Annotated in this window: 45 protein-coding genes (2 of these 45 cut by a window edge); 20 read left to right on the top strand and 25 right to left on the bottom strand. The window is 69.9% G+C overall.

Annotated features, from left to right (window positions below):
* From RIC11_RS08220 to RIC11_RS08230, 3 genes are all read left to right on the top strand, one after another.
* Positions 1–1082: the 3' portion of a glycoside hydrolase family 10-like protein gene (locus tag RIC11_RS08220; RefSeq protein ID WP_350210161.1), read on the top strand. It extends 448 nt beyond the left edge of the window; only the last 1082 of its 1530 coding nucleotides appear in the window; its start codon lies beyond the left edge, outside the window; its stop codon occupies positions 1080–1082.
* A 22-nt stretch (positions 1083–1104) separates the two neighbouring features.
* The gene (locus tag RIC11_RS08225) at positions 1105–2532 is read left to right on the top strand and encodes an MFS transporter (protein WP_350210163.1); all 1428 of its coding nucleotides are present in this window, start codon (positions 1105–1107) and stop codon (positions 2530–2532) included.
* 94 nt (positions 2533–2626) lie between these two features.
* Entirely contained in the window at positions 2627–4183 is a 1557-nt protein-coding gene (locus tag RIC11_RS08230; RefSeq protein WP_350210164.1) for a glycoside hydrolase family 3 protein, read from the top strand.
* Here the strand turns inward: RIC11_RS08230 and RIC11_RS08235 are convergent.
* Both RIC11_RS08235 and RIC11_RS08240 read right to left on the bottom strand, forming a co-directional pair.
* Positions 4116–5690: a dockerin type I domain-containing protein gene (locus RIC11_RS08235; protein ID WP_350210166.1), complete on the bottom strand. Its 1575-nt coding sequence runs from the start codon at positions 5688–5690 to the stop codon at positions 4116–4118. The genes RIC11_RS08230 and RIC11_RS08235 overlap by 68 nt on opposite strands.
* Before the next feature lie 514 nt (positions 5691–6204).
* Positions 6205–7449 (bottom strand): AraC family transcriptional regulator, encoded by a 1245-nt coding sequence (locus RIC11_RS08240; RefSeq protein WP_350210167.1) that lies wholly within the window; start codon positions 7447–7449, stop codon positions 6205–6207.
* Between the two features lie 340 nt (positions 7450–7789).
* Between RIC11_RS08240 and RIC11_RS08245 the strand changes: the two genes are divergently transcribed.
* The gene (locus RIC11_RS08245) at positions 7790–8866 is read left to right on the top strand and encodes an anhydro-N-acetylmuramic acid kinase (RefSeq protein ID WP_350210169.1); all 1077 of its coding nucleotides are present in this window, start codon (positions 7790–7792) and stop codon (positions 8864–8866) included.
* On the opposite strand, the gene RIC11_RS08250 is transcribed toward RIC11_RS08245, so the two are convergent.
* Both RIC11_RS08250 and murQ read right to left on the bottom strand, forming a co-directional pair.
* Complete coding sequence (locus tag RIC11_RS08250; RefSeq protein WP_350210171.1) at positions 8856–9866, bottom strand: BadF/BadG/BcrA/BcrD ATPase family protein; 1011 nt, start codon at positions 9864–9866, stop codon at positions 8856–8858. The genes RIC11_RS08245 and RIC11_RS08250 overlap by 11 nt on opposite strands.
* A complete protein-coding gene (murQ, locus tag RIC11_RS08255; protein WP_350210173.1) occupies positions 9863–10954 on the bottom strand; it encodes an N-acetylmuramic acid 6-phosphate etherase in 1092 nt (363 codons plus the stop codon). The genes RIC11_RS08250 and murQ overlap by 4 nt, the downstream gene beginning before the upstream one ends.
* 193 nt (positions 10955–11147) lie before the next feature.
* Between murQ and RIC11_RS08260 the strand changes: the two genes are divergently transcribed.
* From RIC11_RS08260 to RIC11_RS08295, 8 genes are all read left to right on the top strand, one after another.
* Complete coding sequence (locus RIC11_RS08260) at positions 11148–13808, top strand: sodium:solute symporter family transporter (protein ID WP_350210175.1); 2661 nt, start codon at positions 11148–11150, stop codon at positions 13806–13808.
* Positions 13798–15519, top strand: coding sequence for a gamma-glutamyltransferase (gene ggt / locus RIC11_RS08265; RefSeq protein ID WP_350210177.1), 1722 nt, complete (start codon positions 13798–13800; stop codon positions 15517–15519). The genes RIC11_RS08260 and ggt overlap by 11 nt, the downstream gene beginning before the upstream one ends.
* Positions 15520–15636: 117 nt before the next feature.
* Positions 15637–18996 carry a golvesin C-terminal-like domain-containing protein gene (locus RIC11_RS08270; RefSeq protein ID WP_350210179.1) on the top strand — a complete coding sequence of 1120 codons (3360 nt, stop codon included), beginning with the start codon at positions 15637–15639 and terminating at the stop codon, positions 18994–18996.
* A gap of 254 nt (positions 18997–19250) precedes the next feature.
* Entirely contained in the window at positions 19251–21257 is a 2007-nt protein-coding gene (locus tag RIC11_RS08275) for a hypothetical protein (RefSeq protein ID WP_350210181.1), read from the top strand.
* Positions 21258–21346: 89 nt separating this feature from the next.
* The gene (locus RIC11_RS08280) at positions 21347–22276 is read left to right on the top strand and encodes a PEP-CTERM sorting domain-containing protein (protein WP_350210182.1); all 930 of its coding nucleotides are present in this window, start codon (positions 21347–21349) and stop codon (positions 22274–22276) included.
* A 119-nt stretch (positions 22277–22395) separates the two neighbouring features.
* On the top strand, positions 22396–23520 hold the full coding sequence (locus RIC11_RS08285; protein ID WP_350210184.1) for a DUF1559 family PulG-like putative transporter: 1125 nt from the start codon (positions 22396–22398) through the stop codon (positions 23518–23520).
* 68 nt (positions 23521–23588) lie between these two features.
* Positions 23589–24035 carry a hypothetical protein gene (locus RIC11_RS08290; RefSeq protein ID WP_350210186.1) on the top strand — a complete coding sequence of 149 codons (447 nt, stop codon included), beginning with the start codon at positions 23589–23591 and terminating at the stop codon, positions 24033–24035.
* Between the two features lie 72 nt (positions 24036–24107).
* The gene (locus RIC11_RS08295) at positions 24108–25247 is read left to right on the top strand and encodes a DUF1559 family PulG-like putative transporter (RefSeq protein WP_350210188.1); all 1140 of its coding nucleotides are present in this window, start codon (positions 24108–24110) and stop codon (positions 25245–25247) included.
* Positions 25248–25506: 259 nt separating this feature from the next.
* On the opposite strand, the gene RIC11_RS08300 is transcribed toward RIC11_RS08295, so the two are convergent.
* The 5 genes from RIC11_RS08300 to RIC11_RS08320 all read right to left on the bottom strand — a co-directional run bounded on the left by RIC11_RS08300 (position 25507) and on the right by RIC11_RS08320 (position 31520).
* Positions 25507–27228 carry an FAD-dependent oxidoreductase gene (locus tag RIC11_RS08300; protein WP_350210190.1) on the bottom strand — a complete coding sequence of 574 codons (1722 nt, stop codon included), beginning with the start codon at positions 27226–27228 and terminating at the stop codon, positions 25507–25509.
* On the bottom strand, positions 27225–27626 hold the full coding sequence (locus RIC11_RS08305; protein WP_350210192.1) for a hypothetical protein: 402 nt from the start codon (positions 27624–27626) through the stop codon (positions 27225–27227). Before RIC11_RS08305 ends, RIC11_RS08300 begins: the two co-directional genes overlap by 4 nt.
* Before the next feature lie 67 nt (positions 27627–27693).
* Positions 27694–28686: a DUF1559 family PulG-like putative transporter gene (locus RIC11_RS08310; protein WP_350210194.1), complete on the bottom strand. Its 993-nt coding sequence runs from the start codon at positions 28684–28686 to the stop codon at positions 27694–27696.
* A gap of 118 nt (positions 28687–28804) precedes the next feature.
* Positions 28805–30199: a hypothetical protein gene (locus RIC11_RS08315; protein ID WP_350210195.1), complete on the bottom strand. Its 1395-nt coding sequence runs from the start codon at positions 30197–30199 to the stop codon at positions 28805–28807.
* A 214-nt stretch (positions 30200–30413) separates the two neighbouring features.
* Positions 30414–31520, bottom strand: coding sequence for a PEP-CTERM sorting domain-containing protein (locus RIC11_RS08320; protein ID WP_350210197.1), 1107 nt, complete (start codon positions 31518–31520; stop codon positions 30414–30416).
* A gap of 275 nt (positions 31521–31795) precedes the next feature.
* Here RIC11_RS08320 and RIC11_RS08325 point away from each other — a divergent pair, with 275 nt between their 5' ends.
* Complete coding sequence (locus RIC11_RS08325; RefSeq protein ID WP_350210198.1) at positions 31796–33433, top strand: family 10 glycosylhydrolase; 1638 nt, start codon at positions 31796–31798, stop codon at positions 33431–33433.
* A 38-nt stretch (positions 33434–33471) separates the two neighbouring features.
* Positions 33472–34587, top strand: a complete 1116-nt coding sequence (locus RIC11_RS08330; RefSeq protein ID WP_350210199.1) for a glycoside hydrolase family 10-like protein — start codon at positions 33472–33474, stop codon at positions 34585–34587.
* Here RIC11_RS08330 and RIC11_RS08335 read toward each other — a convergent pair.
* The 12 genes from RIC11_RS08335 to RIC11_RS08390 form a co-directional block, all read right to left on the bottom strand.
* Positions 34563–36458 carry a sodium:solute symporter family transporter gene (locus RIC11_RS08335; RefSeq protein ID WP_350210201.1) on the bottom strand — a complete coding sequence of 632 codons (1896 nt, stop codon included), beginning with the start codon at positions 36456–36458 and terminating at the stop codon, positions 34563–34565. The genes RIC11_RS08330 and RIC11_RS08335 overlap by 25 nt on opposite strands.
* Before the next feature lie 53 nt (positions 36459–36511).
* Entirely contained in the window at positions 36512–37570 is a 1059-nt protein-coding gene (locus RIC11_RS08340) for a Gfo/Idh/MocA family protein (RefSeq protein WP_350210203.1), read from the bottom strand.
* 136 nt (positions 37571–37706) lie between these two features.
* Positions 37707–38543: a Gfo/Idh/MocA family oxidoreductase gene (locus RIC11_RS08345; protein WP_350210205.1), complete on the bottom strand. Its 837-nt coding sequence runs from the start codon at positions 38541–38543 to the stop codon at positions 37707–37709.
* 315 nt (positions 38544–38858) lie between these two features.
* Positions 38859–39014 carry a cbb3-type cytochrome oxidase assembly protein CcoS gene (gene ccoS / locus RIC11_RS08350; RefSeq protein ID WP_350210207.1) on the bottom strand — a complete coding sequence of 52 codons (156 nt, stop codon included), beginning with the start codon at positions 39012–39014 and terminating at the stop codon, positions 38859–38861.
* A 2-nt stretch (positions 39015–39016) separates the two neighbouring features.
* Positions 39017–41494, bottom strand: coding sequence for a heavy metal translocating P-type ATPase (locus tag RIC11_RS08355; protein WP_350210209.1), 2478 nt, complete (start codon positions 41492–41494; stop codon positions 39017–39019).
* A gap of 59 nt (positions 41495–41553) precedes the next feature.
* A complete protein-coding gene (locus RIC11_RS08360) occupies positions 41554–42339 on the bottom strand; it encodes a sulfite exporter TauE/SafE family protein (RefSeq protein ID WP_350210713.1) in 786 nt (261 codons plus the stop codon).
* A gap of 5 nt (positions 42340–42344) precedes the next feature.
* The gene (locus RIC11_RS08365; protein WP_350210211.1) at positions 42345–42890 is read right to left on the bottom strand and encodes a FixH family protein; all 546 of its coding nucleotides are present in this window, start codon (positions 42888–42890) and stop codon (positions 42345–42347) included.
* Positions 42883–44322 (bottom strand): cytochrome c oxidase accessory protein CcoG, encoded by a 1440-nt coding sequence (gene ccoG, locus RIC11_RS08370; RefSeq protein WP_350210213.1) that lies wholly within the window; start codon positions 44320–44322, stop codon positions 42883–42885. Before ccoG ends, RIC11_RS08365 begins: the two co-directional genes overlap by 8 nt.
* A gap of 9 nt (positions 44323–44331) precedes the next feature.
* On the bottom strand, positions 44332–45024 hold the full coding sequence (locus tag RIC11_RS08375; RefSeq protein WP_350210214.1) for a cbb3-type cytochrome c oxidase N-terminal domain-containing protein: 693 nt from the start codon (positions 45022–45024) through the stop codon (positions 44332–44334).
* A gap of 45 nt (positions 45025–45069) precedes the next feature.
* Positions 45070–45345 carry a hypothetical protein gene (locus tag RIC11_RS08380; protein ID WP_350210215.1) on the bottom strand — a complete coding sequence of 92 codons (276 nt, stop codon included), beginning with the start codon at positions 45343–45345 and terminating at the stop codon, positions 45070–45072.
* 51 nt (positions 45346–45396) lie between these two features.
* Positions 45397–47772 carry a cytochrome-c oxidase, cbb3-type subunit I gene (gene ccoN, locus RIC11_RS08385; RefSeq protein WP_350210216.1) on the bottom strand — a complete coding sequence of 792 codons (2376 nt, stop codon included), beginning with the start codon at positions 47770–47772 and terminating at the stop codon, positions 45397–45399.
* 86 nt (positions 47773–47858) lie between these two features.
* Complete coding sequence (locus tag RIC11_RS08390) at positions 47859–48350, bottom strand: RrF2 family transcriptional regulator (protein ID WP_350210218.1); 492 nt, start codon at positions 48348–48350, stop codon at positions 47859–47861.
* A 334-nt stretch (positions 48351–48684) separates the two neighbouring features.
* Between RIC11_RS08390 and RIC11_RS08395 the strand changes: the two genes are divergently transcribed.
* Positions 48685–49851, top strand: coding sequence for a hypothetical protein (locus RIC11_RS08395; RefSeq protein WP_350210220.1), 1167 nt, complete (start codon positions 48685–48687; stop codon positions 49849–49851).
* A 92-nt stretch (positions 49852–49943) separates the two neighbouring features.
* Here the strand turns inward: RIC11_RS08395 and RIC11_RS08400 are convergent, their stop codons facing one another.
* Positions 49944–50384, bottom strand: coding sequence for a hemerythrin domain-containing protein (locus tag RIC11_RS08400; RefSeq protein ID WP_350210222.1), 441 nt, complete (start codon positions 50382–50384; stop codon positions 49944–49946).
* A gap of 9 nt (positions 50385–50393) precedes the next feature.
* Complete coding sequence (locus RIC11_RS08405; protein WP_350210223.1) at positions 50394–51434, bottom strand: dihydroorotate dehydrogenase-like protein; 1041 nt, start codon at positions 51432–51434, stop codon at positions 50394–50396.
* 275 nt (positions 51435–51709) lie between these two features.
* Between RIC11_RS08405 and RIC11_RS08410 the strand changes: the two genes are divergently transcribed.
* Together RIC11_RS08410 and RIC11_RS08415 are read left to right on the top strand one after the other, a co-directional pair.
* The gene (locus RIC11_RS08410) at positions 51710–52177 is read left to right on the top strand and encodes a c-type cytochrome (RefSeq protein WP_350210225.1); all 468 of its coding nucleotides are present in this window, start codon (positions 51710–51712) and stop codon (positions 52175–52177) included.
* Positions 52178–52212: 35 nt separating this feature from the next.
* Positions 52213–52641 carry a universal stress protein gene (locus tag RIC11_RS08415; protein ID WP_350210227.1) on the top strand — a complete coding sequence of 143 codons (429 nt, stop codon included), beginning with the start codon at positions 52213–52215 and terminating at the stop codon, positions 52639–52641.
* Positions 52642–52724: 83 nt separating this feature from the next.
* On the opposite strand, the gene RIC11_RS08420 is transcribed toward RIC11_RS08415, so the two are convergent.
* Positions 52725–53738, bottom strand: coding sequence for a sigma-54 interaction domain-containing protein (locus RIC11_RS08420; protein WP_350210228.1), 1014 nt, complete (start codon positions 53736–53738; stop codon positions 52725–52727).
* Positions 53739–53939: 201 nt separating this feature from the next.
* On the opposite strand from RIC11_RS08420, the gene RIC11_RS08425 reads away from it, so the two are divergent.
* A complete protein-coding gene (locus tag RIC11_RS08425; RefSeq protein ID WP_350210230.1) occupies positions 53940–54230 on the top strand; it encodes a BON domain-containing protein in 291 nt (96 codons plus the stop codon).
* Positions 54231–54365: 135 nt separating this feature from the next.
* Here the strand turns inward: RIC11_RS08425 and RIC11_RS08430 are convergent, their stop codons facing one another.
* Positions 54366–56720, bottom strand: coding sequence for a hypothetical protein (locus RIC11_RS08430; RefSeq protein WP_350210232.1), 2355 nt, complete (start codon positions 56718–56720; stop codon positions 54366–54368).
* 138 nt (positions 56721–56858) lie between these two features.
* Between RIC11_RS08430 and RIC11_RS08435 the strand changes: the two genes are divergently transcribed.
* Positions 56859–57593: an ABC transporter ATP-binding protein gene (locus RIC11_RS08435; RefSeq protein ID WP_350210234.1), complete on the top strand. Its 735-nt coding sequence runs from the start codon at positions 56859–56861 to the stop codon at positions 57591–57593.
* Positions 57594–57606: 13 nt separating this feature from the next.
* Positions 57607–57671, top strand: partial view of an ABC transporter permease gene (locus tag RIC11_RS08440; protein WP_350210236.1) — the start only. It continues 2302 nt past the right edge of the window; the window shows 65 of its 2367 coding nt (coding positions 1–65); it begins with the start codon at positions 57607–57609; its stop codon lies off the right edge, out of view.

Raw genomic sequence — 57671 nt, forward strand, 5'->3', positions numbered from 1 at the left:
GCCACCCCGGCGAGCGGAACCCGTCGATGGTCCGCCGCTACGGCGCCCAGTGGTGGCTCGACCCGGGCGACCTCGACGCGTCCGCCCACTCGCTGGCGGTGGTCAAGGACATCGTGACCCGCTACGAGGTCGACGGCCTCCACTTCGATGATTACTTCTACCCCTACCCGGTCACGGAGAAGAACGCCGACGGCGAAACCGTCGAGGTCCCGTTCCCGGACGACGCCACCTACGGCGCCTACGCCGACAAGGAAGAGGCCGCCGGCCGCGAGCCCCTGGCGCGCGACGACTGGCGGCGGCAGAACGTCAACGACTTCATCCACGCGGTCTCGCGCGAGGTCCGCGGCGCAAAGCCGGGCGTGCTGTTCGGCGTGAGCCCGTTCGGCATCTGGCGCCCGAGGCATCCGCCGTCGATCCAAGGGTTCGACCCGTACGACAAGCTCTACGCCGACGCGAAGCTGTGGCTCGAGGAAGGATGGGTCGACTACTTCGCGCCGCAGCTCTACTGGCCGATCGAGCAGAAGCCGCAGAGCTACCCGGTGCTGCTGCGGTGGTGGGCCGGGCACAACCCCCAGCAGCGGCACCTGTGGCCGGGCTTGTTCACGTCGCGCGTCGGGCGCGGCGAGGGGCGCGGCTGGGAGGCGGACCAGATCGTGCGGCAGATCGAGGTCACGCGCGAGGTCGACGGCGCCGGCGGCAACATCCACTTCAGCATGAAGGCCCTCGCACGCGACTACGGCGGCCTGATCGACGCGCTCCAAGAGGGCCCCTACGCCCAGCCGGCCCTCGTGCCCCGTTCGCCGTGGGTCGAGCAGCCCCAGGGCGGCGAGCCGGCCGCCCCATCGGGCGCCCGCTGGTCGTCCGGCGCCGGCGACGCGAAGGTCGTGTGGGAAGCGGGCGCGGGCGAGCCGCTGGTGTGGGTCGTGCAGACGCTCCGCGACGGTCGGTGGTCGACGGCCGTCTTGCCGGCGGCGCGCCGCGAGGCGACGATCGGCCCGGCCGAGGGCGTCGAGTGTGTCGCGATCCGCGCGGCCAGCCGCCTCGGCGAGCTGAGCGAAGCGGCCCTGCTCGACGCGCCCTGACGACCCCCGCCCGAGTGCCTGCATGGAAGACGACACCAAGGCCACCCCGGCCCCCACGCCCGACGTGAACGGCCGCGCCACGGCCGGGACGACCGACCCGGGCGTGTCCGGAGCGACGGCGCCGGTCGAACCGAAAGGGCCGCCCTCCCGGTCCGCGTGGCGCTACGCTTGGGCGTGGGTCCCCTCGCTGTACTTCGCCGAGGGCGTGCCGTTTCTGATCGTGATGTCGCTGGCGGGCGACCTGTATGTCCAGCTGGGCGTCGACAACGACACGATGGCCCGCGCGACGAGCCTGCTCTACTTGCCGTGGGTGATCAAGCCGCTCTGGAGCCCGTTCGTCGAGGTCTTCGGCAAGCAGCGATGGTGGATCGCCGGCACGCAAGCGCTTGTCGCGGTGGCCCTCGGGCTGGCGGCTTGGGTGCTGCCGGGGGCGTCGTTCTTCTCGGCCACCCTCGCGCTGTTTTGGGTGATCGCCTTCGCGTCGGCCACGCACGACATCGCGGCCGACGGCTTCTATATCGACGCGCTGCCCGACCGCGCGCAGGCGTGGTTCGTCGGCCTGCGGAGCACGTTCTACCGGCTGTCGATGATCTTCGTGACCGGCGGCATGTTGCAGGCGGCCGGCGTGCTCGACAACCAGATGGAGAAGCCGCTGGCGTGGGCGTGGACCTTCGCCGGCGCGGCCGTGTTGTTCGGCGCCTTCGCGCTGTACCACGCGCTCGCGCTGCCGCGCCTGCCGAAGGAAACCGCCGCCAGCCTCGCCGGCGGGGCCCCGGGTGCGCCGCGAGAGAACCGGCTCGCGTCGGTCGCCAGCCAAGTGCGGGACACCATCGTTTCGTTCTTCCAGAAACCGGGCATCGTGCCCGCGATCGTCTTCCTATTGCTGTATCGCTTCTCCGAGGGGCAGCTCACAAAGCTCGCCAAACCCTTCCTGTTCGCCCCGCGGAGCGAGGGGGGCATGGCCCTCGAGGTCGAGACGGTCGGTGTCATCTACGGCTACGTGGGCGTCGGAATGCTCACGCTCGGTGGCATCCTCGGCGGCATGGCCGCGGCGAAGGGCGGGCTGCGGCGGTGGCTCTTGCCGATGGCGCTGGCCATGAACCTGCCCAACGCGCTCTACGCGCTGCTCGCCGCGTGGACGCCCGACTCGTACTGGCTCGTGACCGGCGTGGTCGCGGCCGAGCAGTTCGGCTACGGCTTCGGCTTCGCCGCGTACCTGCTCTACATGATCCACATCGCTCGCGGCGAGCACTCGACCGCGCACTACTCGATCTGCACGGGCTTCATGGCCCTCGGCATGGCCATCCCCGGCTTCATCTCCGGCGACATCCAGCGCGAGCTCGGCTACTTCTGGTTCTTCGTGTGGGTCGTCGTCGCGACGATCCCCAGCCTGCTCGTGACCGCCTACATCGCCCGCACCGTCCCGGAGGACGCGTTCGCCGAAGGCTAGGCCGCGCCCGCTCAACCGAGCTCCCGGGTGGCGCGGGCCGCAACGGGGGACGGCCGGCTAGCAGCGGCCGCCCCGCTGAGCCAATATGTCGGGCATGCCCAACCCACCCCCGAAGTCGCTCGCCGACAAAGTCGCCCAGCTGCTGAGCGTGCGGATCGGCTCGAACCTGCCGCCCACCAAGTCGGCCACCGACGACGAGCTGCGCGTCGCCGAGATCGTCCGCCACTGCCCGATCGGCGGGCTGATCCTCTTCAACGGCGTGTGGCCCGACGTCGGCGGCACGCTCCAGCGCCTGCAACACGCCAGCCGCTGGCCGCTGCTCGTGGTGGCCGACCTGGAGCGCGGCGCGGGGCAGCAGGTGCGCGGGCTCACGCGCTTCCCGCACGCGGCCGCCTTCCGCGGCTGTGGCGAGCTGGCCGAGGAGGCCGTCGCCGTGATGGCCGAGCTGACCGCCCGCCAGGCCGCCGGGGCCGGCGTGCACGGCAACCTCTCGCCGGTGGCCGACGTCAACTCCAACCCCACCAACCCGATCATCGCCACCCGCGCGTACGCCGACTCGCCCGCCGACACCGAGCCGCTCGTGCGGGCGTTCGTGCGCGGCGCGGCGGCGGCCGGGTCGGTCTCGTGCGCGAAGCACTTCCCCGGCCACGGCGACACGCAGCAAGACTCCCACGCCACGCTGCCGGTCGTCGACAAGACGCTCGACGAGCTCGGAGCGGTCGAGCTCCCGCCGTTCCGCGCGGCGATCGCCGCCGGCGTGCCGATGATCATGACCGCCCACGTGGCCTACCCCGCGCTCGACCCCACCGGCGCACCGGCCACGGTCTCGGCGCCGATCCTCCGCGGGCTGCTCCGCGAACAGATGGGCTTCACCGGCGTGGTCTGCAGCGACAGCCTGCTGATGGCCGGCGTCCGCGACCGCTTCGACAGCGAGGGCCAAGCGGTCGTGGCCGCGATCCGCGCGGGCGTCGACCTGCAGCTCGACGTGGCCGACCCCAACCGCGTGCTCGACGAGGTGGTCCGCGCGGTGGAAGCGGGCGACCTCGAAGAGCGGCTCGTCGACGAGGCGTTCCAGCGCGTCTGGCGGTTGAAGACCGGCGTGCTGGCCGCCCACCCCGGCGAAGCGCCCGACCCGCAAGCCTACGAGTCGCGCGCCGCGGAGCTGGCCGACCGGGTCGCCACGTCGGCGATCCGCTGGCGGCTGCCCGCCGACACCGAGCCCCCCCGGCTCACGTCGCCCGCCCCGGCCATCGCGCTGCTGCGAGGCCAGCGCCTGCCGACCGACGCGCCGGTCGCGCCGCTGCTGGCCGAGGTGCAGGGGAGGCTGCCCGACGCTCGCACGTTCGAGCTGACCGCCCAGAGCGACCCCGCGGAGTTCGAAGCGGCGCTGGCGGCTCTCAAGTCGGCCGACGAGGCGCTGCTCGCCCTGGTGGTGAAGCCGGCCGCGTGGCAAGCCTTCGGCCTGGACGACAAGCAGCGCGGCTTTGTGGAGCGTGTCGTGGCCGACGTGCCCGACCCGATCATCGCCAGCCTCGGCAGCCCCACCGTGCTGGCCGACTTCCCCGACCGCCTGCGCTGCGTGGTCACCTACAGCGACGAGCTCGTGAGCCAACGCGCGCTAGCGAGCGCGCTGGCGCCGCGCGATGCGTGAGTGACCCAGCGCGCGGCAGGCTGACCCAAAGCGGCGGTCGCCCCGTCCTCCGGCGTCGGCAGCCGACGGCGGCGGCCGCGAGGAGCGTTGCGGCGTCCGGCTCGGGCGTCGGCGCGCCCACGCCCGCGAGCCGGTCCCTCCACACGGTATAGTCCGCCGCGTCGACCCCGCCGTCGTGATTGCCGTCGGCGCTGAGGATCCCGCGGCGGCCAACCGAGTCGCTCAGCCCGTAGTCGCTCGTCCAGACAGCGAGGTCGCCCGCGTCGATCCGCCCGTCGCCGTTGTAGTCGCCGGGGGCCACGTCGATGGCGTGGAGGTAGGCTTGTCCCGCGTCCGACAGAGGCGAATTCCCGTGGGGTGCGCCGCTGACGACCAGGTCGCCTTCGATGCCGACCGACCACCCGAACTGAGTGTCCAGATCACCGAAGGCGCGGTCGCTCGGCGTGACGAAGCCGAGCTCGTTCCAAGAACCCGCTTCGAAGAGGTAGGTGGCGCCACCCCACACGCCGTCCACGTCGTGGAAGGGCGCTCCGACCGCGACCCGGTCGCCGTCGGTGGCCACGGAGAAGCCGAACCTGTCGTTCGAGTTGACGCTCGAGGGGTTGAGCTTCCGGACCTGCCTGCCGGTCAACGCGTCGAACACGTACGCTGCGCCGGCGCGGAAGCCGTTCTCGTCGTCGAGCGGCGCTCCGACCACCACGGTGTTCCCGCTGATCGCGACGCTCACCCCGAAGTCCGTGCCGGCGGCGGCGTCGTCGGGCGTGAGCTTGCTCACCTGGCGCCCGGTCGCCGCGTCGAACACGTAAGCCGCGCCGGAGCGGATCCCATCGGCGACGTGCTCCATCGCCCCGACGACAATCAGCCCGTCGTCGATGGCGATAGCCGATCCGCCAAACCCGTCGTCGTCGCGGCCGTCGTTGGCTCTCAGCACGCGCAGTTGATCGCCGGTCGAGACATCGAAGACATAAGCGGCGCCGGTCTGGGTCACGGTATCCGGTCCGAAGTAACCGGGGGCGCCGACCACCGCCAAGCCCTCGCCAGTCGCCACGGTCAAGCCGAAAGTCTCGTCGACCGTCCCTCCCGCTGGCCGGTAGTAGACGTCCGTGTGAGGCTGTGGGCGGAGTTGCCTGAGCTGCTCGCCGGTTCGCGCGTCGTAGAGATACGCCGAACCAGCAACGGTGTAGTTCGCGTTGTCCAACGGCGCGCCCGCGACAAGCACGCCATCGGCGAGAGAGATCGCCCACCCGATTCGTTGATTGGCGCGTCGCGGCTCTCGGTAGGCTTCGCTCACGAGCGCGCCGGTCGCCGCGTCGTAGACAAAGACTCCACCGGCGCCCGGGTACCCGCCTGGCAGATCCAGCAGCCACGCGCCCACCGCGATCAGCCCGTCGGCGATCGCAACGGACTCGCCGAACTGATCGTTCAGGGCCCCATTGGGAAGCCAGAACTGATGACTCTGCGCGATCGGAGCGGCGCCCGCCGGCGGCGCCCCGCCCACCGAGAGCATCGCGGCCGCGGCTAGGGCGATTCGGAAAGGCGTTCGATGGCTGGCTCTGCGCATCCCACGATTCTACTTACCGCTCCGCTTCTCGATCGATGCCGAGTTCCTGGGCCCGATGGGGGCGGTTCTGCCACGTGGCCTCGCGGCGGCCGGGTTCGCAACTTCGCTGCTGCCGTCCGGAACGGCCAGCGGTTGCGACGGGTAGGCGCTGGCCGATTGGGGCGCTCCGGGGGCCGACGCCCGCCGCGCTCTGGGAGGGTGGCCAATTCGGGATTCGCGCGGGCCCGGCCGGCGACAATCGACGGGTTTGTCGCCGCCTGGGGGTTTCGTTACAGGGGCCAGGCTAAGCAGCGCGGTGTAACGGATACGCAAGTCGTTGCTACGCCTGGGTTTGACTGCCCAATTGGACGCTTTTAGCGTTACGCGCGCGTTTCCGACGGTGTCGCGTAACGTAACGCCAAAGCGGCGGCTTGCCGTGTTCGGTGGCCATTCTGCTGCGGCGCCGCATCGAGCGCGGCCGCTACACGCCGATCGTGGTGGGCCGGTGGCCGGCCAGCAGGTCGCGGCGGAACGCCTGGGGGGTCTTGCCGGTGTCGCGCTTGAACGCGACGCCGAACCGCGTGGCGTTGGAGAAGCCGCAAGCGATCGCCACCTCGGTGATGGACAGCTCGCTGTGCCCCAGCAGCTCGCGGCTCTTCTCGAGCTGCACGCGGCGGATCTCGCGCGCGGGCGAGCGGCCCAGGTACCGCTGGAACTGGATCTCGAGGCTGCGGCGCGAGATCGGCACCTCGCGGAGGATGTCCAGCACGCTGATGCCGTGGTGCGCGTTGTTGCGGATGAAGCGGAGCGCGTCGACGACGTCTTGCTCGTCGATCGACAACAGGTCGGTCGATTGCCGGCTCCGCACGCCGCGCGGCGGGACCTCGATGGTGGGCGTCTGGGTGGGGTCTTCGTGCATCATCGAGTTGAGCAACGCGGCCGCCTCGTGGCCGATGCGCTCGCTGGCCACGTTGATGCTCGACAGCGGCGGGGTCGACACGTCGCAGAGCAGCTCGTCGAGGCTGCCCGCGAGCACCGCGATGTCGTCGGGCACGCGGATGCCGGTCAGGTGGCAGATCTCGGCGAGCTGTCGGGCGCGGCTCGCGTCGACCGCCAGCACGCCGATCGGGCGGGGCAGCGAGCGGATCCAGCGCTCCACGCGGCGCAGGCGCTCGGCCCAGCTCAGCCGGCGCCCCGGGCGGTAGCCCGGCTTGAACAGGTGGCACTCGTAGTCGGCCTCTTCGACCCGCTCGGCGAAGGCCTCGCCGCGGCGTTTGGAGTAGTCGGTGCTGGGGGGGGCGAAGTAGCCGAAGCGGCGGAAGCCGCGGTCGAGGAAGTGCGACATGGCCATCTCGGCGAGCTCGCGCTCGTCGGTGATGACCGACGCGAGGCCCTCCTCGGGGCCGACCACGTCGTCGACGTTGACCAGCGGCAGCCGGCGTGCGCGGAGCTTCTCGAGTTGCTTCTGCGAGGTGATCCGCGCGATGATGCCGTGGCCCTGCCAGCCGTCGGGCAACGCGGAGCGGTGCTCGTGGTCGCGCGGGTCCAGCAGCAGGTGCCAGCGGCCGTGACGGTCCGCGTAGTTGGAGATCCCCCGGATCAGGCGGCAGCCGGCGCTGGAGTCGGTTTCGACCAGCACGGCGATCTGCTTGAGCGCCTCGGGCGGGGTCTGGACCGGTGGGGTAACATTCTCGGGGGAGGGCGGGTGAGCCGATTCGCGGATCAAGCTGACAGACTCCGGTTTGCGGACCGAGCTGGGCAGCCAATCGCTGGCAGCCGCCCCGTCCGAGAGGGGTCAATACGCGTTGTGGAAGCTCTCGTTTGCGTCGCCTGTTTCCGCCGGGCTACCGAAACCGCAGGAAGCGCCGTACCCTGATCGTAGCAGGAAAGGGCGGATCCTGCGCAAAATAGCGCTTTGGCATCCCATTCTGTTGTAATTGCCGAGCGAACGAACCGAAAGCAATTGGCGCCAGTATTTACCCCTGCCGGGGGGCCGTCCGCCCCAGCCCGGGTGTGATAGCGCCGATTCTTCGGCTGAAGCCGCTTCTCCGCCGCAGGAGTGCTCCGTGTCCCTGAAGATGTACACCGCCGTGGGCCTGATGAGCGGCACCTCGGCCGACGGGGTCGACGCCGCGCTGCTGCGGACCGATGGCGAGACCCGGATCAAGGTCATCGGCGGGCTGACCGAGCCCTACGACGACGACACCCGGGACCGCTTACTCGAGGCCTCGCAGCACGACGTGCCGCTGAGCGACCTGCTGCGGCTAGAGCAGCACATCACCGACATCCACGCCCAAACGGTGAACAAGCTCGTCGAGCAGCACCAGAAGGACGTCGGCCGGGTCGAGGCGATCGGCTTCCACGGCCACACCGTTCGCCACATCCCCGACGAGGGCCTCACCTTCCAGATCGGCAACCCCTGGCGGCTGGCCGACGCGACCGGCGCGGCGGTCGTTTCCGACTTCCGCCGCAACGACATCGCGCTGGGCGGCCAGGGGGCGCCGCTGGCGGCGATGTTCCACCGCGCGTTGTTCGCGTCGGAGCCGTTGCCGGTCGCGGTGCTGAACCTCGGCGGAGTGGCCAACGTGACCTGGCTCGGCGAGGGCGACGCGTTGATCGCCGGCGACACCGGGCCGGGCTGTGGCCTGCTCGACGAGTGGGCCCAAGAGATGGCCGGCCTGTCCCACGACGAGGACGGCCGCCTGGCCCTCGCCGGCGAGGTCCGCGAAGAGCAGGTCCGCGAGGCGCTCTCGGCGCCGTTCTTCGCGCGGCCGCTGCCCAAGGCGGCCGACCGCTTCGACTTCGACCACGTCGACGTGTCGTCGCTGTCGGTCGAGGACGGAGCCGCCACCCTGTGCGCGGTCACCGTCAGGGCGGTGGCCGACGCGGTCAAGCGCTTGCCGCAAAAGCCCAAGACCCTGTGGGTCACCGGCGGCGGCGTGAAGCACCCGGTCATCATGTCGATGCTCGCCAACCACTTCGACGAGGTCCACCGCGTCGAGGACCGGCAGCTCAGCTCCGAGACGCTCGAGGCCGAGTGCTTCGCTTGGCTCGCGGTCCGGCGGCTACGCGAGCTGCCGATCACCGTGCCCGAAACGACCGGCTGCCGCCGGCCCGCTTGCGGGGGGACCATCACCTGCTGAGCAGCCGCACGGCGAGCAAGCCACAGCCGGTCGCCGCGTCCGGCGCGAGGGTCAACCGGCCGGCGGTCCAGCCGCACCGCTCCAAACGCGCGGCCACGAGCCGCCGGTAGTACGCCGAGCGCTCTAGCAGACCCCCGGCGAGCAGCACACGGGGCCGCGGCTGGTCCGGCTCGGCAACCCGGCCCGCGGCGGTGAGGACCAAATCCGCCAGGGCGTCGGCCCCCTCGTCGACGACCGACGACGCCGACCGGTCGCCTGCCTCGGCCAGCCGGATCACCACCGGCGCGAGGCCGGCGAGCCACGAGCGGGGGCTCGGCGCCGAGTACAGCGAACCCTTCAGGCCGCCCGCGTCGGCGGCGCCGGCGTAGGCCAGCACGGCTTGGCAGAGGGGGTCGCAGGGGGGCTCATCGGCCCGGGCCGCGTCGATCTGCTGGGCCGCCCAGCGGAACGCGGCCCGGCCCAAGCCGAGGCCGCTGCCGTCGTCGCCGACCAGGTAGCCCCAGCCGCCGAGGAGCGTGTCGGCGCCGTTGGCGGAGCGGGCCAAAGCCGACGAGCCGGTCCCGCTGATCAGGGCGATCGCGGGCTGGCCCGTCGGCGCGGCGGCCAGCAGCGGCGCCGCGTCGGCGACCGCCTCGCAGCGGCGGGCCAGTCCGGCGCTGGAGAGCAGGTCGGCCATACGCGAGCGGGCCGGCTCGGCCGCGCAGCCGGCGATCGCCGCCACGGCCGCGTCGGCCGGTGAAGAATCGCCGCTCGCCCCGCGGCACGCCTGAACGACCGCCGCGATCGCCGAGTCCCAGCCGACGCTATTCGGGTTGCTCGCCGCGGCGGCGGCCGATCCGAGCACGCACAGGCGGCCGTCGGGCCCGACTTCGAGCAGCCTGGCGACGGTCTTGGTGCCGCCGCCATCGACGCCCAATACGCGGGCCGCCGGCACGCGGGCCGCCGGCACGCGGGTCGACGGGTCGCCGGCGGCCGATGGGTCGGGTTGCGGCTCGCTCACCGGTTCACGGCGCTGGCCACGAGGCCACCGGCGGCGGCCAGGCGGCGGCGGGCCTCGTCGGGGGCGGACTCGGTCAGGCAGGCGACGATCGCCACCTTGACCTCGCCGTCGCAGCGGTCGAGCAGGTCGCTCGCCGCGTCGGGCTCGATGCCCGTGGCTTGACCGACGATCCGCACCGCCCGCGACCACAGCTTGGAGTTGGTCGGCCGCAGGTCGATCATCAGGTTGCCGAAGGTCTTGCCGAGGCGCACCATCGCGCCGGTGGTGATCATGTTGAGCACCAGCTTGGTGGCGGTGCCGGCCTTCAAGCGGGTCGACCCGCTGAGCACTTCGGGGCCGACGACCGGCGTGATGGCCGTGTCGGCGAGGCCGCTGATCTCGGCGTCGGCGTTGCAGCTCAGCGCGACCGTGTAGGCGCCCACTTGGCGAGCGTAGCGGAGGCCGCCGACCACGTACGGCGTGCGGCCGCTGGTGGCGATGCCGACCAACAAGTCGTGCTTGCCGAGGTCGATGTCACGCAGGTCCTGGGCGCCGAGCTCGGGGTTGTCCTCGGCGCCTTCGATGGCGGTGGTCAGGGCGTCGCGGCCGCCGGCGATCAGCCCCACGACCTGCCAAGACTCGGTGTTGAACGTCGGGGGGCACTCGGCCGCGTCGAGCACGCCCAGCCGCCCCGACGTGCCGGCGCCCTGGTACACGATCCGCCCGCCGCGGCTGAGGCGGTCGGCGGCTTCGTCGACAACGCGGGCGATGGCCTCGGTCTGGCGGCCGACCGCTTCGGCCACCTTGCGGTCCTCGGCGTTCATCACCTGGACGATCTGGACCGTCGACAGCGATTCGAGCCCCTCGGAGGCCGGGTTGCGGGCCTCGGTGGTCAGGTGGTCGAGCATGACACGCGGCATATGCGGTCCCGGCATCGAGCGAGCCGGCGTTCTCCCGTTGTTTGGAACGCCGCTCGAGGCGCCGTTCGGGCCGCCGCCGGGTTGCGCGTGGCTGCCGTGCTGGGCGGAGCGGGTCGGGGCGCCGCTGCACTCGGCCTGGTCGCCCAACACGACCGCGTCGGCGCCGGACGGGCTAATCGGGGCGGGCACGGTCGGGGGCGCGGACGGCTCGGCGGCGTCGGATGTATTTTTCACTCCCGCATGTTACCGATCGACGGGGCAGGGTGTTCCCTCCGGTGCGCACTTTCGTGATACGGATGCGCTGAGTACGCAGGATGGTCGTCGGGCGGCTGTTATTCTCGCCATCAACCGCTTAGTTCCCCGATCCCCGGCGCCTAGCTGCATGGAGAGTCCGCTGCCGCCGACGGACCTTGCGATCCTCACGGTTTACCTTGTCCTCACGGTCGTCTGGGGTTCTTGGCGGCCGGCTTCTCGGTCGGAGACCGACTACCTGCTGGGTTCCCGCAACGTCGCGTGGCCCTTGCTGCTGTTGTCGATCGTGGCCACCGAAACGAGCACCGTCACCTTCTTGAGCCTGCCCGGGCAGTCGTTCGTCGATGGCGGGGACATGACGTTCTTGCAGGTCACGTTCGGGTACGTGATCGGCCGCTTGGTGGTGATCGCTTGGCTGCTGCCGGGTTATTTCCGCGGCGAGGTGTTCACCGCGTACGAGGTCCTCGAGCGCCGCTTCGGCGTGTCGACCCGCCGCGCGGCGTCGGTGCTGTTCTTGCTCTGCCGCACGCTCGCCGATGGCTTGCGGCTGTTCCTCACGGCGCTGGCGCTGCAGCAGGCGCTGGGGTTGCCGCTGCCGCAGAGCGTGCTGGTGCTGACCGTGGCGACCACGATCTACGCTGCGCTAGGGGGCGTGGCTTCGATCGTTTGGAACGACGCGGTCCAGCTCTGCGTGTACACGACCGGCGCGCTGGTGGCGGTTTGGCTGATCGTGCAGGCGTGCCCCGGCGGGGCGTCGGCGATCGCCGAGTTCGGCGCCGAGACCGGCCGCTTCCGCTGGTTCGACCCGCAATTGGGCGTGTTCAGCCCGAAGCTCACCTTCTGGTCCGGCCTGGTCGGCGGCGCGTTCCTGTCGCTCGCGACCCACGGCGTCGACCAGCTGATGGTCCAGCGCTACCTGTGCGCTCGCTCGCAACGCAGCGCCGCCCTGGCGCTGGGGCTCAGCGGGCTGGTGGTGTCGGCGCAGTTCCTGCTCTTCTTGTTGATCGGCGTCGGGCTGGCGGCGGTCCACGCGGCGACCGGCTTCGCCGAGGGCCTCTCGGGCGACCAGGCGTTCGCCGCCTTCCTCGTACGCGAAGCGCCGACCGGGCTGCGCGGGGTGCTGTTCGCCGGCGTGATCGCGGCCGCGATGTCGACGCTCTCCAGTTCGCTCAACTCGTCGGCCAGCGTGCTCGTGAAGGACCTGCTGCCGCGGCCCACGGGCGACGACGAGCAGGTCGTCCAGCGCCGGGTCGTGGCGAGCGCGCGGTGGGCTACGGTGGTTTTCGCGGTCCTCCAAGCGGGGGTCGCTCTGTTCGCTTGGGGGATAGCAGTGGAGTCGAGTGTGATCTACCTGGTGCTCGCTATCGCGGGTTTCACGACCGGTATGCTCGTGGGTCTCTACGCGCTGGCTACTGTGACCGGCAGGGGCCGCTCGCGGGTCGCGCTGACGGGGCTCGGGGTGGGGGCGGCCGCTGGCGTGGCGGTTTTTGCTTGGAACACCGCGGCAGCGGAAGGGCTCGTCGAGGGAGCGGCGATCAACGGCATGTGGAACGCGCTGATCGCGTCGGCTGCGACGCTCGTCGCGGGGCTGATCGCGGCGGTTCTCGTGCGGCCCTCGGCGCGGGGCGCGTCGGCGGCGCTGGTGGCGCTGGTGGCGTTCTCGGCGTTCTCGGCGACCGGCGCCGCGCAGCCGACGCGCTCGCCGGAGGAGCTGGGCCTGGACGCCAAGCATCTAGAGAACATCGAGCGTGAGGTCGAAGCGTCCCGCGCCGACGGCCAGTTCGCCGGCTGCGTGGTGGCCGTCGGCCGCCGCGACGGGGTCGGGTGGCTCCGCGCGTACGGGGACCGTCAGGTCGAGCCCGAGCGGCAAGCGATGACCGTCGACACGGTGTTCGACCTGGCGTCGCTGACCAAGCCGATCGCCACGGCGTCGAGCGTGTTCCACTTGCTCGAGCGGGGGCGGCTGCGGCTGGGGGACCGCCTCAGCGTGCACCTGCCGATCGAGGCCGACAGCGAAGCGGGCCGGCTGACGATCGAGAGCCTGCTCACGCACCACTCCGGCTACGTGCCCGACAACGCGCTGGAGGACTACCGGCACGGCGCGGAGGAGGCCTGGCGGCGGCTGTTCGCGTTGCAGCCCGAAACGCCGCCGGGAACGAAGTTCATCTACTCCGACGTGAACTTCGAGCTGCTGGGGCGGATCGTCGAGCAGGCCAGCGGCCGGCCCCTGGACCGCTACGCACGGGAGGAGCTCTACGAGCCGCTCGGCATGAGCGACACGTCGTTCCGACCCGACGACGAGCGCCGCAGCCGCAGCGCGGCGACCGAGCCACGCGACGGGGCGATGCTCGTCGGCGACGTGCACGACCCGCGCGCTGCGCTGCTCGGCGGGGTAGCCGGGCACGCGGGCTTGTTCAGCACCGCGGCGGACCTTTCCCGCTACGCCCGCATGCTGCTGGGCGAGGGCGAGCTCGAGGGAACGCGGGTCTTGAGCCCGCCGGCGGTCCGGGAGATGACCCGCGCGCGGGAGGTGTCGGGCGCTCGGCGGGCGGCGGGCTGGGATTCGTTGAGCGGTTTTTCGAGCAACCGGGGCGAGTTGATGACCGACCGGGCGTTTGGTCATGGTGGGTTCACCGGCACGGCCTTTTGGGTCGACCCGGGCTTGGACCTGTTTGTCGTTTTTCTGTCCAACCGGCTGCACCCCGACGGCGAAGGGACCGTGAACGCCTTGGCGGGGCGGATCGGTTCGATCGCGGCGGCGGCGGTCGAGGAGCCTCAAGATGCGAAGTGAGCCGAGTCGAGTCCTGAGGGTCGCCGCCCTGGCGGTGCTGGTCGCGCTGGCCGGCGACGCTCGCGCCGACCACCACGCCGCGGGCGATCACACGGCGACCGGCGAGCGGTGGGCGGTCGCGACCGTGCAGCCGATCGCGACCGACGCGGCCGCCGACGTGTTCCGCGACGGCGGCAACGCGGTCGACGCGGCCGTCTGCGCGGCGATGACACTCGGCGTGGTCGACAACCACAACTCGGGGCTGGGCGGCGGGTGCTTGATCCTGATCCGCTCGCCCGACGGGGAGCTGCTGGCGATCGACGGCCGCGAAACCGCGCCGGCCGCCGCCAGCCGGCAGATGTTTGTGCGCGACGGGGTGGCCGACACTTCGCTGAGCCAAACGGGGCCGCTGGCGGTCGGCACGCCCGGCGCGTTGGCCGCGTACGCGATGGCCAACGAGCTAGCCGGCGAGCTGCCGCTCGCGCGGCTGCTGGCGCCGGGCGAGCAGGCGGCCCGTGAAGGCTTCCCGCTCGACGCCAACTACGCGGGCCGCTTGGCGGGCGCGGCGAGGCGGCTGAGGCTGTTCCCGGCCTCCGCGGGTCAATTGCTGGACGCCGACGGCCAGCCGCACCCGGAGGGCTACGTGCTGCGGCAGCCGGACCTGGCCGCGACCTACCGGGCGATCGCCGAGGAGGGGCCCGATTGGTTCTACCGAGGACCGCTGGCGGATCGCATCGGCGCGTGGATGGCGGCCAACGGCGGCTTGCTGTCGGCCGACGATTTCGCGCGGTACGAGGCCCTGCGGCGCGAGCCGATCGAGTCGACCTACCGCGGCCTGAGGGTGATTGGCTTCCCGCCGCCGTCGTCGGGCGGCGTGCACGTGGCGCAGATGCTGGGCATGCTCGAGCGGTTCGATTTGGGGCGGATGCTGCGTCGCGACCAGCCGCGGGCGGTGCACGTGGTCACCGAGGCGATGAAGCTCGCTTTCGCCGACCGCGCGTACTGGCTGGGGGACTCGGACTTCGCCGACGTGCCACGCGGCCTGACCGACCCGGCCTACATCGACGAGCTGTCGGCGAAGATCGACCCCGAACGGGCGACTGAGGTCGCCGCCCAGGGCGAGCCGCCCCGCTGGCGGCAAGACCTGTTCGGCCGCCACACCACGCACATCGCCGCGGCCGACGCCCGGGGGTGGTGGGTGGCGATCACCGCGACGGTGAACACCGGTTTCGGCTCGAAGGTGATCGTGCCTGGCACCGGGCTGGTGCTGAACAACGAGATGGACGACTTCTCGATCGAGCCCGGCGTGCCCAACGCGTTTGGCCTGGTCGGCGCGGAGAACAACGCCGTGGAGCCCGGCAAGCGGCCGCTGTCGAGCATGAGCCCGACGCTCGTGCTCGACGCCCAGGGGGAGCCGCTGCTGACGGTCGGCGCGGCGGGCGGGCCGAAGATCATCACGCAGGTGCTGCTGGCGATTATCCGCGTGGTCGACGGCGGCATGCCGCTCGGCGAAGCGATCGCCGCGCCGCGTTGGCACCACCAGTGGCGCCCGGATGAGCTCTCGTTCGAGAAAGCCATGCCCGCGGGCGTGGCGCTGCCGGCGATCGCCTACGGCCACAGGGCCGGCCTGCTCGGTTCGGGCGGCGTGTCGCAGGGGGTCCAGCGGCTGCCCGACGCGCGGCTGACGGCGGTCCGCGACCCGCGCGTGCCGGGCAAGGCGGCTGCGGAGTAACGGAGTAACCAAGCACGCCCACGCAAATCGGGCGTCAGAGATTCAAGCTGCAACTAGAATGAAACCTCGCTCGAGGGGAGCGGGCCGTATCGGCTCGGTTCTCTCGCTCCACGGAACATGATCAGGCAAATCGTGATGCTAACGCTCATCGCCTCGCTGATGGGGCACGGTAAAACACGCGCGCAGGGCGCGCGGTCGCTGCGGGTGGAGCCGCTCGAATCGCGGCAGATGCTGTCTTCCGACGGCCTCTTCGGGGTGGGCGCGCAGCCCGACGGCGCGCTGGCTGACAAGATCGTCTACCTGCACGGCGGCCACGGCTACACCGAGAACGGCGGGGGCTGGGGTTATCAGCGGCCGCTGCTGCTGGGGATGGTCGAGGACCTGGGGAACCAGGACCAAATGACGTACCTGGCCGACTACCTGTGGAACGCCGGCGCGACGGTCGTGCCGCTCCGCCCGGTCGGCCACCAGGTGAACGAGGCGGTGCTCGACAACACCGACGCGGGCGTGACGTTCGAGGGGAACTGGGGCGACGGCTCGGGCTCGACGTACTTCGGCCAATTCGGCCAGACGCCGTACCGCTTCGCGACGACCTCGCCCACCGAGACCGCGGTGGCCACCTACCGGCCGGACCTCCCCGAGGCGGGCCACTACCCGGTCTACGCCTGGTCGCCCGCCGGGACCAACCGCGCGACCGACCAGCTCTACCGGGTGCGGCACTCCGGCGGCGCGACGGAGGTGACCGTCGACCACAGCCGCGTGGGCAACGGCTTGGTGTACCTGGGGACCTACCACTTCGAGTCCGGCACGGGAGGGGCGGTCGAGATCAGCAACCGCTCCAGCGAGGCCGGCAAGGTCGTCGTGGCGGACATGATCCGCTTCGGCAACGGGATCGGCGACATCAGCCGCGGCGGCGGCGTGTCGGGCCAGCCGCGGGAGAACGAGGCCGGCCTGTACTGGGTCGAGTGGCACGCGGACCGCTCGGTGGGCGTGCCGGAGAGCGAGTACCGCACTTCGAGCGACGACCGCACGGCGACCGTTTCGCTGTCGCCGCGGTACGCGGAGTTCATGAACCAGTCGAACGTGGGCACGCTTTCCGACCGGGTCTTCGTGAGCTTCCACTCCAACGCCGGCGGCGGCGGGGCGCGGGGCGTGCTCGGCTTGGTGAACGGCAACAACCGCGCGTCGGCCGCCACGCCGAACCAGCAGCTCCTGGCCGAGACCCTCGCCCGCCAGGTGAACGACGACCTGGTCGCGCAGAACGGCTCGTTCGAGCACAACTGGTTCAACCGGACGGTCGTCACGCTCGACCGCAGCGACATCGAGTTCGGCGAGATCAATAACGAGCGGATCAACAACGAGTTCGACGCGACGATCATCGAGACCGGCTTCCACGACAACACGCAAGACGCCCAGATGCTGCGCGACCCGCGGGTCCGCGACGCGATCGCGCGGGCGACCTACCAGGGTGTCGTCGACTACTTCCGCGCGGTCGACGGGGGCCAGACGCCCGACGCCGACGCGCCGCCGCGCGTGCAGGCACTGTCCGGCTTCTCCGCCGCGCCGGGGCAGGTCACGCTCCGCTGGACGCCGGGCGCCGCGTCGGGCTTCGCGGGCGGCGCGGCCGACGGGTACCGGGTGTACGCGTCGAAGAACGGCCGCGGCTTCGACGGCGGCGTGTTCGTGCCGGGCGGGGCGACCACCGCGCACACGATCACCGGCCTGGCGGCGGGCGAGACCTACTACTTCCGCGTCGTGGCGGTCAACGGCGGCGGCGAGTCGCCCGTGTCGGAGGTGGTCGCCGTGAAGCCCTCGGCCTCGCCCGAGAAGGTGCTGATCGTCAACGGCTTCGACCGGCTCGACCGCGGCCTCGTGCCGATGGAGCCCTTCCCCGGGGGCGGCGCGGCCGACCGGGTGCGGCCGCGACTGGCCAACTCGTTCGACTACGCGGTGCAAGCCGCCGAGGCGATCGCCGCGTCGGGCGCCACGCCGGGCGTCGCCACGGCCTCCAACGACGCGGTGCAGAGCGGCCTGGTAGACCTGGCCGACTACGACGCGGTCGTCTGGATGCTCGGCGAAGAATCGACCGAGGACGACACCTTCAACTCCGCGGAGCAAAGCGCCGTGTCGGCCTACCTGGCCGGCGGCGGCAAGCTGTTCGTGTCGGGCGCCGAGATCGGGTGGGACCTCGACGCGCAGAACAACGGCCGCGGCTTCTTCAACAACACCCTCCGCGCCGACTACGTGGCCGACGACGCCGGCGTGTACGCGGCGACGGGCGTCCAGGGCTCGATCTTCGAGGGGCTGAACCTCTCGTTCGACGACGGCGGCGAGTTCTACAACGTCGACTTCCCGGACGTGCTCTCGCCGTCGGCCGGGTCGACCCTGGCGATGAGCTACGGCGCCGCGGGCGGGGCGGCCGTCCAGTACGCCGACGAGGCGACCGGCGAGCGGGTCGTGATGATGGGCTTCCCGTTCGAGACGATCCTCGGCGAGGAGCCCCGCGGCGACGTCATGACCCGCGTGCTCGACTTCTTCGGCTTCGCCACCCGCCCGGCCGAAACCCTCAGCGTCATCCTCGACAACGACGACGGCCCCCCCACCTACACCGAGACCGGCGGCGGCTGGATCACGCTGAGCGACCCCGGCGTCGGCGGCGGCACTCAGCGCTTCGCGCTGATCGGCGGCGACGAGACCGCCACCTGGACCGGCCAGGCGCCGGGGCAGGGCGACTTGGAGGTGTTCGTCGTGTACGACGCGGCGGCCAACCGCGCGTCGGGCGTGCGGCTGGAGGTCACCGTCGGCGGCGACACACGCACCGTCGCTGTCGACCAGCGGCAGAACGACCTCGTGCCGGTGTCAATCGGCGTGTTCGAGAACGTCAGCGGCACGGTCACCGTGACGCTCGACGCCGGCGCGTCGACCGGGGCGAGCAACTCGCTGGCCATCGCCGACCAGGTGTGGCTGGTCGCGCGGGTGCTGCCCGAGCCCGTAACCGGCGACTACAACGGCGACGGCCTGGTCAACGCGGCCGACTACACGCTGTGGCGGGACCAGAAGGACCAGATCGTGCCGCCGCTCTCCGGCCCCGACGCCGACGGCAGCGGCCTGGTCGACGCGGCCGACTACGCCATCTGGAGCGACACCTACGGCTTGACCGTGCCGCCGGCCCAGCCGCCAGCAGCCTCCACGGCGGCGCCGAGCGACGCTTCCGCCGAGAGCCCCTTCGCCCTGCTCGCGCTGCTCGACGACGACTCCGCCGCCGATCCCGACGCCCCCACCCCCGCCGACGCGTCAGCCCCGGTCGCCGCGGTTGACGACGCGTTGCTGCTCTACACGGCGGCTCCGGAAGCCCCCGAGGGCGCCGCGGGCGAAATGACCGAAACCGAGGCCACGATCAACGCCGAGCCCCCGGCCTCGCTGGGGCTCGGCTCTTGGTCTGAGGAGTCCGGAAAGGGTGTCTTTGAATCGCTCTAAACTGCGTAAAAGGTTGCGCCGATCGAAGACACCCTTGCGCTATAATGCGGGGTGACACAACGGCGTTGTCGTTAGTCTATGGAATGCCGTCCTTTATGCGGTGCGGCCTCCCGCGGCCGCCGCTGCCTGCTTGCCCCTGCCTATTTGGCCGACGTCCCTCCGAGTCGACCCGCCTGCTGCTGCTTAGTCGTGTCCCCCTCCCCGACGCTCGCAACCGCCCTGCTTGCCGCCACACCTAGCCGACCCTACCGACTATGAAACTCCGCGTCGCAGCATCGCTCGCCTTCGCCCTATCGACCCTCGTTCCGGCGGCATCGACCGCCGCGCCGTTCGCCTCGGGCGTACGCAATACGAGCGGGAGCACTTATGAGTTCGTCCTGAACGAAGCGGCCGACAGCGTCGTGATCACCCGCGACGGCGGCAACGCTCTGGACCTGGGCGCGCTGGGTGCGGGCCGTCACACGTTCGACTTGTCCGGTTTCAACAGCTTCGACATCACGGTGTCGCGCAACGCCTCGCCCGGCTTCACGGCCATCGACGACTCGGCCAACCTGTTCACCAGCTTCGAGCGCCCCGGTGGCTTGGCGATCAACAACATCCCGTCGAGCCCTTACTTCGGCACCATTTACGTCAACCAAAACCGCAGCCAGAACGACGCCGGCAACCCGATCTTGACCGGGGCTGGCCGGGAGATGGGCAACGGCGTCTATGCGTTGACGGCCGACCGCCTCGGCGTTGACCTGACGAACTTCAGCGTGCCCGCCAACGCGAACGACCCGTCGCTCGCCAAAGCGCCGGGAATCAGCATCGACCCGATCAGCTCGAGCTCGATGTACCGTATGGGCATGGACGACGCGGGCAACCTGGTGCTCGCCGACTGGTCCGACACGTTCGGCGGCATCAAGTGGATCTCGGCGGACCTCTCCACCGGCGGCCCGCTGCTGCGGACCGAGTTTGGCCCCACCGGCGGTGTCGAGTCCGATGACTCCGACGAGTTCGGTCCCCTCCCGCTCCACGGGTCGGTCAACGGTGAGCCCCAGGTGTCGGGCGTCGTCGGTCAAAACCTCGTCGTGCAGGCGATGGACGAGGACCTCGACGTCGACCTCCAGGTCACCACCGCCAACGACGGCAACAGCATCTGGCGCTGGAACGTCGGCAACGCCGCGCCCGACCCGGTTACCGGCGCCATCAATTTCGCCGGCGCCCCCGAGTTGGTCGCCGCGGTGGGCGACTTTTACACCGTCAACGGCGCCGACCGCGCCACGTCCGGCGTGAACTGCCTGATCAACGGCGACCCGTGCGGCACGCACTCCGATGGCTCGCAGGTCTTCCTGGCGAGCAACATCGGTGTGACCGCCAACGCCCAGTACAACGCGCAGTTCGACAAGTGGTACGTGTCGGGCGCCCGGTTCAACGGCGACGACTCTTCGAGCCTCGTCATCTTCACGCCGGAAGGCCCCGGCGGCGACGGCCGCGACATCCAGGTCGATTGGGCGTCGAAGCAGTTCACGATCGACAACGGGCTCGACGGCTTCACCGATGACCCCGAAGTGGCTGTGACCCTCGACCCGCACAACGACATCTTCCGCAACACCCACAACGTGACGTTCTCGCCCGACGGCTCGACGATGTACCTGCACCGCCGCGGCGTGCTCGGCGACAACCCGGTCATCGGCTTCGGCACCGACCTCGGCGAGCGGATCCTGGCGATCCCCCTCGACGAGAACGGCTTGCCCGACATCGTGATCGACGACAACGGCACCCCCGACGACACCAGCGACGACTTCTTCGCCAACGTGACGGCGATCGCCACCAGCTCCAACGCTGGCTTCGGCGCTTCGTTCTCGCAGGTGAAGGTCGACGCGATCGGCAACCTGTACTACTCCGGCAACCAGTCGGAGCGGCTGGAGTACTTCTCGCTCGGCGGCAACAGCGTCGCGACCTACTCGAACGTGGCCACGCTCGACGCGGGCACGTTCGACTTCATGTTCCTCGAGCCAATCGTCGGCGACTACAACGGCGACGGCCTCGTCGACGCGGCCGACTACACCGTGTGGCGCGACACGCTCGGCTCGTCCAGCGACCTCCGCGCCGACGGCAACGGCAACGGCGTGATCGATCCGGCCGACTACGACACGTGGGTCGGCGCGTACGGCGAGGGCGGCTCGTCGACCGCGGCCGTTCCCGAGCCGTCGGCCGTCGTCCTCTCCGTCCTGGCGGTGGCCGGCCTCGCCGGCCGGCGCCGGGCGGCGCGGGTTTGAGCCTTCCCCGAAAGATTGAGTAGCGACTGCTGGTTGGAAATGGCGAGCTTTGTTTTTACTTCCCTGATTGCAACCTGAGGTGAGTTCTCATGACACGACAACTAGCGATCGCAACGGCGATCGCCTCGCTGGCGGCCACAGCGGCCAACGCGCAGGTGATCTTCTCCGACACGGAGGGCGACGCCGCCAACTTCACTCAAACGATCTACGCCCCCAACGGCGACGACACCTACATCGAGTACGGCTTCGACTACAGCGCGATGGGCTCGTCGCGGTTGTCGGCCCCGATCGGCGTCCCCAACCCGGGCGACTCGCCGACCGGCATCCTGATCGCGGCCAACGTGGCCGGATTGGGGGAGGACTCCGGCGTGAACCTCTTCCCGATCATCGCTCCGCAGTCCGGCTACTACGTGCTGGAGTTCGACGCGTGGGCCGGCGTTAACGGCGGCGGCGGCACGACCGAGATGATCATGGCCGGCGCCCAGACCAGCGGCACGCAGGTCAACATCGACGCCGGCTCGACCGACGCGCGGGACGGTGACTGGTTCGAGCAGACCACCGAGGGCGGCATCACCAGCGACTTCATCACCTTCACCGCACGCGGCGGAACCCAGGTTGCCGAGGACTTCCTCCGCAACACCGCCGGCACGCCGGAACTGCCCACGGCGATGCCCAGCCCGCCGTACGCCGTCGAGGGCGCGCCGGGTGAGCGCTGGACGAACTACAAGGTCGTCGCCACGCCGACTTCCACCTCGTTCTACATCAACGACGTGTTCATCGCCGACCTGCTCGACACCGATTACACGAGCGGTCTGCCGATGCTCGGCTACTCGGACATCTTCGCTTCGGTCGCCGGTGGCGACTCGCCGTTGGTGGCCGACGGAACGAGCACGTTCGATCCGTTCGCGGCGAGCTTCGTCATCTTCGACAACATCACCGTGACGATCCCCGAGCCGTCGTCTGCGTTGCTGGGCTTGGCCGGCGTTGCCGGCCTGGGCCTGCGTCGCCGCAACGGCTGAGCAGTTGCGTATCCCGACTGCGGGGTGGGGGCCTCCGGGCTCCCGCCCCGCTTCGTTTAACGGCGCCGCCGTCCAGCCCGGGCGGCGCGACTCGGCCCACCCCGCCAGCCACGAAACCTATGCCCAAAGCCGCCCCGCGACGAACCGCCTTCACGCTCGTCGAACTGCTGGTGGTGATCGCCATCATCGGCATCCTCGTCGCGCTGTTGCTCCCGGCCGTGCAGGCCGCCCGCGAAGCCGCCCGGCGGGCGCAGTGCCAGTCGAACCTGAAGAACGTCGCGCTGGCGGTGCTGAACTACGAGTCGACCAACAAGGAGTTCCCTGAGGCGGTCACCAGCGAGGCGACGATCGGCTCGCTCGGCAGGCACACGGCGTTCAACGGCAGTTGGCTGATCAGCACGCTGCCTTACCTCGAATCGCAAGCCCTCTTCGATAGTTTCGACTTCGACCAATTGATCGCCGGCGGGACCCTCGCCGAGACCGGCCGGCCCAACTTCGTCAACATCCGGGCACGGGGGACCGAGATCGCCGTGCTCAAGTGCCCGTCGGACGGCAACAACATCACGAAGTTCGTCGGCAAGGCCGCGCTGGGCGACAACTGGGCCCGTGGCAACTACGCCGGCAACGTGGGGCCCGCCAACTGGCTGTCGGGTTCTAGCAGCACCGGCGTGCAGGCGCCCGCCGCGATGTCCGGCGGCGAGCCGTCCGACGCGTGGCTCGGCAAGAACCCCCGGTCGCGGGTGAATTGGCCGGCGTCGATCCGCGGGGTCTTTGGGCCGAACGACACGGTCCGCGTGGCGCAGATCACCGACGGCACGTCGAAGACGATGATGATCGCCGAGATCCGCTCCGGGATCGAAGAGAGGGACTGGCGCGGCGCCTGGGCCTTGCCCTTCCCGGGCGGCAGCCTCGTGGCGCGGCACGGCGCCGGCGGCGACTCCAACGGCCCCAACAACTGCGGGCCCAAGTCGGACGACCACGCGACCTCCTTGACGAACATGCAGTGCCTGCCGCTGAGCGACCAGCTCTCGCTGGAGTGCATGACCTGCAACGACGACAACGACTTCGCCCAGGCCGCGCCGCGCAGCTCGCACGTGGGCGGCGTGTTCGCCGCGATGGCCGACGGCAGCATCCGCTTCGTGGGCGACGACATCGAGACCACCGGCGGCGGCCCCTGCTGCGCCGCCTGGGACCACCTGATCATGGCGTCGGACGACCTGTTCGTGTTCCGCTCGTTCCGCTGAGCCGCCCCAGGGCGGGCCAACCCACGGCGGCGACGGACGCCCCGAACCGTAAGGAAACGACCCCCACCATGCCCAACGCCGCCGCCCCACCGACCCGCACGCGCCGCTGGCAGCGGGGCCACGCAGGACTGGCCGCGTTGGCCCTCGCCGCGGTGACCGGTTGCGGCGGCTCGCCGACCGCCCAGGTCAGCGGCCGCGTGGAGTACGCCGACGGCAGCCCGATCACCGGCGCGGTGCGGACGATCTCCTTCCGCCCTACGGACGACACGTTCGCCGAGCAGCGCCGCGCGGCGCAGGGGCAGATCGCTGAAGACGGGTCGTTCGAGATGTACACCCGCCGCCCCGGCGACGGCGTCTACAAGGGGAAGTACAAGGTCACGGTCATCGTGCTGAAGGACCCGAACCTGGGCGGCTTGCTCGTCCCCGAGAGGTACGCGGCGATCGACGACACGCCGCTCGAGATCGAGGTGACCGAGGACCGAGACGACCTGCTCTACCAGATCGAGAAGGAGTGACCGCCGGCCCGCCGCCGATCCCGCCCCCACCGACCAAGCGAACCCAACGCGTCCCCCAGCCGTAAAACAAGCATGCGTACCAATCCCTCAACGGGCCCGTCCCGCAAGGCCGGTTTCACGCTGGTCGAGCTGCTGGTGGTGATCGCCATCATCGGCATCCTTGTCGCGCTGCTGCTGCCGGCCGTGCAATCGGCTCGCGAGGCCGCCCGCCGCACGCAGTGCAAGAACCAGCTGAAGCAGATGGGGATCGCGTCGCTGCTGCACGTGGACACCCACGGCTTCTTCCCGTCGGGGGGCTGGGGCACTCGGTTCGTCGCCGAGCCCACACGGGGCTACGGCCGCAACCAGCCGGGCAGCTGGTACTACAGCGTGTTCGCCTACCTCGAAGAGAACGCTCTGCGCGACCTCGGCAAGGGCGAAACGGTCGGTTCCCCCGCGTGGAGGCAGGCCGTCACGCAGCTGTTGGCCACGCCCGTGAGCACGTTCAATTGCCCGAGCCGGAGGGCGATCGCGATCGGCAAGCACACGTCGGCCACGCTCGCGCCGGAGTTCTCCTTCGTGAACGGTCTCGACGTCGCCAAGGGCGACTACGCGGGCAACAGCGGCGACTCGAAGTTCCACGCCACGCTGTCGAACACCAGCAGCATCCCCTCGCCGGGCAGCCTCACACAGGGGGACACCTTTGACTGGCCGAACACGTCCAGCCCGACCGATCCAGACAGGCCCGGCCGCTTCGAGAACGCCGCCTACCAAAACGGCGTGATCTGCTACGCGAGTGAAGTGAAGCCCTCTCAGATCACCGACGGACTCACGAAGACCTATCTGATCGGCGAGAAATTCGTCGCGCCGATAGGCTACGACGACAACACCGCGTACGGCAGCGCGGTCGGCCGATTTGGCGACAACCAGTCGATGTACGGCGGTTACGAGTGGGACAACCAGCGCGTGGCCTACCGCCCGCAGCACTCGCTCACCGACTTCGGCCCGAACATCGACGAGGACGACTTCCAGCCGGCCCAAGACAACAACGACGACCGGTACCAACCGCTCGCCGCGTTCGGCAGCGCCCACCCGGGCGGGTTGAACATGGCCTTCTGCGACGGGTCGGTGCAGACGGTCGACTACGCCATCGACCCCACGACCCACCGCGAGCAAGCGATCCGCAACGACGAGGGCGACGTCAACGGCCACATCATCGGCGGGTTCCGTTGAGCCGACGGGCGACGGCAAAGAACCAACCCGTGGGCGGCGGGTCTCTCCACGTTGATTGTGGGCGCCTTGTGGGCGCAGCGCATTGGGGGCGGTTAGCCGCCGGCGACTGCGATCGTGAACCCCGGGCGGCGTCGGGACAGCCCTCGGCGGGTCCCGAGCATGGCTCGCCCGCGGGGCGGTGGGGCGTGCCAGCAGCGGCTCGCCCTGGCTCCGCTCGCCCTGGCTCCGCTCGCCCTGCTGTCTGCCCTTTCGCGGCTGATCACTCCGGCAGCGTCCAGTCGACGGGCGTGTGCTCGGCGACTTTCTTCCGCAGGCGGGCGTAGTCGGCGCAGGCCTCGGGGGTCGTCGCGCCGGAATCGGCGAGGTCGGCCGCGATGACGCCGGCCGCCGTGCCGGTGGACCACTCGATCGGGTGCAGCCGGGTGGCCGCGTTGGCGAGGAACGTCTGGGCGATCGTCTTGCCGGCGACCATCAGGTTGTCGTACCCCTCGTTCGTCAGCGCCCTGAGGGGCACGTTGTAGGGGAGGGTCGGGTGGTTCTCCGACACGTGCGCGGGGTACTTGTAGCCGACCAGCGGGTGGATGTCGGCCGGGTACGCGCCGAGGGCCACCGTGTCGACGAACGGCGTGCCTTGGCGGCGGACGAGTTGGCCCCGGTCGTCGAACCGGGCGGTGAGGTCGTCGAGGGTGAGCACGAATCCGCCCACGCCGACCGACCGCCGCGTGTCGCGCACGTACGGCAGCTTCGACAGGCCGTGCCCCGTGCCGAACACGTCGCCGGCGAGGGTGATCTGGTCCGGGTCGATGCCGCGGGGCGCCGCGTGGCGGAACCAGTCGTGCCAGGCCAACGCGCGACGCTCGGCGGCCGCCAGGACCGCGGTGTCCACCCCGCCGCGCCAGTCGTCGCGCTGGGCCGCGGCGTCGTCGCGGCTCACCAGCAGGTAGCCGAACGGGTAGTCGTTGCCGCCGGCGCGACGCTTGCCGTCGTAGCCCCAGTTCTGCAGGGTCAGCTCGCCCGGCGACGCGGTCGGCCCGTCGCCCTTCAGGCGGCGGTAGGTCCAGATCAGGTCCCAAGCGTTGTCGCGGTCCTCGTACGCGCCGTACCCGAGGCCCTCGGCGGCGGGCAGCTCCGGGTGGTCCTCGACCGGCTCCGCGTGCATCCGCTGCACGAAGCCGAACACCGTGGCCTGGCCCAGGCGGTCGTCGCCGGGCTGGTTGTTCTCGGCGGTTTGCGCGCCTTGCAGGTAGGGGGCGTCGGCCAGCGCGAGGACCTCGCCCCACTCGGTGGCGTCGATGAACACGGCGCCGGCGAAGCGGAGCCGCTCCTTGGTGAAGCGGGGGGAGTCGGCCGGCGAGTACCAGTCGGCCAGGTCCTCCGACGGCAGGCGGCCGTAGGGCTCGGCGCCGTCGCGCGGCGTGCGGCGGATCGCGACGATCGCGGTGATGCGCCGGCCGTCGGCCTCGACCCGCTTGACGACCGTTTCGCGGAACACGTCGAGGCGGTCGGCGAGCTCGCGCTCGCGGGGCTCGAGGTGGTTCTCGAGCAGGGTCTTGGGCTGGAAGCAGAAGCGGCTCACCCAGCCCTCGCCGGGGTTGCCGATGGCCAGCAGGGCGTCGCGGAACCACGGGGTCATGTTCCGCGGGTCGCGGGCGACGGCGGCCACGTCGAGCAGCACACGGCCCCGCTCGTCCGGCGCAGACACGCCGCCGCCGGGCGCGGAGATCTTGTGCCACGCCTCGTCGACGGCCGGCACGCCGGACGCGGTGAGCTGGCCGCCGATCCAGTCGGTCGGCTCGAGCAGCGCGACCGACGCCCCCTCGTCGGCGGCGGCAAACGCGGCGGCGAGCGCGGCGGTCGACCCGCCGGCGATGACGACGTCGTACGAGTCGGCGAGCCGCGTCTGCGGGCGGTCCGCGGCGACGGCGCTGGCGATCGACGCGACGAGGGCGGCAATCGACCTTGCCAGGTTAAGAATCTTCATCCACCGGGACCGCTAGAAGAAAGCTCGATGACGTGGTCTTGCAGCCCCTCGGGCGGCACTTCGATTTCGAGGCCGCTCATGCCGCTGCGGGTGTAAGCGATGGGCAACAGCGGCCGGCCGAGCGAGACCTCGGCGCCCGGGCTGGAGTTGCGGCGGGCCGGGTCGTGCCCCTCGAAGCAGAGCACCGAAACGCGGTGGCGGCCGACGGGGGCGCCGTCGCCGGGAGAGACCGTGGACATCGTGAAGCCGCCGTCCGACCCGATCTCTCCCTGGGCGGGTTGGCCGCTCACGGGGTGGAACCGCACGAAGCCAAACGGGAGCGGCTCGCCGTCGAGCAGCACCCGGCCCGAGACCGGGGCGATCTCGGGCCCCGATTCGCACCCGACGATGGCGGACACGGTGGCGGACGCCGCCAGGCACAAGCCGATTGTCGCGAGGGAGAGGGGCCTACGAGGCTTGACGGCGTCAGCGGGTCTCAACTTCGCCTCCGTTGACCGTGCCGAGGGCTTGGTACGCCTGGAGCTCGATGTCGTCGTTGATGACGTGCACCGAGCCGTCGGCGTAAACGAACTGCGTGAGGCCGGGATGATAACTCCCCATCGGCATCTTGTTCCAGCCGTCGATGACGCGGGTGAGCCCCTGGGTGTTCGGGGTGAACTCCAGCTCTTTGACGCTGTAGATGAAGGGCACGGAGTCGGGGCGTTGCTGGAACGCGGCCAGGTACCACGGCCGCACGTTGCCAGGGAATTCGTCGCACGGCTGGGCGATGGGGCAGTCGCGGTGCACGAACTCGCCGATCAACGCGGTCTGGCTCAGCCCGTCGGTGATCTCGCGGAGCGCGCGGCGTTCGCCGGTGATCGTGGGGCGGGGCGACGTGTTCTTTTGTTCGAGGGTGAAGCCGCCGTTGTCGGGGTACTGCCCGCCGATCAGGTTGACGTCGGTCGAGTTGGCCGCTCCGCCCACGCCGGCGTAGGTGACGAGCGCGCCGTTCTCGTACTCGAATCCCGCGGGGGCGGCGGCGTACACCGCGGGGTCGGGCCACGAGGGGCAGATGAACGCCGTGACGACCTGGTTCCTCGCCGGGTCCGCGAACGGGTTGTTCGGCACGCCGTCCGTGCCGTAGTCGAACTGGATCAGGTCGTAGGTCTGCTGCTCCTCCATGAAGGCGAGCAGCTCGGTGAACACGCCGCGCTTCTGGTAGTTCCGCACCGGGGGCCGTTCCATCGGGCCCGCGTAGCCGAAGGGGAACTGCGCGTCGTTGGTCGACACGTAGTTTTGGCAAGCGAGCCCCATCTGCTTGAGGTTGTTCATGCACTGGGCCCGGCGGGCCGACTCGCGCGCGGCTTGCACGGCCGGCAGCAGCAGCGCGACCAGGATGCCGATGATGGCGATCACCACCAGCAGCTCGACGAGCGTGAACGCGCTGTGCCGGAGAGTCCTACCCTGTGTCCGCGTCACCAAAACACTCTCCCTGTGTGGAAAACTCGTTCGGAAATGGAGTCTCGTTTCGAATCGGGCCGCGTCCGGAGGAGCCGGGGGCCGCGCGGCGGCCCCCGGCCCGGACGCCGAGACGGGTTTATCCGCGCCGCCGCCGCATCGCCAGCCCGGCTAGCGTCACGAGCGCGAGCGCCGCGGCGGTCGGTTCGGGCGTGGCGACGGCCGACGAGGCCGACGCGCCGTAGTTGTCGGCCCAGAACGCGTAGTCGCCGGTGTCGATGACGCCGTTCTCGTTGCCGTCGGCGCCGTCGCCGGGGTTGACGACCGAGTCGCCGAGGTTGTCGCGGTACACGGTGTAGTCGGCCGCGTTGACTGCGCCGTCGCGGTTGTAGTCGCCCACGAGGGGGGCCACGCCGGCGCCGACCTCAAAGATGAACACGTTGCGGTTGAAGAAGTCCAGCACCGCGAGGGTGTTGGTCGTGGGGTCGTAGTCGAAGTCGTAGATGCCGGCGCCCGGGCCGATGTCGGCGCCGGTGAGGCCGTCGAGGAGGTTGAACGTGGCGGTTTGCTCGACGCCATTCGTGTCGATCACTTTGACGACGTCCAAGAACGCCTGGTCGGTGGTCGCGCCCACGCTGTCGTTGAAGATGATGACGTCGCCATCCGAAGTGCCGCCGATGAACTCGAGCTTCTGGCCGAGCTTGAACGCGCCCGAGTCGGACGCGTCGTCGAAGATCGTGCGGCGGTTGTCGGTGGAGTTCACGCCGGTGCGGTCGGCGGCGTCGACGTCGTTGTTGCGGCGGACATAGATGTCGCCGGTTGCCGGGTCGAAGGCCATGTCGCGTGCGATGTTGCCGCCGGGCACCGTATCCGGCAGCCACTGGAAACCTAGCGGGTCGGTGGTGAGGCTGTAGATGACCTGCCCCGTCTCACGGTCCAGGAGCCCGCGCCGGCCCGATCCGAACGCCGTGTACGCGACGTCGGGTGAGGCATCGGCGCCCTCGAACCCGGGATCGAACGACACGCCGGCCCCGCCCCGAGCGGTGAGCCCCGCGGCCGTCAGGTCCCAAACCAAGCTGTTGTCGGTCGTGTCAAAGAGCTGGAACGCGTCGGACGAGCCGGGGCTGCCGCCGTCGTAAGCGGCCGCCAAGCGATCGCCGGACAGCTCGAGGTTCGTGTAGCCGCGGCCCGCCGGCTGGAAGATCTGCCCAAAAGCGGCCGAGAAATCGGCTGACGTAAGGGCGTTCGTGCCCGTGCGGGTGGGGTTCAGAACCTCAATCAAGCCGATCGGCAAGAGCGAGCTGCCGAAGTTGTCGTGGCCCGCCAGGTACAGCTTCGAGCCGTTCCAAGCCACCCCGAGCGGGTTGGTGCCGATGAACTGCGGGTTGTCGTCGGAGATCTCGTCGTCCGGGTCGAGGTCCGACGCGAACGCGAAGCTCACGTCGAAGCGGGCGATCTCGTTGAACTCGATGGCCGTCGCCGCGGGGGCGACGAGGGCCGCGGACAGGAAGGCGAGCAGCGTGCGGATTCGCATGGGGTGGGGTCTCCCTACGGGTGGCTTTGCGTCGGCGTCGGTCGGATCGGTGAGGCCTTGCCTGCGCCCGCCTGGAAAGGGGTTTCCGCGGCGCTAGGAAAGTGGAGTCATCGGTGAGTGGTTCTGTAGATCGGGCGAGGCGCCGCAGGGCCGCGGCGCCTCGCCCGTCGCACGGTTTCTATTATTACGCGTTTGCTGCCGGCGGGGCGAGCGTTCAGACGCGCCGACGCGCGGCCGCCAGCAGCAGGCCGAGGCCGAGGGTCATCGCCGAGGCCGGCTCGGGCACGATCGAGAAGATGTGCACGTTGCGGTTGGCGAAGTCCATCAGGGCCACGGTGCCGCTGGCCACGTCGTAGTCGAAGTCGTAGTAGCCGTTGCCGTCGGCGACCGGGCCGCCGTCCAGCAGCACGAACGACGCGGCCTCGGCGGCGCCGTCGGGCGTCATCAGCTTGACCACGTCGGCGAACGCCTGGCCGGTGCCGCCGGTCGCGCGGTCGTTGTAGATCAGCAGGTCGCCGGCCAGCGTGTCGCTGAGAAAGCTGACCATCTGGCCATTAACGAAGTTGGCCGACGTGTCCACCGGGACGAGCGAGGTCGTGCCGGTGACCGAGTTCGCGCCGGTGCGCGTGCTCTTGATGATCGCGTTGGAGCGGCGAGCGTAGATGTCGCCCGACGTCGGGTCGAAGTCCATGTCGCGCCAGAACGAGCCGCCGTCGATCGACGAATCATTGATGATCATGCCGTCGCCGGTTGTGTAGATGTCCGCGCCGGTGGCGGTGTCTTGCAGGGCGCGGCGGCCGCTGCCGAAGGTGGTCCACGCCACGCCGGCGCCGTCGCCGCTAAATCCCGGGTCGAACGCGACGCCGCTGCCGCCGCGGGCGCTCTTGGCCCAGAGCTGCGAGTTCGCCGCGTCGAAGGCTTGGATGCCGTTGGGGTCGGCGCCGCCGTCGTCGTAAGCGGCCGCGAGCACGCCGCCGCGGACGTCCAAGCCGGAGTAACCGCGGAGGTTCGGGGTCGTCAAAGCGCCGAACGCCGTGCCGAAGGCGGCCGCATTCAGCCCGGTCGCGCCCGCGTTCGTGACCTCAATGATTGCTGTTTGGGCGTTGCCGCCTGACGAGTTGAAGCCCGCCACGAACAGGCGCGTGCCGTCCCAGGCGACGGCCGAGGGGTTGTTGCCGATGAAGTTGGGATCGGCCGAATCGGCGGTCGCGCCGCTCACGTCGAATCGGGCCACTTCAACCAGGGTCGCCGCCGAAGCGACGCTCGCAACCGACACGGCGACCAGCGCCGCCAAACTTGTGAACCAGCAGGTGCGTAACATTAGCTGACCTCGGGGTGCTTCTTAGGGTGTGCTTCAGTATTAGCCCGGCGCAGACCTTCGCCGGGGCCGCAGTTCTTGCCCCCTCATTGTGATCGCTACGCGTGGATTAGTCTCGCGATTTTGCGCAGGAGGCGCCGCGACACTCCTCAATAATCCCTTGGCTTCCGCGCGCCTAGCGATTGGCGACTACGATGACCGGTCCAGCGGGCTCCTAGCGGCGCAAGTTGTAACTAACCAACCCAACCTGGCCCCGGCGCGAGCCGTCGGGCCCTCTCATGACGCCATCTCGATCGCTCACCGGCGCTAGGGCCGTGTTCCTCTTCGGGCTCCTCCTCGGCCGCTCCGTGTTTGCCGCGGCGCCGGAAGTCCGCGGCACTTGGCTGACCACGACGGGTACGGAAGACCACATCCGTTCGGGGGCGAACACCGAAGCGGTTTTCGCGGACCTCCGCAACATCGGCCTGAACACCGCCTACGTCGAAACTTGGAAAGCGGGCTACACGAACTTCCCCTCGCCGACGCTCCAGTCGCTTACCGGCCGGGATCGTGCTCCGTACTTGGGTGCGTCGCGCGACCTGGTCCGGGAGACCGTGATCCAGGCGCACCGCAACCAGATGCACTACGTGGGCTGGTTCGAGTATGGGTTCGCGGCGGAGTTCGTTGGGTCGGGGGGGCAACCGTTCTCCCCACTGGGTCGAGAGGCACGGGATCGCGGGTGGCTCTTGGAGGACCAAGGGGGACAGTTCGCCAACAGCAGCAACGGGTTCGCTTGGATGAATCCGGCCGTGCCGGAGGTGCGGCAGCTGCTGGTCGACATCACCCTGGAAGCGGTGGATCGTTACGACCTGGACGGCGTGCAATTCGACGACCGCCTGTCGTGGCCCCGGGAGTTCGGCTGGGACGACACCACCGCGGCGATTTACCTCGACGAGACCGGCAGGTCCCTGCCGCAGAGCGTCGACGACCCGCACTTCCGCGCTTGGCGGCAATCGAAAGTCACCCAATTCGCGCGCCAGTGGAGCGACGCGGTGCGCGGCGCTCGGCCGGAACTGCTCGTGTCGGTCAGCCCCTCGATCACGGCTTTCTCGGACATCAATTTCAACGCCGAGTGGCCCGAGTGGCAGGACGAGGGGCTGTTCGACGAGTACGTGGTGCAGGCCTACCGCTCGAGCGACGCGGCCTTCGATTCGATCCTCCCCGGCCAACTGGCGCCGTTCGGGACCGACCAGCGGGGGGAGCTGGTCCTGGGGCTGAGGGCGAACGGGTCCGGCGCGGCGACCCCTTACGCAGAACTCGAGCAGATGATCGTCACCTCGCGCGACGTGGGGGCGGCCGGACACTCGATCTTCTACAGCCGCGGGGTCCGCGACCTGTACGGCGACGGGCTGGCCGCTTTCTACGACGTGGAGAATCAGGGCCACGCCGCGAACCCGCTGTTCACCGCTCCGCGCCGCGCGCCGGTCGTGGCGGACGCAGCCGGGCAGAACGCGTGGCTCGTCGACGTGGCGGCGGCGGGCGCCTACAAGCTGGTGGCCGAGGTCGGCGGTGTGTGGCGCGAGCTCTCTGCGGGTTATTTTCCCGAGGGGGAGCGCGAGCTGACGGTCTTCAACGCGACGCGTGTCGAGCTTCTCGAAGACCGCCGGGCGATCGAGCCGGCCGACTTCAACGGCGACGGCCTCGTCAACGCGGCCGATTACTCGGTTTGGCGGGACACGTTCGCTTCGGTCACCGACCTGCGAGCCGACGCGAACGGGGATGGGTTCGTCAACGCGCTCGACTACGATCTGTGGTCGGCGGGTTACGGCTACCTGATCTCCCAGGCCGTATCGGTCCCAGAACCCATGAGCCTAGCGGTCGCTGGGCTAGCCGTTGCGTGCCGCGTCGCGGCGCCCGCCCGCCGGCGCCGAGCCTGACCGCCGCCCCACGCCCTGTTCTAGCCGCGGCAGACACGATGTTCCGAACCCGACTGGCCGCGCTACTCGTCGCGTTGATCCTCGCTGTGCCCGCCGCGGCCGCGGCCGGCGAGCCGACACGCGGCGTCTGGCTCGCGTCGGTGGGCGACCCGGCGATGAGGTCGCGGGAGGGCATGGCCGCGCTGGTTGAACGGTGCGACCGCTTCGGCATCAACACGATCTACACGGTGACCTGGAACCGCGGCGTGACGCTCTACCCGAGCGAGCTGATGCGGCGCGAGTTTGGCGTCGCGATCGACCCGGTGCTCGCTGGCAGGGACCCGCTGGCGGAGCTGATCGAGTTGGCCCACGCGAAGGGGATCCGTGTGGTCGCGTGGTTCGAGTTCGGCTTCAGCTCGAGCTACCGCCAGACCGACGGCGGACCGCTCATCCGGAAGCGGCCCGGCTGGGCCGCGCTCGACCGCGAAGGCAAGCTCGTCAGCCGCAACGGCTTCCAATGGATGAACGCGATCGACCCCCAGGTGCAGGACTTCCTGCTGGCGATGCTCAAAGAGGTCGTCGAGAACTACGACGTCGACGGCGTCCAAGGCGACGACCGCCTGCCCGCGATGCCGAGCACCGGCGGGTACGACCCGCTGACGGTCGAGCTCTACCGCCGCGAGCACGACGGCGCCGCCCCGCCCGACGACCCGCGCGACCCGGGTTGGGTGCAGTGGCGGGCCGACAAGCTCAGCCACTTCGTCGAGCGGGCGTACGGCGAGCTCAAGGCGCTCGACCCGGAGCTGTGCGTCTCGTGGGCGCCGAGCGTTTGGCCCTGGAGCCGCGACAACTACCTGCAGGACTGGCCTCGCTGGGCCCGCGAGGGGTGGGGCGACCAATTCTGCCCGCAGGTCTACCGCCGCGAGCTGGGCGCGTACCGCGCGACGCTGGAGCGGGTCGTCACGCAAACGGCCGGGCTGGAGAACGTAGAGATCGTGCCGGGCGTGCTGATCGCTTTGGCGGACGGGTACGACATGCCGAGCGAGCGCGTGCGGGAGATGGTCCGCGTCAATCGCGAGCTGGGCTTCCGCGGCGAGGTGTTCTTCTACCACGGGGGGCTGCAAGAGCACGCCGGAGTCTTTCGGACACTTTACTCCGATCCGGCGACGGACTGATCGGCGTCGAGCTTCCGCAGCATCACGCCGAACCGCCGGGCGAACAGGGCGCCGACAGCGACCCCCACGCCCGTGTAGAGCAGGCACTCGCCCCAACGCCCGACGTACGCAACCGACATCGCCAGCACGCCCGACGAGACCGCGATCGCGCCGAGCACAGCGGTCGCGATCCCTTCGCCGAGCAGGCCCTCCGGCGGCGGCGTCCACGAGGGGTCGTCCGCCGAGCAGGCCTCCCGGACGGGCGCCCACCAACCCATCGGACGCGCTCGGCGGTAGAAGCCCTTCAGGGTGTCTAGCGACTCGGGGCGTGTCGCCAGCGTGACGACGATCGACAGCACAAAGGTGATCGCCATGCCGAGGGCCGCCTGCAGCATGTCCATGCCTTGGGCGGCCGATTCGCTGAGCGCGCGGGCCTGGGCCCATGCGGGAACCAAGGCGAGCAAGCCGGGGACGGTGAAGGAGCCGAACGACAAGCCGCCGAGGCACGCGTAGACCAACGGGCCGCCGAGCATCGCGGTGAGCCACGTCCAGAAGTTGACGCGCCACCACCACCACTGCGCCCAATACACGCTGGCTGTCGCGCCGTACATGCCGGCGAGCACCACGGCGATGCCGATCAGCGAGCGGGCGTTGAACGTCACGGCGACGCCGAGGCCGAGGATGGCGAGCATCAGCAGGCGGCCGACCCAAACGGCCGACCGGCTGCCGTCGGCGAGCCACGTCGAACCCGGGGCGAGCTGCCGCGCGACGTCGTTGACGAGCGTCTGCGAGCCGTAGCTCAGGTGGCTGGAGATGGTCGACATCACGCTCGCCAGCAGCGCCGCCAGGGCCACCCCGTACAGCCCGGCGGGCAGGTACGCGTCGAGCAGCAGGCTGTAGGCCTCTTCGCGCTGGGCGGGCTCGGCGAGGTACAGGTCGGGGCGTTTCACGAGCAGGCCGAGCGCGGGGAGCGTCAGCAACAGCAGCATGAAGAACAGGCCGCCCACCGCCCACACGTTCATCCGCGCGGCGTCGCGGTCGCTCTTGCAGGAGAAGAGCCGCTGCCCTTCCAGGTCGACCGAGCCGCCACGCCCGACCGTCGGCACGACGAGCCACGCGAGCACCACCAGCGGGCCGAGCACGCGGTGCCCCCACACGGGCCAGGTCGACAGGACCTCGTCCGAGTGCTCCGGCAGCGCCGACTCGATCGCCGCGGCCAGGCCCGATGGCCCGCCGTGTTCCCACAGGACCGACGCGGCGAGCACCAGGCTGGCGCCGACGATGACGGCCGTCTGCATCACGTCGGTCACGACCACGCCGGCGAAGCCGCCGATCCACACGTAGGCGAGGAGCACCGGCAGCACGACCGAGAGCGTGATCCACTTCTCGTCGATGTCGAACGCGGGCCCGAAGATCTTGTGAACGCCGAGCAGCCCGGCGCCGATCCAGGGCGCCATGTTCACCAGCACGGCGAACAAGGCGGAGTACGTGCGCATGAACCGCACCCGCCCGCCGCCGTAGCGGAGCGCGTAGAACTCCGGCCCGGTGCGCACGCCCATCTGGCGCCAGCGGACGGCGAACAGCACGGCCGCGATCATCCACGCCAGCGCGAACCGGGGCAGGTAGAAAAAGGCGATCGGCAAGCCAACCACCACCGCGAAGCCGCAGTAGGTGGGGCCCACGTCGGCGTTCAGCGCGGTGGCCGCGTACGACACGCCGTTGACCCAGCCGGGCACGCGGCGGCCGGCGAGGAAGTAGTCCTCTTCGCGGTCGGAGTCGCCCTTGCCGCGGAAGAAGCGGCTCGCCAGCAAGCCCAGCCCCAGGCTGAGAAGCAGGTAGACCACCACGACCACGCTGTCGAGCGTCTGGGCGGCGGCGATCGGCAGGGGCATGGCGGGCGGGGAGGACGCGTCGGCGAGCCTGGCGGGCCCGGCGGGCTGGCTCGTTAAAACTCGACGGGCCGGTTGGTCTCGCTCGACTTGTAGATCGCATCGACGATCGCCTGCACGCGCCGCCCCTCGACGGGGCTCGCGCCGACGCCGTGCTCGCGCGACTCGACGGCCTTAACGAAGTCCTTCATCTGGCTGGCCATCGGGTCGGCCGCGGGGAGGGCCAGGCGGGTCTCGCTGTTGAGGCGCGCCGTTTCGCTGCGCATCAGCAGGTGGTCGCCGAACAGCTCGAACGACACGCCCCCCTTGTCGCCCAGCAGCGCCACGACCGAGTCCGGCGCGCTCGGGCTGGGCAGGTTGCAGGCCCACGCGACCTGCAGGTCGATCGTCGCGCCCCCCTCGAGCATGATCATCGCCGTGGCGTGGTCGTCCACGTCGAACACGCCGTTGTAGTTGGGCGGGCCGGCCCACATCGACTCGTACACGTAGTCCTTCATCCGCCCGCCGAACTTGTTGTAGGCCTTGCCGCTCACGGCGACCGGCTTCGGCTCGCCGGCGAGGTACAACGCCAGGTCGATCAGGTGCACGCCGAGGTCGATCAAGGCGCCGCCGCCGGCCATCTGCTTGTTGGTGAACCACCCGCCCAGGCCCGGCACGCCGCGCCGCAGGTGCAGGTGGGCCTTTGCGTGGTAGATCTCGCCCAGGGCGCCGGTGTCGATCACTTGTTTCGCCCCCGCGCCGACGGCGGTGAAGCGGTGCGCGTAGCCGATCTGGAGCAGCCGGCCGGTCGACTCGGCGACCGAGAGGATCTCGTCGCACTCCTGGGCGGTGAAGGCCATCGGCTTCTCGAGCAGCACGTCCTTGCCCGCTTGCATGGCCTCGATCGCGAGCGGCTTGTGGAAGCAGTTGGGCACGCCGACGACGACGGCGCCGACGCTGCCGTCCTCCCACAGGTGCTCCGGGTCGGCCTTGGCGGTCGCGTGGTGCGCGTCGGCCAGCTTGGCCGCGCGGGCCTCGTCGCGGTCGATGACCCAGCCGACCTCGACGCCCACCGCCTGGCAGGCTGCCGCGTGCTTCTCGCCGATGGCGCCGGCGCCGATGATCCCGACCCTCATGCTCTCTCCCTGTGTGCGAGGCGTCGACGCCCAACGGAGGGGCGCCGGACTAGCGAAGCGTCGCCCTTGCGGGCCGGCTGTGCAACGGGGCGCCGCGCACGGCGCTCTGGCGGCCGCGCACGGGTCTGCGACTGGGTCACAGCGTGTGCCAGCCGTGGCGGGCCTCGGGGCGGCCCGAAGCGTCCAGCACCCGCATCACGGCCATCGTCTCGTCGCGCGGCACGAGCGCCCGACCGGCGTCGAAGAAATCGAGGATCGCGGCGGCCGCGTCGACGAACAGACGCGAGTCGTCGACCTCCACGTGCCGCACGCCCAAGCGCGTCGTCAGCATGGCCACGAAGGGCACGTACTCGCCCGCGTCGAAATGGATCGTGGCCACGCGACCGCCAGAGAACTCGATCGCCATGACGGGCCGCGTGTCGGTCCCGCAAGCAGTGATCCGTTCGGCGTCGGGGCCGAGGCAGCTGACGGCCAGCTCGACCGGGTGCACGCCGTACTCGTGCCAACTGGCGCCGCCGGCCCAAACGGCCACGCCCTCGAGCGGCGCCTCGAGCTGGCCGGCGAGCGTCTGCACGTTGGTGGTCCGCAGGGCCGAGGTGGTCTGAATCGGCGCGGCGTGGCGGTCGGCCAGGTCGAAGATCTGCTGGGCCGTAGCCGCGTCGGGAGCGAAGGTCTTGTCGACGAACGTTGGTTTGCCGGCCGAGAGGACCGCCTCGCAGAGGCCCAGGTGGGTCTCGGGAGTCGAGGGCGCGAGCACGGCGATCGCGTCGACCGCGTCGGCCAGCTCGGCGGGCGAGTCGTAGTAGGCGACCCGCTTCGAGTCGGCCCAAGCGCGGCCCGCGTCCTGCTGCAACGCGGTCGCGCCGGCGACTTCCCAGCCGCGCTCGGCGAGCGGCCCGCGGACCGCGTCGAGGTAGGTGTTCGCGTGGAAGTTGTCGAGCGCGTCGTCGACGAAGCCGAGTCGCTTGGCCATAGCGTGGCGGGAGGGCAGGGGGGTGGGGCGGCGCCGCGGGGCCGGCGCCGGGGAGCGCAGGCTATCGCAAGGCAGGCAAGTTGCGAAGCGCCGCCCCCCGAATGCGCTGGGCGGAATGCGATTGGCAGTGCCCTGCGGAGCGCCGATCCGATCGGAGGGCGATTTCACCGCCGCGCCCGCCGTGACTCATAGGATAAGACAGCCGATCCGTCTCTGTGCAAGACTACCTTGGCGACCGGTCCGTGCGTGTGCCCGGCCAACACCGGGGAGCGAGCGCGTGAGCGGCGGTTGAGCGTCACTCGAGATCGACGCCGCCTACTCTGCGCGGTCTGGGTCGTCGTCGAGCAGGACGCGTTGGGGCGGGGTGTCGACGTCTTCGAACTGGCCGTCGCGGGCGGCCCACACGAAACCGGCCACGGCTACCGCCGCCAACAACAGCGCCAACGGCGCCATGACAAAGACCACCGACATCGTCAGTCCGATTGGTTCTTGGGAACGCGCGCCGCCTCGGCCTGGGCCGCGCCATCGCCGCTGAAACGCACCGCCGACGCGAGCACCGTCAACGAGCTGATGGGCATCAGGATGGCCGCCGCCAACGGCCCGATCCAGCCCGCGGCGGCCAGCGTGACGGCGACGAGGTTGTACGCGAGCGAGATCGCCAGGTTGCGCCGGGCGACCCGCATGGTCGCTTGCCCCAAGCGGACGAGCTCCACCAGCTTGCCGACGCCCGGCTCGGTGAGGTAGACGTCGGCCGCCGCCAGCGAGGCTTCGGCGCCCCCCTGGACGGCCACACCGATATCGGCCGCCGCGAGGGCGGCCGCGTCGTTGACGCCGTCGCCGACCATCATCACGGGCCCGGCTTGCGGCGTCTGTTCGGCGGCCCTCACCCGCTGGAGCTTCTCCTCGGGCGCGGCGCCGCCAACGCCCGCTTCCTCGTTGAGGCCGACCGCTGCGGCTGTGTGACGGACCGCGTCGGGGGTGTCGCCAGAGAGGATCTCGGCGCGCCATCCGGCCTCGCCCAGCGTGGCGAGGTGCTCGCGCGCGTCGGGGTGGAGGTCGTCGCCGAGCCAAGCCACGCCGACCGCCCGGCCCTCGATCGCCACGAGCGCGACCGTGAGTCCCCGGCGCCGCCCCAGCCGGATCGCGCCGGCGATCTCTCCGCCGACCTCGACGCCGGCTTCTTCTGCGAAGCGGGGCGAGCCGACCATCATCCGCCCGAGCGGCGTGGCGGCGGTCACGCCGAAACCGTGTCGCTCCACCCGGTCGGAGACCTCGTATCCGTCGCGTTGCTCGGCGGGGCCAAACACCCGCACCAACGCGGCGGCTACAGGGTGGCTCGATTGGGCCTCCACGGCCGCCACCCAAGGCTGCACCTGCCGGTCGCCGGCCCACCCCTCGACCCTCAGGCGGCCGGTTGTGAGCGTGCCGGTTTTGTCGATGAGCAGCCGCCCCGGCTTGTCGGGTGACACGTCCGCCAGGCGCTCGAGCACGGCCGCGCTCTTGATCAACATGCCGCGCTTCGCTCCGCGGCCGATCGCGATGGCCATCGTCAACGGCGTGGCGAGCCCCAACGCGCAAGGGCAGGCGACGATCAACAACGCGACCGTCGAGTCGATCGCGCCCGAGAGCGGCCCCCGCGACGCCCACCAAGCCAGGTTGACCGCGGCCAGCACCGCCACGACCGACACGAACCAGCCGGCGACCCGATCCGCGAACTGCACGATCGGCGGCTTCGCGGCGACGCCGTCTTCGACGAGCCGTACCAGCCGCCCCAGGCGCGTGTCGTCGCCCACGGCCGACACCTCGAGCCGCAGCGTCGAGGCCAGGTTCTGCGCGCCGGCGCAGACCTCCGCCCCCGGGCCGACCGGGACCGGCCGTGATTCGCCGGTGAGGATCGAGCGGTCGACCGCGGAGCGGCCTGTCGTGACCACGCCGTCGGCGGGGAACAGGTCTCCGGCCCGGACCTCGACCACGTCGCCGATGTCGAGCGCGTCGACCGATTCGTCCTCGACCCGGTCGCCCCGCACCACGCGGCACTCGTCGGGCGTCATCGAGAGCATCAGGCCGACCGAATCCTCAGCCCACCGCTGCTGGCGCAGTTGGATGAACCTCCCGACGAGCAGGAGGAAGACCAGCACGCTGAGCGAGTCGAAGTAAACCTCGCCGCGCCCCATCACAACATTCGCCGTGCCGGCCACGGCGCCGACCAGCAGCGCCAGCGCGATCGGCAGGTCGAGGTTGGCCGTACGCGCCCGCAACGCGGCGGCCGCCCCACGAAAGAACACGCGGCCAGGCCAAGCGATCGACAACCACCCGATCGCGAGGCTCAGCCAGCGGAACAAGTTCTCGAACCGCGGCTCGATACCCTCGGCCGCGCCCGCGTACAGGCCGATCGCGACGAGCATGTTGTTGCCGGCCAGGGCGCCGGCGATCGCCATGTCGACCAGCCGGCGGCGCTCGGAGCGAGAGCGGGCGTCGCGGGCGGCGCGGTCGCGGGCCGGGTGGGGGGCATAGCCCAGCCGGTCGAGCGACTGCGCGACGGCCGAGAGGCTCGTCGCTTGCGGGTCCCACACCACGCGGGCTCGAGCGGCCCCGAGCATCAGCCGCGCGTCGACCACGCCCGGCGCGATCTTCGGCAAGCGCTCGACCAGCCAGACGCAAGCCGCGCAGTGCACGCCCTCGAGCCGCAAGTCGATCGCACGCAGCCCGTCGGCCGCCGGGCTGGCGTACCGCCGCTGGAAGGCGTCTGAGTCGTAGGCCGCGTACCGCTTGCCGGCGCCGGAGGCCGCGCGGCGCTTGGTCGCGAGCCGCTGGCGGACGGAGTAGTAGTTCTCCAGGCCGGCGCCGTGGATCGTCTCGTAGGCGACCTCACACCCTGCGCAGCAGAAACGCGACCTCCCGTCGGGGACGGGAAGCCCGCAGTGGTCGCAGGCGGAAGACTCCTTGTTCAAATCAGACGCCGAGGGGCGCGTCGGGCGGGGGTGGGGCGCCCCGGCTTGGAGGGTTGTGGTCACCGCCGGGCCTCGGCCGCTTTGCGGCAGCAGGCGGGCAGTTCGGCCGGGTCGGGCGCCGGGGCGGTCGCTTGCGACCTGTCGGCTGTGACGCGGCTCGCTAGCACAGTGGCGCTGAGTGATTGCCGTCCCGCAAGGGTGAAAATCCCAACCGCGATCAGTGCGCTGGCGGTCACAAGCGGCGCCCGATCGCCCAGCACGCCCGCCAGCCGCCGCACGCCCATGCCGAGCGTGAGCAGCACGGGCAGTGTTCCGACCCAGAACACGCCCATCACGGCGGCGCCCTGAAGAGGGCCGCCCGATCCGGCCGCGGTCACGAAGAACGCGTACAGCCAGCCGCAAGGCAACAGCGTGGTCAGCAATCCGATCATCAACGCCCGGGGCGCCGGGTCGCGGCGGGCGGCGAAGCGTTGGCCGTGCTGGATCGTTCGGATCCAGGCAGCCGGCGGGCGCCAGTGGCCGAAGCGGGCCAGCGGTCCGCCCCAGCGGCGCGCCTTGGCCAGTTCGGCGAGGCCGAACAACACCATTGCCCCGCCGGCCAGCGCGAGCGCGATGGGCTGGAGCCCCGCGAGCGTCGACGCGAGGTCGAGCAACGCGCCGGCCGCGCCGGCCGCGGCGCCGACGGCCACGTAGGTGATGAGCCGGCCGCCGTGGTAAGCGGCTTGCAGCCCGGCGGCCCCGCCGCGCGACCGCCCTCCGCTGACGGCCAGCCCGCAGAACGGTCCGCACATGCCGGCGCAATGGGGCGAGCCGAGAAGGCTGGCCGAGAGCACGGCGAGCAGCATCGCGGTCACGGCTGCGCCTCCCCGCGCTTGGCGCCTTTGAGCCAGAACTCGGTCTCGGCGACGAAGCGGTCATCGCCGCGCGTCGCGACGGCCTCCAAGCTCCAGAGGCCCTCTCGGCGTAGCGGCAGCGTGGTTGTGTAACGGCCCTGCTCGCCGCCGGCGATGGTGCGCCGGAGCGGCTGGTTGGCTCGGCTGTGGTGGAAGCAGACCAGCTCGATCGCCGCGTCGTCGAGCGGGCGGCCGGCAGCGTCGAGCAAGGTGATCTGCAGCTGCCGCTCCCCGGCCGGCGTGGCGGTGTCGCTGACCTGGCAAGCGAGAGTCCAGCCGAGCCGCTCACTCGCTCGCTTCTCGGTCTGGCGCTGATCCCAACGCAGGCCCTCCTCGTACGCCGACGGCTCGACAGCCGCGCCGGGTCTCAGCATCGAAGAGAACGTGACCGCCGCGAGCACGATCACCCCGTGACCGACCAACAGGCCGATCAAGATCAGCGGCCAGAGCAGCCCCTTCGGCAGCGTCGTGGCGCGTTCGGCTTGTGGATTCGGATCAGTCATCCGATTGCTCCCGTTCGGCCGCGGCCGCCGGCGGGGCCACGGGGCCGTAGAGCTGGTAGGGGCGCTCCATCGACTCGCCCTGGCTGTCCTCAATGCGGAGGCGGACTTCGAGCCGTCCTGCGGCCGCGTAGAAGGCTTCGGGCGGGGCGACCAGGTGGAGCGTTTCGGTGACCGACTCGCCGGGCGCCAGGCGCGGCGAGGGGGGATCGATCGCTTCTACCGAGTCCGGCGACACCACGCCCAGCGTGTAGGTCTGCGGCTCGTCGGTTCGATTGACGAGCTTCACACGCACGCGGTTCTCGATGCGGGCGTCTTGTGTGAGGGCGAAGGGCTGGCCGAGGCCGCGGAGGAGCGTCGCGTCGAACGCGGTGCGTGTCGCGAGGAGGGTCACCAGCAGAGCGGCCAGCACGGTTATCAACACGCCGTAGATGACGACCCGCGGGCGCACGATGCGTGTCGGCTCGCCTTCGAGAGCGGATTGCGAGCTGTAGCGGATCAGGCCACGGGGCAAGCCGACACGGTCCATCACCGCGTCGCACGCGTCGATGCACTGGGTGCAGTTCACGCACTCCAGTTGTAGGCCGTCGCGGATGTCGATGCCGGTCGGGCAGACCGCCACGCACTGGTGGCAATCGACGCAGTCGCCGAGCCCCTTCGCCTCGCGGTCGCGGCCGTGGCCGCGCGGCTCGCCGCGGCGGTAGTCGTAGCCGACGATCAGGCTCGACTGGTCGAGCATCACCGATTGGAAGCGCCCGTAGGGGCACCCGATGATGCAGAGCTGCTCGCGCCAGTAGCAGAAGTCGAACAGCATCAGGCCGGTGACGAAGAGCACGAGGGCGAAGGCGGCCGGGTGGCGCCACGGCGGCTGCGTCCAGATCCACTCGTTCAGCGCGTCGACCCCGACGAAGTAGGCGAGGAAGGTGTTCGCCAGGTGCCAGCTGATCAGCGCGAAGGCCGCGTACATGGCGACCACCCGCCAGCCAGCGACGGCTTTCTTCGGCTTGCCGCCCTTGCCCGTCGTGCCGGTGAACAGGCGCTCGATCGGGCGGAAGACGAACTCCAGGTAGACCGTTTGGGGGCAGGCCCACCCGCACCAAACGCGTCCGAACACCGCGGTCAGGCAGAAGATCGACAGGAACACGGTTACGCCGAATACCGCGAGCAGCTCCATATCGGTCGGCCGGAATTGCAGGCCCAGCAAGTTGACCCGCCCGTTCCAGAGATCGAGCTGCATCGCGGGGCGGCCATTGATCTTTACAAACGGCAGCGACGCGTAGACCGCGATCAACAGGTACGCGACCAACCGCCGCCGCGACCAGAAGCGCCCCGTCGAGAGCTTCGGGTACAGCCAGCGGCGCCGCCCGTCGTTGTCGAGCGTCGACAGGACCCGCTCTTCGGGCGGGAGGACCGGCAGTTCATTCGTCGCGTTCATCGGTCTGGTTCAGCCGGCTGCGGCTTGGGCAGCGGGCGCCTCTGCGGGGTTGGCGTCGACAGCGCTTGGCTCGGCCGGGGCCTCGGCGCCGGCCGCCGTGCCGGGCCATGGCGGGATCTCGTTTCCTTTCTCCGCGTAGCGCCCCTCGAGGTTCTGCCCCCGCAGCGAGGCCACGTAGGCGGCGGTCAGGATCAGCTCGGTCGGGTGCAGGCGGTTCTCCCAGGCGGGCATGGCGCCGTTCTTCGCGCCTTCGCGGAGCACCTTCGCGATGTCGGTGATATCTTTGACGTGGATGTAGTAGTCGTCGGTCAGGTTCGGGCCGGAGATGCCGGCCGCGTCCTTGCCGTGGCACGACGCGCAGTTCACGGCGAAGGTCGATGCGCCGACCTTCAGCCACTCCGGCTCGTTCATGAAGCGGACGAGCGTCGGCTCGTCGGCCTGCACGTCGCCGAGCTCGCCGAATTGCAGCCGCAGATTCGCCGCGAGGCTAGCCTCGTACTGGTCGGCCAGCGTGCGGTTCTGCGCCGGCGCGTGGAACCAGAGGATGTACAGCGGCGAGAACAGGATCGAGCCGACGAACAGCAGCTCCCACCACCGCGGCGTGGGGTTGTCGTACTCTTGGATGCCGTCGTACGTGTGACCGGAGAGGACGTCGTCCCCGGCCGGCTCGAGCGGCGTCTTCACTTTCGGCTCGTCGGCCATCGGTCGTTTCCTTCGCTGCGTTATCTGGGTCGGAGGGTTCGGGGATCAGTGGCCGGGGCTGGTCACCGGCGACTCGGCAGGCGTGCAGGAGCAGTTCTCGCACTTGCCGCACCCGCCCGCCGCGACCGGCGCGACGATGGGCAAGCGGCTGTCGCCGACCGCCTTGGGGTCGTCTAGCGGCAGCGAGGACCAGCCGGCGACTTCCTGCCTCGGCCGCCCCAGCGCCCACGCTGCGACACCGACAAACACCGCGACGAACATCAGCAGGCCGAACACCGCGAGCGGAGCGAGGCCGGATCCGGAAAGGGCGTCTTGGATCATGGGTTTAGGTTGTCAGATGTCAGGGGGCAGGTTTCGCGACGCGCGCGGCACTCACGGCTCGCTCAGCATCGCGGTCTTCGCCGGCTCGGGTGGAGACGGTTCGGTGGCGATCGGGGCCGGCTCGGCCGCTTCGTCAGGCGGCAGCGACTCTTCGGCCGACGCGTCGGGCGTTTTGAACAGGTCGGTTCCGACCCGCTGGATGTACGCGATCAACGCGATCACCTTCTTTTCGGACAAGTCTTGCTGCTCGCCGCTCTTCGGGTCGACGTACGGCTGGCCCAGGTTCTGTTCGATGAACTCCTTGTGGATCTGCTCGGCCTGGGCGATCGCGTCGGCCTTGGACCGCTGGAGATCGTCGCCCTCGTACTGCGGGTAAGGAACGCCGAGCGACTGCATCGCGGCGACGCGCAGCGGGATCGAGTCGAAGTCGAGGTCGCGCTTCATCAGGAACGAGTAGTCCGGCATGATCGACCCCTCGTTGAACTGCTGCGGGTTTTGGAAGTGCTGCACGTGCCAAGCGTGGCTCTGCTTGCCTCCCTCGCGGGCCAGGTCGGGCCCGATCCGCCGCGACCCCCACTGGAACGGGTGGTCGTACACGCTCTCGCCCGGCTTGCTGTACTCGCCGTAGCGCTTGGTCTCGGCGACCATCGGGCGGATCATCTGGGAGTGGCAGTTGTAGCAGCCCTCGCCCACGTAGATGTCGCGGCCGGCGAGCTCCAGCGGCGTGTAGGGCGTGACGGTCGAGATCGTCGGCACGTTCGAGCGGATCACGAACGTGGGAATCAGCTCCATCAGCGACGCCACCGCCACCGCGATGATCACCAGCACGGTGAACTTCACCGGCATCCGCTCCCACGCGCGGTGCCACCACATGCTGCTGAACACGTCGAGCGCCTTGGCCGAGTCGGTGACCATCCCCAGGTCCGACTGGGGGGGCCGCTCGGGCGTGACCTCGACGGCCGACAGCGGCGGCGCCTCGTAGACGGGGACCTCGTAGGTCGCCGGTCGGGCCCGCCAGGTCTTGTAGAAGTTCCAGCAGCCGATCAGCGACCCCACGATGTAGAGCCCGCCCCCCAGGGCGCGGAAGTAGTACATCGGGATGACCGCCTGGGTCGACTCGACGAAGTCCGGGTAAGCGAGCTGGCCGGTCGGGGTGAGGCTGTACCACATCCACATCTGGGCGACGGCGGCCGCGTAGAGCGGGATCACGTACAAGAGGATGCCTACCGTGGCGACCCAGAAGTGGGTCTCGGCGAGCTTCTTGCTGTGGAGCTTGGTCTGGAAGAGCCGCGGCGCGAGCCAGTAGGCCATGCCGAACACGAGGAAGCCGTTCCAGCCGAGCGCGCCGCCGTGCACGTGGGCGATCGTCCAGTCGGTGTAGTGCGTGAAGGAGTTGAAGAACTTCACGGAGAGCATCGGCCCCTCGAAGGTGCTCATCCCGTAGAACGTGATGCCCACCACGAAGAACTTGAGGACCGGGTCGGTCGTGACCTTGTGCCACGCGCCGCGGAGGGTGAGCAGGCCGTTGATCATGCCGCCCCAGCTTGGCATCCAGAGCATCACGGAGAACACCATGCCGAGCGTCTGCGCCCACTCGGGCACCGCCGTGTAGTGCAGGTGGTGCGGCCCGGCCCAGATGTAGATGAACACCAGCGACCAGAAGTGCAGGATGCTCAGGCGGTAGCTGAAGATCGGCCGGTCGGCCGCCTTGGGCAGGAAGTAGTACATCAGGCCCAGGAACGGCGTGGTCAGGAAGAACGCAACCGCGTTGTGGCCGTACCACCACTGCATCATCGCGTCCTGCACGCCCGCGTAGATCGGGTAGCTCTTGATCATCGTCGGCGAGAGGATCGGCACCCAGAGGTTGTTGAACACGTGCAGCACCGCCACGGTGACGATCGTGGCGATGTAGAACCACAGGGCGACGTACATGTGCCGCTCGCGGCGATTGACGAGCGTCATGAAGAAGTTGACGCCGAAGAACCCGACCCAGACCACCGCGATCGCGAGGTCGATCGGCCACTCGAGCTCGGCGTACTCCTTGCTCTGGGTGATCCCGAAGGGGAGCGTCAGCGCCGCCGAGACGATGATCGCCTGCCACCCCCAGAAGTGCAGGCGGCCGAGCGTGTCGCTCCACATCCGCGCCTTGCAGAGCCGCTGGGTCGAGTAGTAGATCGCCGCGAAGATGCCGTTGCCCGCGAACGCGAAGATCACGGCGTTGGTGTGCAGCGGCCGCAGCCGGCCGAACGTGATCCACTCGATGCCCCCGTTGAGGCTGGGGAAGGGCAGCGCGAGCGCGAGCAAGAGCCCCACCGTGAACCCAACGACGCCCCACACGAGCGTTGCGAACAGGAACATCCGGACGATGGCGTCGTCGTAGCTGTAGCGTTCCATCCGGGTCGCGGGATGGGTCGTGGTCTCACTCATGGCGCGGCGATTCCTCTCCGGCGGCGCGGGAACGAAGCGTGATTCGGTGGGTCAGTAGGATTGGTGAACGCAGAACTGGAAACGCGTCATGTCGACGCGTCGCTCCGCGTGCCCATCTTTGGCGTCGGTAGTTGGATCGATACGACGGCTGCCCCGCTGTTACAAAGAGGCTTGAGGCCGGTGTCTTCGCGGAGCAGGCCGGCGATCGTCGTCTCGGCGAAGCGTCGCTCCAGCGCGGCGATCGAGTCGTCCAGCATCCGGTGCAGCGGACAGAGCCCGCCGGCGTGCGATTCGAGCTTGAGCGGGCAACGCTTGATGCGGTGGATCGGGTCGACGCAGTTGACGATCTCCAGGACCGACAGGTCCTCGGGGTCGCGGTCGAGCGAATACCCGCCATTGATCCCGCGTTGGCTGGTGAGCACGCCCGCCCGGCCAAGGGGCTGGAGCACCTTCGGCAGGTAGCTGACCGACACTTGGGTGCCCTCGGCGAGCTGCTGGGTGGTTTGCGGCTCGCCTGGGTTCTGGGCTAGCCAGACAACGGCCCGCAGGGCGTATTCGGCGGTCTGGGAGACGAACATAAACGCCTTGTGCGCTTAGGTTTAGGGCGATCGGGAGTCGCTAGCCGCTAAAAGAGAGATAGGTAGCTTCTTGTGGCAAATATCGGCTCAACAGCTTTAGGGGTCAAGTGGATATACTTGTCTTTTTTTCATCCACAACCTCTTTAGCCAGATTCGCTCATGCGATCTCGGCTTCTCTTACCGCTTGTGTGACCTGCAAGCCCGTCGACGCTAAGAACGCAGTGGGCGAGCGAACAAGCCGAATCGCTGTACCAAGAGCCTCACCGGACGAGGCAGTTTCTTCGCCGTTCAATGAACTTGAGCGGCCAGACACGGAGGGGCCGAGTCAGAAATGATGCAACCACTATCGCGACTTGCCTCGGCGGCGATCGCTGCCTTGTCAACACTCGCCGTCGCCGAGGCGGCAGGAGTAATCAATCCTCTTGAAATCGCGACCGACGTCGAAGTGGCGTCGACGATCCACGACACGCAGATCGGTCGCGCGTCGTGGAGCACCGTTTGCGGCGACGGGTGTTCGCTCGGGTGCTCCGACGCGTGCCGTGGCGATGTGTGCTGCGGCGACGGCTGCAACGCGCACTGCGGCGCCGACGTTTGCGGAGGTGGGGCGCCTTGCTGCAACAACTGCGGCCTCTTCGGCCACGGTGTGCTCACGTACGACTCGTGCTCGGACGGCTGCCCGCTCCCGGAGTTGCTGCTGGGCTGCATCTCTTGCCCGACGGAGCCGTGCTTCGACGACTTCATCAGCCCGATGACAAACCCGCTGTTCTTCGAGGACCCGCGGATCACGACCGAACTGCGGGGCATCTTCTGGCAGCACAAAGTCCCCGCGACGGCCGGCGGCGGCGACGTCAACCTCTACGCGGTGCAAATCCGCGCCCGCCTGACCGAGCGCCTCGGCTTGATCGCAGCGAAGGACGGCTATGTGGTCTCGACGAACCCGCTGATCGACGACGGCTGGGCCGACGTTTCCCTGGGCCTCAAATACGCTCTGCTACGCGACGCCCGCAACCAGCGGCTCGCGTCGGCCGGGTTTACCTACGAGTTGCCGGTCGGCTCCGGACGCACGCTGCAGGCCAACGGCGACGGCCTTTTCCACCTGTTCCTCACCGGCGGCACGCGGCTCTGCGACTGCGGCCACTGGCTCAGCGGATTCGGCGGCGTGATCCCCGTTGACGACCAGACCAACTCGCACTTCCTCTACTGGTCGAACCACTTCGACTACCAATTCCGCAAGGGCTGGTACGCGTTGGCGGAGTTCAACTGGTTCCACTGGACCGACGGCGGCGCCGACACGCTCGGCGTGACCGGGGTGGAAGGCTTCGACGTGTTCAACTTCGGCTCCGCCGGCGTCGACGGCAACGACATCGTGACCGGCGCCTTCGGCGTCAAGTACAAGCCGAACCGCCTCACGGAGATCGGCGTCGCGTGGGAGAACCCTCTCACTGACCGCAGGGACGTCATCGACAACCGCCTGACCGTCGACCTGATCCTGCGCTACTAACGCGGGCTTCCGCCAATGCCCGTCTGGGCCGGAAAAGGCGAAGGCGGCCGGCGTCCTGGGGGGTCGCCAGCCGCCTTCGTCGCGGCGGGGGCTCAGTCCTTCGTGCCGATGTCCTCGTTGTAAGCCCGCTGGAGCAGGTCCCGCTCGCCCGCCTCGTGGCGGCGGAGTTGTTGTGAAAAGACGTCCAAGTCGCCCTCGATCCGGTCCCACCACGCGTCCGACTCCACACCGGACTGGGCCATCGAGTTGAGCGCTTCGGCGGATTCCATCAGCGGCCCGTGCTGCGCGACCAGGTCGCGGGCAGCGGGCGCGAGTTGGGGCGCCTTGCGCAGGGCGTCGGTGAAGTAGCCGCCGTCTTCCTCGTGCCGGAAGTGCTCGGCGAGCTCGTCGGTCAGTTCCGAGGCGAGATCGCGGACGGCGTCCGCGTCGCGCCGCCCGCCGTCGCATGCGGCCCGCAGCCGCTCGATCAGCGAGAAGAGCTCGCGGTGCTCGTTGTGGACTGCGGGTTGGTCGGGGCCTTCAGCGCGCGCCATGGTCTGCCTCTAACTTGGGTGAGCCGCGCCGCGGCGCGGGGGAACGTCGCCTGGATGTGGATCTAACGGGGAGGCCCCTTCGTCCAAGTAAGAGACCAACGCCCTGAGGTAGTTGCTCCGCTCGTACGCCGACGGGTCGTCGCAGTTTCGCCGGCTCACGCTGCCCACGAGCTGTCGCACCGAAGCGCACTCGTGAGCCGCCAGCCAATCGCCGAGTTGCCGCAGCATCGTCGTCACGCTATCGACGCCTCGCCGCATCAGCACCGACGCGACCATCGCCACGTCGGCGCCCGCCATGAGGGCCTTGAGAACGTCTTCCGCTTCGTGCACGCCCGAGGTGGCCGCCAGCGAGCACCCCACACGCCCGTGCAGCAAACCAAGCCACCGCAGCGGCAGGCGCAGCTCGTCGCGGGAGCTGAGCGTGAGCCGCGGGTGGACCGCCCAGCCGTGCGGGTCGATGTCCGGCTCCAACGACCGATTGAACAACACCAGCCCATCGACTCCAAGGGAGACCAGGCGGCGGGCGACGTGCGGCAGGGAGGTGAAGTACGGGCTGAGCTTGACCGCCAAGGGGATCGTGACCTGTCCGCGGACGGCCTCGACGATGTCCAGGCACCGCTGCTCGATCACGGCGGAGTCCTCGTCGAGATCTGTCGGAACCAGGTAGAGGTCCAGCTCGAGCGCGTCGGCGCCGGCCTGCTCGACCATGTGCGGGTAGCGGCCCCAACCGCCGGCGCTGGCGCCGTTGAGGCTTGCGATCACGGGGAACGACACCGCGCGCTTCGCCCGCTCGATTAAGCGGAGATAGCAGTCGGTCCCCCGGTTGTATCCCTCCATCGCTGCGAAGTAGCTCGCGCCGCCCGGCTTGTCGGCCAGTCCCATAGCGCGCACCACCTGCTCTTCGAAGAGCGACGGCAGCACGGCGGCCGCCACCCCGGCCTGCTCCATCCGCGCGAGCACGTCCGGCTGGCCGGTCAACGGCGAAGCCGAAGCGACAATCGGATTCGTGAGGCGGAACCCGAGGTAATTCGTCGATAAGTCGGGCGTCATGGCCGGTCCTCCGATGCGTTTGGTAGACCCCGGAGCGGGGCCCATCGCGAACCGATGCAAGCCGCGGGCCATGCGAGCTGAGCGGTTCTTCCAAGCGAGGTTGTCGCCCAAAGCGACGATCGCTGAGCGATTCCGCACACGCGGTATGCCAGCTCCGCCCGTTCGAGGCTCGTCCGCCCGGCGGACACGCCGTCGGAGGGGGCTTGCGTCGGACCGAGCCGCCGGCGCACGGTGTGCATAAAATACCTCCGCCGCTAACGCTCATGAGGAGCCCGATGGTTGTCAATCGCCACGTGCTGTTGGTCGTGCTGGTCGCTCTAACGCTCTGCCTTCTCGGTTGTCAGGAGCCACCCCAATCAACGGCGGGCTTCGTTTTGCCCGCTGGCGACCCGGCCGCGGGAGAGACCGCTTTCCGTGACCTGCGGTGCTACGACTGCCACCGGGTGGAGGGCGTCGACATGCCCGTTGCGGAGCAGCCTGACCAAGTGCTTGTCGAGCTCGGCGGCGAGGTCTCGCGCGTGAAGACCTACGGCGACTTGCTCGACTCGATCGTCAACCCGTCGCACCGCTTAGCGCCCCAGTACCAAGAGAGCCTCGTGGCGATCGACGGCAAGTCCAAGATGACGAACTACAACCAAGTCATGACGGTCCAGCAGCTGGCCGACTTGGTAGCGTTCTTGCAGCCGACCTACCAGCTTCGGGAAGTCCCCCCGCCGAACTACCCGGTGTACCCCTACCAATAGGTCGGGGGGCTTCCCCATTGTGAGAGGGCCTTGTCATGGGCGCTTTGAAACGCATCCTCGTGCCGCTCGACTTCACACCGAAGAACGAAGAGGCGATGCGTCTGACCGAGCAGCTCGCCACGCCGGGCGAGACCAAGGTCGTGCTGCTGCACGTGGTCGAGTCGCTCGCGCACACCGAGGACCAGTCGCTCGCCGACTTCTACACGCGGCTGGTCGCCAACGCCCGCCAGGCGCTTGAGCCCTACGCGGCCCGGCTGCGCGACGCGGGCATCGAGGTCGACACGGCGGTCGTCGTCGACCGTCCGGCGCGGCGGATTGTGTCGGAGGCCTGCGTGCAGGGCGCCGACCTCGTGATCGTCAGCTCGCACCCCCTCGGCCAATCGGCCGGCCCGACCGAACGCTGGGCCACGGTCAGCTACCAAGTCGCCCTGTTCTGCCGCCGCCCGGTGCTGCTGGTGAAGTGAGCGAGCCGGTGCTGCTGGTGGAGTGTGCGAAGTAATTGGATCGGTTCGCCGAGTTTCGCCGGTGTGTTCAGGCGTCGACGGGGCTATCGCCCTCCCGCGATACCGTGCTTCTCAAGCAGCCGGTACAGCGAGCGCCGGCTCACGCCCAGCCGGCGGGCCGCGTGCAGCTTGTTGCCGCCGCATTCGGCGAGCGCCTGCTCGATCGTGCGGCGCTGCGATTCCGCGAGTGCGCCGGGTGGTCGACGCCCGTCGGTCGCGGCTGCCTCGCGGCACTGGGCTACCGGTTCGGGCAGGTTGCAGAGTTCGATGCGGTCGGACTCGGCGAGGATCTTCGCCCGCTCGATCGCGTTGATTAGCTGGCGCACGTTGCCGGGCCACGAGTAGTTGCAGATCGCTTCCAGCGCGTCGGCGTCGATCTCCCAGCCGGCGCCGGCGAAGCGCCGTGCGAGCAGCGGCACGTCGTTGTGTCGGGAGCGGAGCGGGGGGGCACGGAGAGTCAGCACGTCGATCCGGTAGTACAGGTCCTCGCGGAACCTGTGCTGCTCGACCTCCGCCGCGATGTCGCGGTTGGTCGCGGTGAGCACGCGCACGCGCACCCGCCGCTCGCGGGTCGAACCGACGCGGCGCAGGCGGCCGTCTTCGAGCACGCGCAAGAGCTTCGCCTGCAGCGACCCAGCGAGCTCGCCGATCTCGTCGATCAGCAGCGTGCCGCCATCGGCGACCTCGAACAAGCCGGGCTTCGTCGTGACCGCGCCGGTGAACGCGCCCCGCTCGTGCCCAAACAGCTCGCTCTCGAGCAATTGCTCGGGCAGCGCCGCGCAGTTGACCACCACCAACGGCTTGTCGGCGACTCGGCTAGCGCGGTGCAACGCGCGGGCGATCAGCTCCTTGCCCGTGCCGCTCTCGCCCTGGATGAGGATCGGCTTGTCGGTCGGCCCGGCCCGACGGATGAGCCGCTTGAGCTCCCGCATCGCCGGCGAGTCGCCCAGCAGCTCTCGGCACGGGTCGGCCGGCGAGAATGGCCGCGGCGGCTGGGGCGCGCCGCTGGGCAACGCGCCGACGTGTGGCTCTAACGCCTGAACGACAGGGCCTTTCATCAGATCGCCCCAAGGGTTGGTGGGCGTCGCCGGTGGCCGGCGTGGCGAGGGCGACAACGAATCGCCATTGCAGCGAGAAGGCCAGCGCCCCAGGGCGGCGCCACACTTGCAATCTACCCTTGAACACGCCCGCTTGCGACGTCGAATCACGGGGATGCGACGATTCGACCCATCGAGGCTCCACCACCGGGAGGGCGGGCCATGCAGGACTCGCCCGGCATCAACGACAATCCGCCAACGGTCAGCCCTGCCCGGCCGCCGCTGGGCGGCGACGCACAACGGGCGGTTGAAGTGCAAGAACGGTTGCGGTCGAGCTGGTGGGGGCACGGGTTCCGCAACGTGACCGTGACGGTCGATCGCGGCCAAGTGCGAATCGAAGGGCGGGTCGCTTCTTACCACTTGAAGCAGATAGCCCAGTCGATCGCCGCCCAGGAGTCCCCCGGCTTAGCCGTCCTCAACGACGCGCGGGTCTCGAGCGCAGCGCCAGATTGACACAGCCGAGCGCCGGATCTGTCACGAAGCAGTCGCCGCGGCACGACCGCTCAATAGAAGAACCCGGCCGCCGACGCGGGGTCGGCGACCGGGTTCGGTCTTGTCTGCGAGACGGCGACGACTCGCGCCGGCGGCTCAATCCCCCCGCCCGCGGTTGCCACCACCACCGCCGCCGCCGCCACGGCCTTGAGCCTCACCGCCGCCCCCGCCGCCACGGCCACGGCCTTGAGCCTCGCCGCCGCCACCGCCGCGGCGTCCTTGGGCTTGACCACCGCCGCCGAAGGGGCGGCCGCCGCCGCGTTGCCCGGCCGATGCGGCGCCCGGAGCGGGGCCACGATTCGGGCTCGCCTGGGGGCTCGCTTGGCTCGGTTGCGGACGATTCGGGACGTTCATCCCGCGGTATTGCCCCCGCGCCGCCGGCCCTGCGCCCGGACGGCCGATCTGCGGTTGCCCCGGTTGCGGCGCCGCCTGTTGCCCGGGCCCCGCCGATTGCGGTCCGGCGTCCGGGCGGGCGCCCCGGTTGAACTGCTGGCCTTGGGCCGGGTTGAAGCGCTGGCCCTCAGAGGGCTGGCCCTGAGCAGGCTGGCCCCCCTGAGCGGGCTGACCAGCGCCGGGCGAGCGGTCCAGCCGGGGGCGCTGATCGCCAGACGGATCGAACCGGCCCCGGTTGCCGCGCTGCGGTTGATCGCCGCGGAACTGGTTCTCCCTACCATCCCTACCAAAGGGCGGCCGGCCCAGCTGACCCCGCTGGCCTGGCTGGCCCTGTGGGCCCTGCTGGGCCTGCGGACCCTGTTGGGCCTGCTGACCCCCCTGTTGAGCCTGCGGACCCTGTTGTCCCTGGGCCTGCTGACCCTGTTGGGCCTGCTGACCTTGCTGGTTCTGCGGACCCTGTTGAGCCTCCGGACCCTGTCGGGCTTCTCGGCCCTGTTGACCCAGTTCGCCGGGCTGACCTTGAGCCTGCCCTCGTTGACGGAACTGAGACTGTCCGTCGTCGATTGTCGGCGCCTTCAGCACCGACCGCCGCCCCGAGAACTGATCGCCGGGACCAGCTTGGCCGGGTGTGCCGTCTTGACCGCGGGCGGCGAGGCCCTCGGCAGTGCCGCCGGGCGTCTGGCCAGCGGCGTCGGCTTGGGCCGCTTCGATACGCGCCCGCTCGGCGCGAAACTCTTGGAATCGGTTGGCGCGTTGCCGCGCCTGGGCGAGCCCTTGTTCGTCGAGGCGCTGCATCGTACGGCGATCGAACCGCTCGCCCTCGGCGCCGTCACGGAGCTGGTCGTAGCTCGGTGCGATCAGCCTCGAGGCGATCGAGTCGGCGTCGGTGTCGCGATCCCAATCGCGGTCGCCGCGGTCGGGCCGCCGGTCACGGCCATCACGTCGGTCACGGCCATTGCGTCGGTCGCCGTCCCATCGTCGGTCGCCGCGGCGGTCGTCGTCGAAGCGAGCGTAGCGACGCTGCAGTTCGTTGAGCGACCACAGCCCTGCGCCACGGCCGCCACCCGCGTAGTACGAATAGAGGGGGTCGTAGCGCAGCGGTCCTCGCTGCGCGTAACTCAGCCAGGGGTAGAAGCCGGGCTGGTTGTAGCCCAGACCCCGACCGCCGTAGTAGTAGTAATGGCCGCGGTTAGGGTTGACGAACAAGCTCGTGACTAACAGCGCGGTGTTCACGACCGACTGCGGGCGGTAGGCAAAGCCCGCGCGGTTGAAGCCGCGGTTCTGCCAATAGACCGGCGCGTACAACACGCCGCGACGCTGGAGCGGGAAGTCCCAGTACCCATCGACGTACACGTAACCGCGTGGCGTCCGGTTGTAGTAGGAGGGCGTCCACACCCAGCCCGGTTGCCGCTGGTACCAGTAACCGGGCCGCCACTGGTAGTCTTGGCTTTGGTAGACCCACGAGCCAGGGATATAGAAGTGATTCTCACCCGGAGACGGGCTCGACGGCCCTTGTTCGACGCTCTCCGGAGGGGGCGGCAGGTACGACACTTCTTCTGCGCCCTCAGGGGCCCAGAAGCCGGGTGACCAGACGTAGCCGCCGTCGGACGCCAGCCAGCTGCCGGGGACCCAGGTGCGGCCCGGCGGCACGTCGCGCCAGACGCCGCTCACCCAGACGTAGTCTTCTTTGTCGGGCGCCCACATCCAGTAGCCCGGGATCCATTGCACGTTGGCTCCCTCGGGCATTTCCGCGGGAGGCAGCTCGTTGATCGGCTCGGGTGGCTGCTCGGTGACGTACTGCCCGCGAGCCTCTTGGGCCGCCTCGGCCGCGGGGGCCCCGGCTCCGCCGATCGGGGCGGCGAACGCCTCGTGGACGGGGCCTTGCTCGAGCGCCTGGGGCGCCATCTCGGATTGGCCTTGTGGCTCGGCGCCAGCTTGGGTGTCGTCCGACCGCGCCGCTTGGTCGGATTGCTGTCCGTAGGACGCGTGGGCGATCAGCACGATGGCAGCCGCGGATAGCCACATCGTCGTATACGGCTTGGTTCGTGGGAGATTCACAGCAAGAGGCTCCGGGGATAGGGTCATTGAGCGTGAAGAGGGGCTTGTCCCCGATCCGAAGCAACCTCGGCGCCGAAAAGCCGTTCTCGCCCCGGCCTCCGCGGGGCGGGCGGCAATCGGAGGCCGCGATGACCGACGATGAGCGAAAGCCCCACACTCCCGCACGCCGACCAAGCCGTCTTCGCCGCGCGCGGCGTGAGAAAGACTTACGTGATGGGCGAGGTCAAGGTTCACGCGCTCAACGGCGTCGACCTCGACCTTTGGCCGGGTGAGTTCGTCGTGCTGCTCGGCCCATCGGGCAGCGGCAAGAGCACGCTGCTAAACATCCTCGGCGGCCTCGACGCCCCGACCGAAGGCGAGGTCTTCTACCGAGGCGAACGGCTGACCGCGTTCAGCGACTCGGCGCTCACGCGCTATCGGCGCGAGCACGTGGGGTTCGTCTTCCAGTTCTACAACCTGATCCCCAGCTTGACCGCGAAGGAGAATGTGGCGCTGATTACCGAGATCGCCCCGAACCCGCTCGACCCCGTGGAGGCCCTGTCGCTGGTTAACCTGGGCGACCGGATGGACCACTTCCCGTCGCAGCTCTCCGGCGGCGAGCAGCAACGCGTCGCGATCGCCCGCGCCGTCTCGAAACGACCCGACGTGCTCCTCTGCGACGAGCCGACCGGCGCGCTCGACGTGCACACCGGCGTGCTCGTGTTGGAGGCGATACAGCGGGTCAACTCCGAGCTCGGCTCGACGACCGCCGTGATCACGCACAACGCGGTCATCGCCCGCATGGCCGACCGCGTGATCCACATCTCCGACGGGCGTATCGCCGGCGAAGAGCGCAACGAGCACAAGATCACCGCCAGCGAACTGGAGTGGTGAATCGCCCCTGAACATGCTCTCCGCCCTCGACCGCAAGCTGCTCCGCGACCTCCGCCAGATGCTGGGGCAGGCCGTGAT

The organism is Botrimarina sp. (assembly GCF_040219535.1).
GTDB lineage: Bacteria > Planctomycetota > Planctomycetia > Pirellulales > Lacipirellulaceae > Botrimarina.

Coding starts and splice junctions, on each gene's coding strand:
- RIC11_RS08320 (WP_350210197.1), bottom strand. CDS start 31,520: ATGTTACGCACCTGCTGGTTCACAAGTTTGGCGGCGCTGGTCGCCGTG.
- RIC11_RS08395 (WP_350210220.1), top strand. CDS start 48,685: ATGCAACCACTATCGCGACTTGCCTCGGCGGCGATCGCTGCCTTGTCA.
- RIC11_RS08285 (WP_350210184.1), top strand. CDS start 22,396: ATGCCCAAAGCCGCCCCGCGACGAACCGCCTTCACGCTCGTCGAACTG.
- RIC11_RS08275 (WP_350210181.1), top strand. CDS start 19,251: ATGAAACTCCGCGTCGCAGCATCGCTCGCCTTCGCCCTATCGACCCTC.
- RIC11_RS08410 (WP_350210225.1), top strand. CDS start 51,710: ATGGTTGTCAATCGCCACGTGCTGTTGGTCGTGCTGGTCGCTCTAACG.
- RIC11_RS08300 (WP_350210190.1), bottom strand. CDS start 27,228: ATGAAGATTCTTAACCTGGCAAGGTCGATTGCCGCCCTCGTCGCGTCG.
- RIC11_RS08290 (WP_350210186.1), top strand. CDS start 23,589: ATGCCCAACGCCGCCGCCCCACCGACCCGCACGCGCCGCTGGCAGCGG.
- ccoG (WP_350210213.1), bottom strand. CDS start 44,322: ATGAACGCGACGAATGAACTGCCGGTCCTCCCGCCCGAAGAGCGGGTC.
- RIC11_RS08330 (WP_350210199.1), top strand. CDS start 33,472: ATGTTCCGAACCCGACTGGCCGCGCTACTCGTCGCGTTGATCCTCGCT.
- RIC11_RS08375 (WP_350210214.1), bottom strand. CDS start 45,024: ATGGCCGACGAGCCGAAAGTGAAGACGCCGCTCGAGCCGGCCGGGGAC.
- RIC11_RS08225 (WP_350210163.1), top strand. CDS start 1,105: ATGGAAGACGACACCAAGGCCACCCCGGCCCCCACGCCCGACGTGAAC.
- RIC11_RS08340 (WP_350210203.1), bottom strand. CDS start 37,570: ATGAGGGTCGGGATCATCGGCGCCGGCGCCATCGGCGAGAAGCACGCG.
- RIC11_RS08415 (WP_350210227.1), top strand. CDS start 52,213: ATGGGCGCTTTGAAACGCATCCTCGTGCCGCTCGACTTCACACCGAAG.
- ggt (WP_350210177.1), top strand. CDS start 13,798: ATGCGAAGTGAGCCGAGTCGAGTCCTGAGGGTCGCCGCCCTGGCGGTG.
- RIC11_RS08295 (WP_350210188.1), top strand. CDS start 24,108: ATGCGTACCAATCCCTCAACGGGCCCGTCCCGCAAGGCCGGTTTCACG.
- RIC11_RS08390 (WP_350210218.1), bottom strand. CDS start 48,350: ATGTTCGTCTCCCAGACCGCCGAATACGCCCTGCGGGCCGTTGTCTGG.
- RIC11_RS08280 (WP_350210182.1), top strand. CDS start 21,347: ATGACACGACAACTAGCGATCGCAACGGCGATCGCCTCGCTGGCGGCC.
- RIC11_RS08420 (WP_350210228.1), bottom strand. CDS start 53,738: ATGAAAGGCCCTGTCGTTCAGGCGTTAGAGCCACACGTCGGCGCGTTG.
- RIC11_RS08315 (WP_350210195.1), bottom strand. CDS start 30,199: ATGCGAATCCGCACGCTGCTCGCCTTCCTGTCCGCGGCCCTCGTCGCC.
- ccoN (WP_350210216.1), bottom strand. CDS start 47,772: ATGAGTGAGACCACGACCCATCCCGCGACCCGGATGGAACGCTACAGC.
- RIC11_RS08260 (WP_350210175.1), top strand. CDS start 11,148: ATGGAGAGTCCGCTGCCGCCGACGGACCTTGCGATCCTCACGGTTTAC.
- RIC11_RS08230 (WP_350210164.1), top strand. CDS start 2,627: ATGCCCAACCCACCCCCGAAGTCGCTCGCCGACAAAGTCGCCCAGCTG.
- RIC11_RS08235 (WP_350210166.1), bottom strand. CDS start 5,690: ATGCTCTCGGTGGGCGGGGCGCCGCCGGCGGGCGCCGCTCCGATCGCG.
- RIC11_RS08335 (WP_350210201.1), bottom strand. CDS start 36,458: ATGCCCCTGCCGATCGCCGCCGCCCAGACGCTCGACAGCGTGGTCGTG.
- RIC11_RS08405 (WP_350210223.1), bottom strand. CDS start 51,434: ATGACGCCCGACTTATCGACGAATTACCTCGGGTTCCGCCTCACGAAT.
- RIC11_RS08270 (WP_350210179.1), top strand. CDS start 15,637: ATGATCAGGCAAATCGTGATGCTAACGCTCATCGCCTCGCTGATGGGG.
- RIC11_RS08360 (WP_350210713.1), bottom strand. CDS start 42,339: ATGCTGCTCGCCGTGCTCTCGGCCAGCCTTCTCGGCTCGCCCCATTGC.
- RIC11_RS08325 (WP_350210198.1), top strand. CDS start 31,796: ATGACGCCATCTCGATCGCTCACCGGCGCTAGGGCCGTGTTCCTCTTC.
- RIC11_RS08425 (WP_350210230.1), top strand. CDS start 53,940: ATGCAGGACTCGCCCGGCATCAACGACAATCCGCCAACGGTCAGCCCT.
- RIC11_RS08435 (WP_350210234.1), top strand. CDS start 56,859: ATGAGCGAAAGCCCCACACTCCCGCACGCCGACCAAGCCGTCTTCGCC.
- RIC11_RS08400 (WP_350210222.1), bottom strand. CDS start 50,384: ATGGCGCGCGCTGAAGGCCCCGACCAACCCGCAGTCCACAACGAGCAC.
- RIC11_RS08380 (WP_350210215.1), bottom strand. CDS start 45,345: ATGATCCAAGACGCCCTTTCCGGATCCGGCCTCGCTCCGCTCGCGGTG.
- ccoS (WP_350210207.1), bottom strand. CDS start 39,014: ATGTCGGTGGTCTTTGTCATGGCGCCGTTGGCGCTGTTGTTGGCGGCG.
- RIC11_RS08345 (WP_350210205.1), bottom strand. CDS start 38,543: ATGGCCAAGCGACTCGGCTTCGTCGACGACGCGCTCGACAACTTCCAC.
- RIC11_RS08365 (WP_350210211.1), bottom strand. CDS start 42,890: ATGACTGATCCGAATCCACAAGCCGAACGCGCCACGACGCTGCCGAAG.